This window comes from Pseudarthrobacter sp. NPDC055928, assembly GCF_042270935.1.
Classification (GTDB): Bacteria; Actinomycetota; Actinomycetes; order Actinomycetales; family Micrococcaceae; genus Arthrobacter.
Genome location: NZ_JBHJZH010000013.1, coordinates 111709 through 161441, shown reverse-complemented (window position 1 = coordinate 161441; position 49733 = coordinate 111709). Strand labels below are relative to the sequence as shown.

Genomic DNA, 49733 nt, shown 5'->3' with positions numbered 1-49733 from the left:
ATGGCCGAACGCTACCCCCAACACAACCTCCGCCCCGACGACATCGCCGTCTACGACCCCCACGCCGGCGCCCTGCGCACCGACCGCGCCGTCACCGCCGCCATCACCGCAGCCCAAACCAACGGCGCAACCATCCACACCAACACCCCCATCAACACCATCACCGAAACCCCCGACGGCGTCCTCATCACCTCCGGCAACAAAACCTGGACCTTCGAAAACGCCATCATCGCCTCCGGCGGCTGGTCCCAACGCCTCATGCCCGACTACCTGAAGGCGGCAACCCAGACCAAACGGTGCTTCCTCTCCTGGTTCGTCGCCAAAGACGCATCGGAATTCTCGCCGAAGAAGTTCCCCGTCTTTATCCGGATTTCCGGGGACCGCTCCATGTATGGGGCACCCGCCGTGGACGGCGCCACAGTCAAGGCAACCCTTGACGGCCGGGGAGCGCCAACCCCGGACCCCAACGCCGTGCCCAGGGACCTCAGCGCAGCTGAAATCTCAGAAACCACCGAAACTGTCACCGAGTTCTTCCCCGGACTGTTCCCCACCATCGTCCGCTCAGACGCCTTCCCGGACCTCTTCACCACAGACGGCAACCCCCTGCTCGGCCGGTTCCACGAAGGAAGCAGAATCTACTGCGCCACCGGCTTCTCAGGCGGCGGCTTCAAAAACGCCACCGGCTACGGCGAAATCGCCGCCAACGAAGCCCTCGGCAAGCGCACCTTCGACAGCCTCAACTTCGCGCGCCCCCAACGGTACAAGAGCGTTCAACGCGGCCATCCCAGGAAAGGTGACTCCCACATGGCCTCGTCCCCGATGTGGGCGTCAAGGGTAACGAAATCCAATACTGTCTAAGAAAAGCAATCGGCAAAGAGTGAAGTGAGGGAAGAGCAATGGCGGCACCGGAAGGATTGTTTGTACTGGAGGGAAGACCCACGGCGCAGCTGATCGCGGATCAGCTGCGGGAACAGATTGTCCAGGGGATCTTCCGCCCTGGCGAGCAGATCAATGAATCGGTCTTGGCAGGGCAGCTACGCACGTCAAGGGGCCCTGTCCGTGAGGCGTTGCAGCGGTTGTCCCAAGAGGGCATCCTGGTCAGCCATCGCAACCGCGGGGTGTTCGTCCTGGAACTTTCAGACGACGACGTCAGGGAGATCTACACGGTCCGCAAGGCTGTGGAATCAACTGCGGCAGACGCACTGCTGGATGCAGGGCAGGAACAGGTTAAGGACACCTGCCAGGCATTGAAGGCCATCATTAGAGACATGGCGAAGCAGGTTGCCGTGTCGGACTGGCAAGCAATTGCCAGGCTGGATATGCAGTTCCACACTACTTTCGTGGCCGGGGCGGGCAACACGCGTTTGATCCGGATCTACAACACCCTGGCTGCGGAATCGAGGATGTGTATCCTCAATCTGGCCGTTGCGTACCCCCGAATTGATGCCTTGGTGCAGGAGCACCAGAACCTCCTGGACCTTCTGGAGGCCGGCGACCGGGAAGAACTCCACAAAGCCATCGAACGCCACATGCAAAAGGCTGTCGAGGATCTCACCGCCAATCGGGACAAGACGGAGATCACCGCATAAGAACCGATGCGGGACAACTCGCAAAAAGGAAGGCCAGATCCATTGGATCTGGCCTTCCTTTTTGGTCGGGTTCAGCGGGGGAATGAACATCCTGAATCACTCAACTCCTAGCAATTGTCAACAATCGACGATAGACTGGAGGGCGATTACCCTCGGAAGTGCTGCCAGGGCCGGCAGCAGGCCTACCCCGACTACACCCACCAGCAACCTCGCACCACATGAATTCGAAAGGCAGAAAGTTATGCGACAAAGCCGTCGTGCAGCTACGTGGACAGCCCTCCAGCGCGGAGACGTCGTTAATCTCAACCGGAACGGCGTCGAGTGCCACCGGGGTTTCGTAGACGATCGAACCGAGGATGGCAGGACCATCTGGGTCATAGACAAGATCGGTCACCGTCGGATGTTCCATATCGAGGATGACTACGACCTGATGGTCCCGTCAGCGGGTGCTGCCTAAGTACTCCCCTGCTCTGGAATCCTCGCGCAGGCTGGAGTAGCGTCGTTACGACAAAGCGGCGCCCGGCAGCGGTTGGCTTGATCGTCCCGCAAGCCGGCGGTGATACAACAAAGGGGCCGGCATGGCTGGTTGGAACGCTGACACTGCAGCGGGACCCGTAGGGGCAGGGACGATCACCTTGGTGGAAGGCACATCCTTCTGCATCTCCTCGCCCAACGGGGACATCCACCCCGAATTTCCACACGGCGTCTTCTTCCAGGACACGCGCATTGTGTCCCGCTGGAGCATCACTCTCGATGGCCTGTCGCTCGAACCCCTGGCTGCCGAGACGAAGGAGCCGTACAGGGCCCTGTTCGCGGGCCGGGCAACCCGCCGGGACGGGTATGCGGACAGTCCGGTGATCGTGGAGCGCCTCCGGGAGGTGGGTGCAGGCATCCAGGAACACATCACTGTCCGCAATCATGGAATCGAACCTGTCCAATGTGTTCTGGCCGTACGCGCCGAAGCGGACTTCGCGGATCTTTTCGAGGTCAAGGAAGCCCGCATCCAGCGGCGTTGGGAGGAAATCCGGGAAGTTGACGGTGACTCGCTGAGCATCAGTGCTACCTGGCAGGACATCCGAAAGGGCCTCCGCGTCCAGGCCCCCGGTGCTGATGTCACGATGGACGCGTTGACATACAGCCTGACCATCGAGCCGCACGGCCAGTGGAGCACTGTCCTTACCGCCGTTCCTACCGGCGCTGACCCAGCCAACCCAGCGCCGCCGTCGTTCATTCACCCTGACGGTGACGGGTTATCCCCGCGCGACCGCCGCAGGCAGGAATGGGTGGCGAAAATTCCAAAACTGCACATGGGCAACCAGTCCATAGAACGGACCCTGCGCCGGAGCTATGACGATTTGGGCGCGCTCCGGATCGAGGATCCGAACCATCCTGAGCGGGTTGTGGTGGCCGCCGGCGCTCCCTGGTTCATGACCCTGTTTGGCCGGGATTCCCTGTGGGCATCGGAGATGTCCATGCCAGTGGACCCCTCACTTGCCCTGGGCACCTTGCAAACCCTGGCCGACCGTCAGGGAAAAGTGGTGGATCCGATCAGCGAGGAGGAACCGGGAAAGATCCTGCACGAGGTCAGGCTCGATGTCTCCAGCGGCCTTTCACTCGGCGGAAAGCACATCTACTACGGCAGCGTCGATGCCACCCCGCTGTTTGTGACGATACTTGGAACCGTGAGCCGCTGGGGTTTCGCCCGGGACACCATCGCCGCGCTGCTGCCCCATGCGGACCGGGCACTGGACTGGATCCGCAACTATGGCGACAAGGATGGCGACGGATTCGTTGAATATGAGCGGCTCAACCCCCAAGGCCTCCTCAACCAGGGCTGGAAGGACTCCTGGGACGGAATCAACTTCGCAGACGGCCGAATGGCGGAGCCACCCATTGCGCTGTGCGAGGTGCAGGCTTATGTCTACGACGCCTACATGGCGCGTTCCTGGATAGCATTCGACGCCGGCGACGAGGCTTTGGCAACCCGCCTGGCCGATGACGCCGCCCGGCTGAAGAAGCGGTTCAACGAACAGTTCTGGCTGCCAGAACGCGGTTACTACGCTATCGCCCTGGACGGCAAGAAGAGACCTGTCGATGCGTGTGCGTCCAATATGGGGCATTGCCTCTGGGTCGGCCTCATAGACGAGGACAAAGCGCCGCTTGTGGCCGAACGGTTGCTGTCCCCGGAAATGTTCAGCGGCTGGGGCGTGCGCACTCTGGCCAGCGATATGGGTGCCTACAATCCTGCGAGCTACCACAATGGCTCAGTCTGGCCTCATGACAACGCGGTCATTGTGGCCGGACTCATGCGGTACGGCTTCGTGGCAGAGGCCCAGCGGATTTCCACTGCCCTGCTGGAGGCGGCCGAATATTCAGGCGGGCGGTTGCCGGAACTGTTCTGCGGCTTCAGCCGCGAGCAGTTCGCTGAACCCGTACCTTATCCCACGGCGTGCTCGCCTCAAGCGTGGGCAGCGACAACACCCATCCAGCTCGTGACGAGCCTGATGCGGTACGACACCCATGTTTCGCGTGGCGGATTCTGGCTGGACCCTGCACTCCCGGATTCCTACGGCGACTTGCACATCACCAACGCCCCCATAGGCGGCGGCCGCATCACCATCGACATCATCAATTCCGAACCATCCGTCCAAGGACTTCCTGAAGGAATGGTTTTCCACCAGGGTCATCGCCCTTGGTTGACTGAACTCGTGGAGGAGGCCGGGCTGCGGCTGAAAGGCGGCCCAGGCAACCAAGACGGCCGGCGTCCGCCAACAGCGCCGTAAACAGTCCTCCCAGATGCGCAGGTGCTGCCAGGGGCAAACATTCCAATTGCCCGCGGGATCGAGGAAAATGGCGCCATGGCGATCGTGGTGCGCCCGGCAACGAAGTTCGAGGACGTCAAAGCGGTGGTTGGCCCCAAGCGGCCGGACGCCAACGTGTGCTGGTGCCTGAGCTACCGCATTCCGTCGAAGCAGAACCTTGAGCTTCACGGCACCGAACGCGGCGACCTCGTGAAGAAACTGGTGCGGCAGGATCCGCCGCCCGGAGTGTTGGCCTACGACGGCGACGACGTCGTAGGCTGGGCGGCTGTCCACCCACGCTCGGATACCAGCTTCGCCCGAAACCGCCGGATCCCGCACGTAGACGACCTTGAAGTGTGGTCCGTGTGGTGCATCCGAGTCCGGCCCGGGCACCGGGGTGGGGGCATCTCACACCACCTCCTGAAGGGGGCCGTTGACTTTGCCCGCAGCTACGGGGCACCCGCCATCGAGGGGTATCCAGTGGACAACCGCGGCAGCAAAGTGGACCTGACTATGGCCTATGTGGGCACCCGCAAGCTGTTTGAACGGGCCGGGTTTACCAAGGTGGCCGATACGGAGTCAGTGCTCAACGGATTCCCGCGCGTGGTGATGCGCCTGGACCTGCGCTGACCCGACTCAACTGTACTGGTCAGTGCTTCTTACGCCAGTGCTTGGGCCAGTCCCTATCCATGAGCCACAGCGCCAGGAGAAGCGCGTCCGTGGTGATGAGGAATCCGATGAGGTACGCCCAGCCTGTCATCCAGCTCACGGCAATCTCCTGACCCTGGTTAGCCCCAGCCACTCGATTGACCTCAAGTGTGGCACGGAAAGAGCCAGGATGGAACGGCTGCCGTTGAGCCGGGAAAAGCGTTGCCCCGGGTGCAGCTATGCGGGCCGCAATGCGCCGCTGCCGGCGGCGTGGAAGAGCGCTGCCAGGCGGCCGTGTGCCTTGGTTTCCAAGCTGAGGCGGTGGGTGAGCTTTTCGACCCTCTCGGAGAGTTCGGCGCCCACCGGCAGGCGATCTCCGGGCCAACTGGAGGACTCCTTGGAGTCAGCCAAAGCCTCTGCAAGCGCGTTGGCCGCGGCCCGGACCTTGAGCGAGTGGAAGTACAGGCGCAACAATGCCCGGCTCTTGTCCATCCCCGCGCTCAGGAGTCCCCGGGTCCGTGACGGACGGTCCACTGGTTCGTCCCCGATGCTGATATTTCCCATGTGGCTTCCCCGCTTTCCGCAAGCCGTCCAACTTCCGGGCCGGATCCGGGAAGCGTCCGGCGGAAGCTACTGCCTGTTTTGAGTGTCCCGGGCATTCCTCAACGTCTGCCTAAGCCAATGCCAAGATTTGCTCAAGATCAGCCGAGCAGGACGTCGTGCGACGGGTCTGACGGAAACTTGCACGGATTAACTTGGGAGTGAGGCACGTGACAATGCCTGACTCGCCTTAATACGGTAGAAGTAGAGCTATGCCTTCCACGCCCGATATTCGCCGCGCCGTTGTAATAGAGGACGATCCGGACATCCGTGGGCTGCTGGTTCGGATCCTGACTAAGCAGGGCTTCGAGGTCTCTGAAGCCGAGTCCGGCCTGCCGGGCGTGGAACTGGTCAGGAACGTCAAACCGGACCTGGTCACCCTGGACTTGAACCTCCCAGATCTGGACGGCCTTGAGGTCTGCAAGCTCCTGCGCGAATTCTCTGACGCCTTCATCGTGATGCTCACCGCCCGGGCCGACGAACTGGACAAACTCACGGGGCTGGACAACGGCGCAGATGACTACATCAGCAAGCCCTTCAGTCCCCGGGAACTCCAGTCCCGGATCAACGCGCTGTTCCGGCGCCGCCTGTCCCCCAGCGCGGACACAGCCGCCCGCAGCGAGCTTGAGCGCGCCACCGAGGTCCAGCAGAGCCTCCTGCCCAAGGAGGACGTCGTGGTGCAGGGCTACGACCTCGCTGGCGTCTTCCGCCCGTCCCGCAGCGTGGGGGCGACTTCTACGACTGGTACCGAACCCCGGACGGGCTCCACCTGACCTTCGCCGATGCCATGGGCAAGGGCATGGGCGCAGCGCTCATCGCCGCCACGGTCCGCGCGGTGATGCGGTCCATGGGCCACCGACAGGACCTGGACGGAGCCTTCGCATCGGCCAGCCAGGCCATCGCCACGGACCTTGATTCGTCCAACTCGTTCGTCACCCTGTTCCACGCACGCCTTGACGCGGCGTCGGGCAATGTCAGCTATGTCGACGCCGGTCATGGGCTCGCGCTGCACGTCACGGCAGGCGGTGGTGTCCACCGGCTTCCCTCCGGAGGTCCGCCCGTGGGTGCATGGGCCGGGAGCGCCTGGCCGCAGTTCTCCCTGGACCTGGCTCCCGGAGACTCACTGGTGGTGGTGAGCGACGGGGTCCTGGACGTTTTTGACTCCGTGGAGGCCTTCACCGGGGCGGTGCTGGCCGCGGCGCATGGGCAGGACTCCGCCCAGTCCGCCAGCGACGCCATCCTCGCCCTCGCCCCCGCGGAGTCCGCCGAGGACGACGTCACGGTGGTGGTGGTGAGGCGCCTGCTGGAAGACTCCGCGGCGTGAGCCGCTTCTGGACCCGCCTGATGGTGGTCCTGACCGTCATCTTCGGCCTGAACTATGTGGCCTGGCGCTGGGTGGCGTCGCTGAACTGGGACGCCTGGTGGATCGCAGTCCCGCTGGTGGCGGCGGAGACGTTCAGCCTGATCGACGTGATGCTGTTCGGCATGACCGTGTGGAAACTGAAGATCCGCAAAGGGGCCCCGGTGCCGCCCAGCGATGCCACAGTTGACGTCTTCATCACCACGTACAACGAAGACCTGGACATGGTCATGACTACCGCCCTGGCGGCCCAGCGGATCCGGCACCCGCACAGCACATGGATCCTTGACGACGGCGCCCGGCCCGGGCTCAAGGCCCTCGCCGAAGAGCATGGCCTGGGCTACGTGACGCGCAGCGAGGACTGGACAGCCAATGTTCCGCGCCACGCCAAGGCTGGCAACCTGAACAACGCCCTGATGGTCACGCACGGCGAATTCCTGCTCATCCTGGACGCCGACCAGATCCCCGAGCCGGACATCCTGGAGAAAACCCTCGGCTACTTCAATAACCGCCGGGTGGCCCTCGTCCAGACCCCGCAGTACTTCAGCAATGTTCCCGCGGATGATCCCTTGGGCAGCCAGGCCCCGCTGTTCTACGGTCCCATCCAGCAGGGGAAGGACGGCTGGAACGCAGCCTTCTTCTGCGGCTCCAACGCCATCCTGCGCCGCGAGGCGCTGATGCAGCTGGGCCTGGTGGGCTACGTCAAGGAAACCGAGAAGAGTATCCGGCGCGCGCTCGCGGCATCGCGCTCCGCCATCAGCAAGGCCCGGAAATCGGCCGACGTCGGCACTCCCCTGGTGGCCGACGTGCTGGACGAGGTCGCGGCCGCCACCCGGCAAGCGCAGGAGCAGCTGGAAGCGGGTGAACCGCTGAGTGAGATCACGTACCGCGTGCGCCGCCGCGTCGACGCGGCCGTGCAGACACTGGTCCAGGCGGACGTCTCCGCCCTCCAGGCTGACCTCGAAGAGATTGCCGCCATGGAGCTGGCACACGTGGGCGACGCCGGGGTTCCGGTAGTGGCCGATGACGCCGTCCAGCGCATGTCGGCCCGGGACTGGTCTCCCTTGGGCGCACTGGAATCCGTTCAGGCCGTCCTGGACGCCCTGAACGTGGAACGGAACGACGAAGCGCAACCGGTCATGCCCCTGGCCACCATCTCCGTGACCGAGGATATGGCCACAGCCATGCGCATGCACGCCATGGGCTGGGAGAGCGTCTACCACCACGAAATCCTGGCCTACGGCCTGGCGCCCGAGGACCTGAAGACCATGCTCACCCAGCGCCTCAGGTGGGCACAGGGGACCATCCAGGTCCTGCTCCGTGAAAACCCCCTCGTCCAGAAGGGTCTGAAGATCGGCCAGCGGCTGATGTATTTTGCCACCATGTGGACCTACCTCAGCGGATATGCGGCGGTCATCTACTTCGCCGCCCCCATCATCTACCTGCTGCTGGGCATCCTGCCGGTCACCAGCCTGAGCTGGGACTTCTTCGTCCGGTTCATTCCCTTCATGATCGCCAACCAGTTGCTGTTCGCTGTGGCCGGCCGCGGAATCCCCACCTGGCGTGGACAGCAGTACAGCCTCGCGCTGTTCCCCACGTGGATCAAGGCGTGTTCGACGGCGGCCCGGAACGTCTGGTTCGGCCGGCCCCTGGGATTCGCCGTCACCCCCAAGGCGCGGCAGGCCGGAGGGCCCGGCTGGAGCCTGATCCGACCGCAAATCATTGTGTCCGCGCTCCTGGCGGTTGCCGCCGTCGTGGGCATTATCCGGCTCGCCAGCGGATTGGCCGAGCCGCTTGGCACGTTAGTGAATGTGGCCTGGGTTATTTTTGACTTGGCGGTCATGAGCGTCCTGGTTCGCGCCGTTTTGTATCAGGGGTACCAACCCGCTGTTGGCCTAGAGGCTGGAGAGAGGAAACCCAATGGAGTTTAGTTACGAGGTCAAGGATTCGTACGCGGAGGTCAAGGCAGACGGACGGCTGAATATGGTGTCCGCCCCCAAGCTCCGGGAATTCGTCACCGATGTGATCGCCGGCGGTTCCTCCCGGATCGTGGTGAACCTGGAGAATACGGCATTTATGGACTCCTCCGGCCTCGGCGCCCTGATCGGCTGCCTCAAGGCGGCCCGGCAGGCGGGCGGCGACCTTCGGATCGCAGCCGTGCAGCCGCAGGTGAAGATGGTGCTGGAACTGACCAGCATGGACCGCGTCCTGACCTCCTACGCTTCCGCCGAAGAGGCGTTCAGCAATGACTGAGGTCTTGGCTCACCGGAGCTTCCATGGGTTGGCTGATGCCGAGGCCATCGAGTCCGTCCACAACGAGCTGGACGGCCTCTGGGAGGACGCCCCTTTGGTCCAGGCCGTGGACCAGATGACGTTTACCACGGCCGTCATCGAATCGGCGTCCAATATCGTCCAGCACGCTGAGCCGGCCAACGCGGAAAAGCCGGTAGAACTGGGTGTGGACATCAGTGTCCAGCCCGCGCTCCTTCGCGCCAGGGTCAGTGCCTTTTATGCGAAGCCGCCTTTCGGCCCGATGGAGCCGGGAACGCCCGACGACGACTCCGAATCCGGGCGCGGGCTGGCCCTCATCCAGGCGCTGGTCACCACTGTGACGTTCGAACGGCAGGACGGCACCAATACGTGGGTCCTCACCAGGACATCCCAGGACTGAAGGCGTCCCGGTTCGGATTCATATAGCTCTCCAAGGGCTCCGGCGGCGTGAGCCCGTATTCCTGCAGGCCAAGCCTCTCTTGACACCACGCACACTGTCGACTTCAATATTACGTATGCTGAAATAACAGTTCCATGATGCGGAAGCTTCGTTTTGAAAGCCGCCGGAAAGCCGGTCCTCCGCATAGCCGTCACCATGGATGCCAGCATTTGCAATGAGGAACCAGCCAGCATGAAGCTTGCCGAATTCAACAGCGCGGACACGGCCGTGGCCGCCGACGCCCTGAAACCCTGCATCGACGTCCAGCGCTGGATTGAGGCCATCACCGCGGCACGCCCTTTCAGCTCCCGGGCAACACTCCTGGACTTTGCCGCCCAAGCCGCTGCACCCTTCACCGCTGCCGAGGTTGAAGCCGCCATGGCACACCACCCCCGCATCGGCGAACGGCCAACGGCCAACACAGCCGAGGCATCCATGTCCCGCTCGGAGCAGTCCGGCGTGGACCCTTCGGACAACGGGACCGCCGCGGCGCTGGCTGCCGGAAACCGCGCCTATGAGGAAAAGTTCGGCAGGGTCTTCCTGATCCGCGCCGCCGGACGGACTGCCCCCGAAATCCTGGCCGCACTCAACACCCGGCTCAGCAATTCGCCGGCCGAGGAAGATGCCATAGTCGCCCAGCAACTGCGCGAAATCGCGCTGCTGCGCCTTGAAGGAGTGATCAGCGAATGAGCGTTTCCCATGTCACCACCCATGTCCTGGACACCGGTGCCGGACGTCCGGCGGCGGGGGTCGCCGTCGTCCTTTCACAGCACGACGGCGGCACTTGGCATCAGCTCGCCGCCTCCGCAACGGATGCGGACGGCCGCGCCAAAGACCTCGGTCCAGAGCAACTGGCACCCGGGCGCTACCGGCTCAACTTCGGCACCGGTGAGTACTACGCCGCCCTCGGCACGGCCACGTTCTTCCCCGAAGTGGACCTCGTCTTCGAGGTGACCGGCGCGGAGCACTACCACGTGCCGCTGCTGCTGAGCCCGTTCGCGTATTCCACCTACCGCGGCAGCTGATCCCTCCGCTGGCCGGGAGCCTTCGACGCAATTGCGTCACTTTTGGCAGGGCTGGGCACCGGCGCGCTGGAATGGCGGAGGCCGGCGTGCTGGTGCGGGCCAAAAGTCACGCATTCCGGTTGTGAACTCCCCCCCTTCCGGCCCGCAGTAGGCTTGATGGCATGGCTTTTGAAGAAACCCCCGCTGAACGGCGCGAAATCACCGTCCGCCGGGCACCTAAATATGTGCCCTTCCTCATCCTCGGCGGCCTCGTCGGCGTCGTGGTGGCTGCCGTGATCGCCTACGGGCTCCCCGGCGACGAGAGCTTTGACCGCGGGTCTGTTTTTGGGTTCTTCCTGGTCATGTTCGGCGCCGGCGGGGCGATCCTAGGCGCTGTCACGGCCCTTCTGCTGGACCGGCGGAGCGTCAAACGCCAGCAGCGCGCCATCGTAGAAGCCGTCCCCGACTCGGAACCCGACGACGGCGCAGCGCCGTAGTCGCCAGTGCAGCACAAGCACAGGCACAACCGCGCCGCCAGTCACAAACGCCGCCGCGGAAAAGTCTTACCCCATGTCGTGAGATAATCGACCAGTGGCACGCGGCGATGGAAAACTTTCTCATGATCTTCTCCCTGGCGAAAAAGGCCCTCAGGACGCTTGTGGCGTCTTCGGGGTCTGGGCACCAGGTGAAGAAGTAGCAAAACTCACCTATTACGGGCTGTATGCACTGCAGCACCGCGGTCAGGAGTCGGCTGGTATTGCTACCAGCGACGGCAAGCGGATCAACGTCTATAAGGACATGGGGCTCGTTTCCCAAGTCTTCGACGAAACCACGCTGAACACCCTGACCGGGCACCTGGCAGTGGGACACTGTCGCTACTCCACCACCGGAGCCAGCCACTGGGCCAACGCCCAGCCCACCCTCGGGGCTACCAGCACCGGCACCGTGGCGCTGGCGCACAACGGCAACCTGACCAACACCGCCGAACTCAACACCATGATCCTGGAACGCAACGGCGGCCAGCTCAGCGGCGAAATGAAGCAGGGCAACACCTCCGATACTGCGCTGGTTACGGCGCTGCTCGAAGGCGAAGAGGGCAAGACCCTCGAACAGACCGCCATCGAGCTCCTGCCCAAGATCAAGGGCGGCTTCTGCTTCGTGTTCATGGACGAAGGCACCCTTTACGCCGCACGCGACACCTACGGCATCCGTCCCCTGGTCCTGGGCCGCCTGGAACGCGGCTGGGTTGTCGCCTCCGAACAGTCCGCCCTCGCCACCGTGGGCGCAAGCTTCATCCGCGAGATCGAGCCCGGCGAGTTCATCGCCATCGATGAGGACGGCGTCCGCTCACAGCGCTTCGCCGAGGCCACGCCGGCCGGCTGCGTTTTCGAATACGTCTACCTCGCCCGTCCGGACGCCGCAATCGCCGGCCGCTCCGTCTACGAGTCCCGCGTTGAAATGGGCCGTCAACTGGCTCGCGAGAACACCCAGGAAGCGGACATCGTCATCCCCGTGCCGGAATCGGGAACACCCGCGGCCGTGGGCTATGCCGAAGAATCCGGCATCCCGTTCGCGCACGGCTTCGTCAAGAACTCCTACGTGGGACGCACGTTCATCCAGCCCTCGCAGACACTGCGCCAGCTCGGCATCCGGCTCAAGCTCAACGCCCTGGAATCCGTCATCCGCGGCAAGCGCGTTGTGGTGGTGGACGACTCCATCGTGCGCGGCAACACCCAGCGGGCCATCGTGCGGATGCTCCGGGAAGCGGGCGCCGCGAGCGTCCACATCAAGATCTCCTCCCCGCCCGTGAAATGGCCCTGCTTCTACGGCATCGACTTCGCCTCACGGGCGGAGCTGATCGCCAACGGCGCCACGATCGAGGAAATCACCCAGGCTATTGGGGCCGACTCCCTCGCGTACATCTCCGAAGACGGCATGATCAACGCCACGCGCCAGCCACGCGAACGCCTCTGCACGGCCTGCTTCACGGGCAAGTACCCCATCGAGCTCCCGGGCTCGGACAAGCTGGGCAAGAACCTGCTGGAGCGTACCGACCTCGGCGGCCTCACGCCGTCGCCCTCTGCCCTCCCGGGCGCCACTGCCGCCCTGACTGTTTCCTCCGTCGACGACGCCGAGGATCCGGCCGGGAAAGCCGGCGCCACGGGCTGCGACCCTGGGCCGGACGCCGAGTTCGAAAACCTGCTGACCGAAGCCGACCTTGTGCCAGACGTACACGCCACCACCATCGGCGCTGACAAGAAAGAGTCCGTATGACTTCCGCAACCCCCGCCGCCGCCAACGCTTCAGACAGCGCCGCGGGCATCACCTATGCCTCCGCCGGTGTTGACGTCGAAGCCGGCGACCGCGCCGTCGAGCTGATGAAGGGTGCCGTGAAGGCCACCCACAACTCCTCCGTGATCGGCGGTGTCGGCGGCTTCGCCGGGCTGTACGACGTCTCCAGGCTGCTGACCTACAAGCGCCCACTGCTGGCCACGTCCACCGACGGCGTAGGTACCAAGGTTGCCATCGCGCAGGCCATGGACATCCACGACACCATCGGCTTTGACTTGGTGGGCATGGTGGTGGACGACATCGTGGTGGTCGGTGCAGAGCCGCTCTACATGACCGACTACATCGCCTGCGGCAAGGTTGTTCCCGAACGCATCGCCGACATCGTCCGCGGCATCGCCGCAGCTTGCTCCGTGGCCGGCACCGCCCTGGTGGGCGGCGAGACCGCCGAGCACCCCGGCCTGCTGGGCGAACACGAATACGATGTCGCCGGTGCAGCCACCGGTGTTGTCGAAGCCTCTGAACTGCTGGGCCCGGACCGCGTCCGCGCCGGCGACGTGGTGATCGGCATGGCCTCCTCCGGCCTGCACTCCAACGGCTACTCGCTGGTCCGCCGCGTCATCAACCACGCCGGTTGGGCACTGGACCGCCAAGTCTCAGAACTTGGCCGCACCCTGGGTGAGGAACTGCTGGAGCCCACGCGCGTCTACGCCGCCGACTGCCTGGACCTCGCCCGCGCGTTCCCCGTGAACAGCGCACATGCCGTACACGGTTTCAGCCACGTCACCGGCGGAGGCCTCGCCGCCAACCTGGCCCGCGTGCTTCCGCAGGGGCTCGTAGCCACCGTGGACCGCGCCACCTGGGAACTGCCCGCCATCTTCAAGCTGGTTTCCGAGCTGGGCAACGTCCCGCTGGCTGATCTGGAGCGCACCCTGAACCTGGGTGTGGGCATGGTGGCCATCGTGTCCGCCGAGGCTGCCGACGCCGCCGTGGCCCGCCTTAACGACCGCGGCCTGCCGTCCTGGATCATGGGCACCGTCACGGCCGACTCGGACTCCATCCTCAAGTCCGGCCCGGACTACGTCCAGGGCGCCAAGGGCGTGGACGGCGGCGCTGTCCGCCTGGTCAACGCCTACGCCTAAGCCCCTCATCGAGTGCTCCCACCGGTCCCTAGCCTCCAGGCTCGGGCCGGTGTGGAGCACTCGGTGCGTTAAACCTCCAGCAGGCTAAAAACGCCGCCCTGCGGATCCTTGAGGGTGGCCGTGGCCCCGGGGGCGTCGGGGTCTGAGACGTCGGGTTCGATCAGTACGTCGGCCCCGGCCGCCACTGCCTTTCGTACCGTTTCGGCGACGTCGGTGGCACCGAAGTAGATCTGCCAGCCGGCCTCATCCTCAGCCGCGGCTATCCCGGCCACCTCCGCACCGCCCACCATGAGCGTGGTGTACGTGCCGCCGTCGTCCTGGGGATACTCGGTGACCTCGTGGCCGAAGAGCTGCTGGAAAAATCCGACGGCGGCCTGCGGCTCGGGCGTGAGCAGTTCCGCCCACGAGAGCGCACCGGGTTCGTTGTAGCGTTCGGCGCCAGTATGCGTCCCTGGCTGCCAGACGCCCGTGGTGCCGCCACCAGGCGGATCAACGAAGACCATCACCCCGGTGTCAGCCACCTGCTCAGGACCAAACTGGACTGCGCCACCGAGGCGTGTCGCTTCTTCCGCTATTGCCTTGGCGTCGTCTGCCGCCAGGTAGATGTTCCACTGCGCGTTGGTGCCCAGGGACTCCTGATGCGGGTTCTGCGGGGCGATCGTGGCCACAAGATCCTCGCCCAGGAAGGCTTTGGCATAGCTCCGGCCATCGGGCGTGGGCAGATCCTCGAAACGCCAGCCGAAAACCGCGGCATAGAAGTCTTTGGCCGCGGCAACATCACGGGTCTGGACATCCGCCCAGCAGGGCTCACCATGCCGGTACGTAGGTGAACTGGAGTTTTCGGACATGGAGGTCCTTTCGCGGTGACAGCGGTGGGGTAGGTCCCCCTGGGTCGACACCACCAGTCAACACCAAAAAGCCCGTTGCCTGCACCGGTATCCGGTTCAGGCAACGGGCCCAATAAATGAGGTCAGCACAGAATGGCTGAGGTTAACTCTGTAAATCACGAGACACCACGGGGTCCGTCCGGATCCTGGGTGCTGCTCAAGAAGCGCTGTACTGACGGATAGGATGCGGCATCCGATCGTACTGCGGCGTCGCGGGATCCGGGCGCCTTGCGGCTACGCCGGCCTGTGACAACTAGCCGATCCGACGGCTGTCTACGTCGTCGTCGTCTTCTTCCAAATCGTCCGCGTACTTATCCACATAAGCCGAATAATCCGGTTCAACCGGTTCATTCGCGAAATGGCTCGTGGCACGACTGCCCGGACCCGTCAGCTCACGCTGAAGTGCCGAATAGTCAGTGTTCGGGGAGTAGTACTTAATATCCCGAGCCTGCTTGGTAGCTTTTGCCTTTTGACGGCCGCGCCCCATGGCGTGACCCCCTTTTGTACTTGGACCGGAGGTGGTCACCTTGGCTATCGGTGAGGCCCCGGAATGTTTGGTCAATTTGTCGTACACCTAGATTACATGCTTTCGGCAGCCCATGCTTGCCAGCAGCCGCCCCCGGACGGCATGTCGGGGACGCCGATCGCGCCGAACAACAGGGTTCCCGGGTTTTTTGTTCGATAGAGTCGCTTCATCAACTGCTGAACACCGGCCACAGACCGGGGTTATCAACCAAGGCAACGCAGGAGGGTGCACTTCAGTGAACCAAAAGGACGGCGCCACAGGACCTGCGGGCGAAGGCGAGGATTTCGCTGCCAGCCGAACGGCGCGCCCGCCCAAACCCGTAGTGCCTCCCACTGCAGGCCTGCCACAAGTGCCTCCCCCGGTGCCGCCCAACATTCCACTCCCGGACATGCCGCCGCCGCCCCCTTCCCGCCAGCCGCGGCGTATCGGGCCGATCGTCCTGAAGACCGTTTTTGTCCTGGTCCTCGTTGGTGTGGTGGGATCCCTGATCTGGTTGGCGCTGTGGCTCAGCGAGAACGCACGGAACAGCGGAGATTCGGGCTCAAACGCTGCAGGAGTCATGGAAATTTCGCCTACAGCGCCAGCGAGCCCACTCCCGCTGCCTCGGGACGGCGTGCCACCGGCGGACTTCCAGCTCGGTGACTGCTTCAAGGATTTCGATCCTGAGGCACTGAAGTCGAGCGTGGTGGCTTGCGACACCGGCCACTCGGCACAGCTCGTGGCCATCTACCGCTATCCGTCCGGTGACTCCTATCCGGGCGCCGAAACCCTCAAGGCCAAGGCGCTGGAGGCATGCCAGGCCGCCAAGCTTGCTCCAGCAGCCAATGACTTCACGCTGAATTTCCAGCGGGCCTATCCCAGCACCACCAGCTGGGAATCCGGCGACCGCCGGGTGGACTGCTACGTCACATCGCCCGGCGGGAACGTCATCACTGCCAGCGTGCTCCCCTGACTGCGGGGCGTTCCCCTGTTAAATCCCAACTAAGTAGCAGCAGATGTCGTTTTGAGGGCTCAAAACGACATCTGCTGCTACTTAGTTGGGTAAGGGGAGCGCGGCCGGGCCTACGCCTTCCGCCGGACCACCAGGCCTGTGCCGGCGGGAGCGCCGCCGTCGGACCCGGACAGAGCCTCCAGCCCCTCGATGGTGAGTTCATCGACGTCGGCCGCAGTGTCCACCAGCACGGTGTCGCCATCGGCGATGTCGCCGGACAGGATGGCCTTGGCCAGGCGGTCGCCGATCTCCCGCTGCACCAGCCGACGCAGCGGCCTGGCGCCATAGGCGGGATCAAAGCCGGACATGGCCAGCCATGCTCGGGCGCCCTCGCTCACCTCAAGGGTGAGCCGGCGCTCATGCAGCCGCCCGCCCAGTTCGGCAACCTGCAGTTCCACGATCCGGGCCAGCTCCTCCACGGACAGGGCGTCGAACAGCACCACTTCGTCCAGTCGGTTCAGGAACTCCGGCTTGAAGGACGCGTTGACGGTGGCCATCACGGCATTCCGCTTCGCCTGCGCGTCCAGGGTCTGGTCCACCAGGAACTGGCTGCCCAGGTTCGAGGTCAGCACCAGGATGGCGTTGCGGAAGTCCACGGTGCGGCCCTGACCGTCGGTGAGGCGGCCGTCGTCGAGTACCTGCAGCAGGATGTCGAACACTTCCGGGTGGGCCTTCTCCACCTCGTCCAGCAGGATTACGGAGTACGGCCGGCGGCGGACGGCTTCGGTGAGCTGGCCGCCTTCCTCGTAACCGACGTAGCCCGGAGGCGCGCCCACCAGCCGGGCCACCGAGTGCTTCTCGCCGTATTCGGACATGTCGATCCGCACCATGGCCCGTTCGTCGTCGAACAGGAAGTCAGCCAATGCCTTGGCGAGCTCGGTCTTTCCCACGCCGGTGGGGCCCAGGAAAAGGAACGAGCCAGTGGGCCGGTTGGGGTCGCTGATCCCTGCCCGGGCACGTCGCACGGCGTCCGAAACAGCGGCCACAGCCTTGGACTGGCCGATCAGCCGCCGTCCGAGTTCCTCCTCCATGTGCAGCAGCTTCTGGCTCTCACCCTGCAGCATGCGGCCGGCGGGAATGCCGGTCCAGGCGGAAATCACTTCGGCGATGTCGTCCGCCGTGACCTGCTCGGCCACCATCTGGGCCGGCTTGTCCGTCACCTCGGCCTCAGCCGCTGCGGCGGCGTTCAGTTCGCGCTCCAGCGCCGGAATCTCGCCGTAGAGCACGCGCGATGCCGTCTCCAGGTCACCTTCGCGCTGGGCTTTGTCGGCAGTGGACCGGAGTTCGTCCAGCTTGGCCTTCAGGTCCCCCACCCGGTTGAGGCCTGCCTTCTCGGCCTCCCAGCGGGCGTTGAGGGCATCCAGCGCTTCAATCTTGTCCGCTTTGTCCGCGCGGAGGGCCACCAGACGCTCCACCGAGGCGGCGTCCTTCTCGTTCTCGAGGGCCAGTTCCTCCATGGTGAGCCGGTCCACGGCACGCCTCAGCTGGTCAATCTCCTCCGGCGCGGAGTCGATCTCCATTCGCAACCGCGAGGCGGCTTCATCCACCAGGTCGATGGCCTTGTCCGGCAGTTGGCGGCCCGAGATGTAGCGGTTGGACAACGTGGCGGCGGCGACCAAGGCGGAGTCTGCGATGGTGACCTTGTGGTGCGCCTCGTAGCGTTCCTTCAGGCCGCGGAGGATGCCAATGGTGTCCTCTACGCTGGGTTCGCCCACGTACACCTGCTGGAACCGGCGCTCCAGCGCGGGGTCCTTCTCGATGTTCTCGCGGTACTCGTCCAACGTGGTGGCGCCGATCAGCCGGAGTTCGCCCCGGGCCAGCATTGGCTTGAGCATGTTGCCCGCATCCATCGAGGACTCGCCCGTGGCTCCGGCGCCCACCACTGTGTGGATTTCGTCGATGAACGTGACAATTTGCCCCTCGGAGTTTTTGATCTCCTCAAGGACAGCCTTGAGCCGCTCTTCGAATTCACCGCGGTACTTGGCCCCCGCAACCATGGAGGCGAGGTCCAGGGCGATCAGGGTTTTGCCGCGCAGGCTTTCGGGGACGTCGCCGGCCACGATCCGCTGCGCCAGGCCTTCAACGACGGCGGTCTTGCCCACGCCGGGCTCGCCGATGATGACGGGGTTGTTCTTGGTACGGCGGCTCAGGACCTGGATGATGCGCCGGATCTCGGTGTCGCGGCCGATCACCGGGTCCAGCTTGCCGGACCGCGCCATCGCCGTAAGGTCCGTGCCGTACTTCTCCAAGGACTGGAAGGTGTTCTCCGGGTCCGGGCTGGTCACTTTTCGGTCTCCGCGGACACCCGGCAGGGCGGCGAGCAGCGCCTCATGGGAGGCCCCGGCGTCGCGCATTAACCGCCCGACGGCGTCACTTCCGGCTGAGAGCCCGAGCAACAGGACTTCGGTGGAGACGAACGTGTCCCCGAGCCTATCGGCCTCGTTCTTGGCGTTCTGGATGGCCTGCAGGGCGGGGCGGGACAGCTGCGCCTGCTTGGTGGACCCGCCGGACGTTGCCGGCAGCGCTTTGATGGCACTGCTCGCCTGGACGCTGACGGCGTCCGGGTCAGCGCCGGTGGCACGCAGAAGGGCGACGGCGACGCCCTCCCGCTGATCCATCAGCGCCTTGAGCAGGTGGGCGGGTTCCACCTGCGGATTTCCTGCAGTTGAGGCGTTCATGGCTGCCGTCGAAAGAGCCTCCTGGCTCTTGGTGGTGAATTTGACGTCCAAAGAGAGCTCCTTCCGGGATCTTGCATTTAGCTAAGTTGAGTCTACTACGCTCAACTTTGAGGGATGCCGCTCTGACGCGGTTTTTTGCCCACAGCGAACCACGGGAGCAACCGACGCCCAAGGTTCCACAAACGGTTACCCCTGCACTGTATCCCCGCAATGGGGACCAACCCTAGGATCGAGGTTGTGACCGGGGGCCAGGGTCCTCCGGCGCACCGGAGCGGAGGTTTTACCATGAAGAAATTTGCTGTTCTTTACCTCGCACCCCAGTCGGCCCAGGCCCAGATGGCGCAGAGCACACCGGAAGCGGCCCAAGAAGGCATGAAGGCCTGGACGGAATGGGCGGACCGCGCCGGCAGCGGCATCGTGGACATGGGAAGTCCTCTGGGGGAAGGCCGGGAGATCACCGCCACCGGAACTTCGGCACCCAATGGCACAGGCCATATTGGCGGATATGGCATCATCCAGGCCGAAGACCTGGACGGCGCACAGGCCCTCCTGGACGGCCACCCACACCTCATGATGCCTGGGGCCAGCATCCAGGTCTACGAATTCCTTGACCTGCCCGGCATGTAGCGGACCCGGGGTTAAACATCCCGGGCGGGTGACTCCCCCAAGGAGCCACCCGCCCGAGGGTCTGCATGCGCCGATCGGCTCAGCTCAGTGGATGGACCGGCCATGGTGTGCGGCGGATCCACAAGAGATATTACTCGCCGCAGTGAACTGTGTCACGCAAAATGACAAAAGCAGTCAATGGCTTGCGGGGGAGTTACTGGTAGCCGGCGGCGGGGGTCTGCTCCACGTAATTGATGACCAGGAACTCCCCCGCCGGGACGAGTTCCACATACCACCGGGTGGGCTTGTCCCCTTCCTCCCAGTTACCGCCGGAAGGGCCGCCGGCAACTGGCTTGAGAACGGCGTCGAACTTCAGGAAGGTGCCGTTGTCCGTAGAGCTTGAATCGATCTCCTTCAACAATTCGAAGGTGCCGCGCCGTGCTGCGCCGGGTTCCAGTGCCAATGCTCCCTGCAGGGTCTGGGCGTTCATCCGTCCGACGGTGCTGAAATACTGCTGCCACGCCACGTCGGTGTGACTGGTGAATAGGGTGGTGGCGTACGCCTCGGCGTTTGCTGCCGCGAGGCTGTCCACGCATTCGCGCGGGACCGTGCCACCCGCCTGCCAGGTGGACAATACCTCTGACCCCGCGTTCAGCCACGCCCCATAGGAATTCAGCACGCCTCCGATGGCTTCCTTTGGCGTGCCCTGGGGAATCCGGACCGGCAGGACGTCCTCCCGCCCCAGGAACGGGCAGTTAGGCGGAAGCAGCGAGATTGGGGTGGCCGGCACCGGAACGGGCGGCGGGGGTGAGGGAAAGAGGCTGCACCCTGCCAGTCCCGCCGCGAGCAAAAGCCCGGCGCCCGCCGTCGTAATTTTCCTGCTTCGTATGTTCAACTGCACTCCCCCATTTGCGGCCGACAAGGCTGAACCGGCGCTGACCAGCCTAGCCAAGTCCGCAGCCCGCAGGTTCAGCCCACGGGATGATCTCAGGCCGGGTAAATGGTGACCGCTGCGGCTTTGACCACGAAATACACGTGCAGGCCGGGGACGAGGCCCAGGTCCGCCGCGGCTTCCGGTGTGACGTCGGCGCTTAACCGCCCGCCGTCACCGGCCCGGACCCTGATCCGATCGCCATACGGCTCAAGGTCGGTCACTGTGACGGCAAAGGAGTTGCGCGGGCTCCCGTGCGCCGCAGTAAGGAAAACGGAAACGGCCGACGGCGGAAAGACCGCCACCCCGGGTTGGCCTGCAGGCAGTTGCCCGGGCAGTTCGTCGTGCTGGCCATAGATCTCCAGGTCGCCAGCCAGTAGCCCATGACCGGCCAGGGTGCCGGATACGAGGTTCAGGCCAGCCAGTCCGGCAGCGAAACGGCTCCTGGGCGACTGCAGGATCTCGCGGGTGGGACCATGCTCAGCAATCCGGCCGTTTTCGAGGATCATGACCCGGTCCGCCAGCATCAGGGCGTCCAGGACGTCGTGGGTGATGATGATGGCGCGGCGCCCCGCCAATACGCGCTTCAGTAAGCGCCGAAGCAGGGGGGCGGCATGGATGTCCAGCGCGGCCATGGGTTCGTCCAGGAGCAGGAGCCCGGGATCCGTGGCGAGCGCCCGGGCCACGGCAACGCGTTGGGCCTGGCCGCCGGACAGCTGCGCCGGGCGGCGCGACTGCAGTTCGATAGCCTCGACTTCGGCCAGCCACCGCAGGGCGGACTTCCTGGCGTCGCGCCTCGGAACGCCGGCGCTGCGCGGGCCGAAAGCCACATTCTCCAGGACGCTCAGGTGCGGGAAAAGCAGCGGTTCCTGGGCCAGCAGGGCGGTGCCCCGGCGATGCGGGGCGGTCCATTGGCCGCGCCCGCTTTCGAGGCTGAACAGGGTTTTTCCGTCCAGTTCGCCTTCGCCGGAGTCCGGATGCAGCAGGCCGGCGACGATGTTCAGGAGGGTGGATTTGCCCGCACCGTTCGGGCCCATGATGGCCACGGTTTCGCCCGGCAGCAAGCTGAGGGACACGTCGAAGCCGCGGGCGGCCACGGCTGCCTGGACCGAAAACGTCACGTAACACCACCGCCGCTGGCGTGGGCCGCCGTCGGGCTTTCCCTGCCTGCCGAGGTACTGTCGCCGGAACGCGGCCTGCGGTAGGCAAGTGCCACCACGGCCGCCGCAACCGCCACCAGCACCAAGGAAAGGGCGACGGCGGCATCGGCGTCCGTCTCGCGCTGCAGGTAGATTTCCAGCGGCAGGGTCCGGGTCACACCCTGCAGGCTTCCGGCGAACGTGAGGGTAGCGCCGAACTCGCCCAGGCTGCGGGCAAAGGACAGGACCGCCCCGGAGGCGAGGCCCGGCAACACGAGCGGAATGGTGACGCGGCGCAGCACGGTGGTGGGCCGGGCACCCAGCGTTGCGGCCACTGCTTCGTAGCGGTTCCCGGCTGTGCGCAGGGCACCCTCGAGGCTGACCACGAGGAACGGAAGGGCCACAAAGGTCTGGGCGAGGACCACCGCCGTTGTCGAGAATGCGATCTGGACTCCGGCGACTTCCAGTGTCCTGCCCAGGAGGCCCTGCCGTCCGAAGGTGTACAGGAGCGCGATGCCGCCTACCACCGGCGGGAGGACCAACGGGAGCAGGACGAAGGAGCGGAGCAGGCCCTGCCCCGGGAAGCGCCCGCGGGCCAAAACCAGCGCCAGCGGCACACCCAGCACCAGGCACAGCGCCGTACTGGCCGCGGACGTCCGCAGGCTCAGGCCGAGGGCAGTCAACGACGATTCCGAGGTGACGAGGGGGATGAACTGCGGCCAGTTGACCTTGGCCACCATTGCGGCGAGCGGCAGCAGGACGAAGAGCCCGCCGGCCGCGGCAATAGCGTAGATCCAGCGCGGGACGCCGCCGTACCCGCTGCTCCTGGCCTGTGCCATGGCTACGGTGTGCCGAAACCGGCCGCGCTGAGGGTGTTCCTGCCCTCGGCGCCGGCCACCATGGCGATGAAGGCCCTGGCCAGGTCCCTGTTCCGGCTCGAGCGAACTGTGGCGATGGGGTAGGTATTCACGGCTTCGCTGGCTTCGTCGAACGGGATCCCCGTTGCCTTCCCGCCGGCGCTCTTGACGTCGGTGACGTAGACGAGGCCGGCGTCGGCTTCTCCGGATGTGACCTTGCCGAGGACATCCGTCACGGAGGATTCCTCGCTGACCGGGGACAGCGTGACGCCGGCGGCCCGTTCCACCGCGTCCGCAGCCGCCCCGCAAGGGACCTGGCCGGCGCAGACAACCACCTTGACTCCGGGCTTGGCCAGGTCGTCGAAGGAAGCGATCGACGCCGGATTGGACGGAGGGACAGCAATCTCCAGTACGTTGGTGGCGAAGTTCGTCGCGGTCCCGTCGAGTAGTCCGGCGTCGGCTAGTTTGGCCATGTTTTTGGTGTCGGCGGAGGCAAACACATCGGCCGGGGCGCCCTGGGTGATCTGCGTGGCCAGGTCAGAGGACCCGGCGAAGCTCAGTGTGACCTTGGTGCCGGGGTTCTTCGCCTCGAACTCGCGTGCCAGCTGGGTGAATGTGCCCTTCAGCGATGCGGCTGCGAAAACGGTCACAGTCCCGGACAGTTGCCCTGTGCCGGCCGGGTTGCCGGCCGCGGCGGTGCCAGCTGGGGCGTTGCCGGCTGGGGCAGCCGGACCGCACGCGCTGAGGGCTCCGGCCAGGCTGGCGGCGACCATAACCGCCACGAGGCACCGCCTACCGCGGAAGCCGCTCATACGAGGCTCTTTCCGTGCGGGGTTTCGATGATGACGGTGGTTGCCTTGACCACGGCGGTGGCCACCGACCCAAGTTCCAGCCCCAGGTCGCGGACGGCTTCGCTGCTCATCAGTGACACCACCCTGAACGGGCCACACTGCAACTCCACCTGCGCAATGACCTTGTCCATGGTGATGCCGGTGACCAGGCCGACGAACCTGTTGCGGGCCGAGCTTCCGGTCCGGTGGGGGTCCTCGGGGAGCTGCGCGAGCTTCCGGGCATGCTGCGCAAGCTGCAGGCCGTCCACAGCCAACCGGCCGGCGTCGTCCTTCACCGGCGACAGGGTGCCGTTCTCCGTCCAGCGGCGGACGGTGTCATCGCTGACGCCGAGGAAACGGGCAGCTTCAGAAACGCGAATCGTGGGCATTTGGCTATTCTAGTCCGCATCTGCGGATTTTTGTGGCCTTCGGTGCCGCTTACTCAAATATGGCAAAAGCCCCCGGTTTCTGCCGGCCGCGCGTGCTAATGGCCCCTCTATGGAACACCCGCCGCCAGAGTCCTACGCTATGGGGAGGGGAAGAGCCGCACTCGCTGAGGAGCGTTGTGATGAAGTGGATCAAGCCTGACAGCCCCGATTATGATCCGGCCCGCAAGGTCTTCAACGCCATGATTGACCGGCGTCCGGCGCTGATAGCCCAGTGCTCCACTGACGCGGACGTGGCCGAAGCCCTCCGGTACGGAAGGGACAATTCGCTCGCCATCGCCGTCCGCGCCGGGGGCCACTCAGTGGCAGGAATGTCCACGAACGACGGCGGCCTGGTGATTGATGTCCGGCCCATGAAGTCGATCGACGTCGACCCCGAGTCCGGCATTGTCACCGCGGGGGCCGGCCTGACCTGGGGCGAGTTCGACCACGCCACCCAGGAGCACGCACTGGCGGTAACAGGCGGGCGCGCCTCCACAACCGGCGTCGCCGGCTTTACTTTGGGCGGCGGATCCGGGTGGCTGGAACGGTCCTACGGTTTCGCGTGTGACAGCCTCGTCTCCGTAAACCTGGTGACGGCCGACGGCGAGCGCGTCACCGCAAGCGCCAGGGAGAATCCCGAACTCTTTTGGGCACTCCATGGTGGCGGCGGGAACTTCGGGGTGGCAACATCCTTCACGTTCCAGGCCCACCGCCTCGGTCCGGTGGTGCACGCCGGGATGTGGCTGTGGCCGGCCGAGGCCGCAACGGACATCACCCGGGCGTTCAGGGACCTCGCCCTTGCAGCCCCAGACGGCGTGGGCCTGGCGCTCTTATACGTGACGGCACCGGCCGAACCATTTGTGCCCGACGAGATGGTGGGAAAGATGGCCACCCTGATCGCTTACGTCTATGCCGGCGACCCCGAGGAAGGCTCCGAGCATGCCAGGCCATTCCGCGAACTCGGTCCCGCCGTCGACCTCGTGGGCGACACCCATTACGCCGATTTCCAATCTTCCCTCGATGATCCGCCGGACCACTACAACTACTGGAGCGCCGACTACCACGACGAACTGCCCGACGAAGCGCTGGACCTCTTTGTGGAATCGGCCCGGACCTTACCGGACGCCACGTCCCAGCAGCTCATCGCGCGCTGGGGCGGCGCCGTGGGCGGGAACGCTGCGGCGGCCACCCCGCTGATCAACCGGAACGCTGCCTGGGTGAGCCATCCGTACGGCATCTCCCCCACGCCCGAGGGAGGCCAACGTGCCAAGGCCTGGGTTAGGGAGTTCCGGGGCAAGATCGCCCCTTACGCCACCGGCGGGGTGTGGCTGAACTTCATCGGCAATGAAGGGCAGGACCGCATCCGGGCTGCGTTCGGCAACGGTAACTACGCCCGGCTGGCCAGGGTCAAGCGGGAGTTCGACCCGCAGAACATCTTCCGTGGGAACCAGAACATCCTGCCGGCGGGCTCCTGACTGGGCTCCTTGCCGAGCCTCCCAGCCCGCCCGCCCCCGCCCGCGCCCCAACTAGGTAGCAGCAGATGTCGTTATGAGGCGTCAAAACGACATCTGCTGCTACCTAGTTGGGAAAGGCACGACGTCGGCAGGCCCCCGGGTGCCCACGCGCGCATTTTCATCACTCCGGCTGAACTTGTTCATCCTTGGTGCTGAACTGTCCGTAGCCACGCCATTCCGGGCAAGCGGCCCGCTTAGGGTGGTTGCATGTTCCCCCTCCTGATGCGTTTACGCAGGCCAGCCCGCGAGGCCGCCGCCCCGGCCACGGCGCTGGCCGTGCTGCTGGCCCTCCTGGTACTGGAGCAGCGCGGCTTCAACCGGGACAGTGCCCTGCTTTTTGCCCTGCTGTCCGCCGTGGCCGCGGCCCGGATTTTCCCGGCAGGTGCCCTGGCCTTTGCCGCTGGCACGCTGCTGCTGCAGGCAATCAAAGTGCTGCCGGTAGTCATGGTGTCCGGAGTCCTGAGCTATCTGGCGGTGCCGCTGGTCATCCTTTTCGCCACGCTTGGCTTCTGCGGCCGGCAACGCTCGCTGCTGCCGGCGTTTGCCGTGGCGTCGGCCGGACTGATCACGGTCAATTGGTTCGCGGATGGCACATGGGTCAACTTCGTCTTCGGCGCCCAGCTCTACGGCCGGGGCGCCCTCCGGACCGGCACCTATGTCTTCCTTGTCTTCGGAGCCTTCGCCGCGTTCAACCTTGCCGCATGGGCAGCTGGCCTGGCGGTCAACAACGCCGGCAGCAGCCGAAGGGCGCAACTCCGTGCCGAAGCCGGACTGCGGCAGGCCGCCACGGAACTCGCCGTGGAGCAGGAACGTAACCGGATCGCCCGCGAACTCCACGATGTCCTGGCCCATTCGCTCACCGTCATCACGGCCCAGGCCGAGGGCATCCGCTACATCCATCGCAGCGAGCCGGACGCGGTTGAAGAATCGGCGCTGATCATCGCCTCCGCAGCCCGGAGGGCCCTGGTGGAAACCCGGCGCATGCTGGAGAACGTCGCTCCCGCGGACACGTCGCCGGCGCCTACCCTGGATCAGCTCGAATCGCTGGCCACACAGTTCGCGGCCAGCGGCATGCAAGTCACCGTGGACGCCCCGGGTTCCGGGACGGACGTGACGCCGCTTCAAGGGCTCACGGCCTACCGGCTGGTCCAAGAAAGCCTGACCAACGCTTTCCGGCACGGCGACAGGACCAAAGGCGCCACGGTTTCGGTCCGGCCCGGGCCGGACGGACTGATGGTGCGCGTCAGCTCCGAGCTGGCAACGGCGGCCACCGCTTCCAGCCCCGGCACAGGACGGGGAATCCCCGGCATGAAGGAACGCACGACGGCGGTTGGCGGCTCGTTCACGACGCGCACCACCGGACAGCACTTTGAAATGGAGGCACTCCTGCCATGAACACACCAGCAGCCTGCACAACGGGCCCAGCAAAGGGCACCGCCACCGCAGCCGCCGGGACGATCCGGGTAGCCCTGGTGGATGACCAGCCGCTGTTCAGCGCCGGCCTCAGGATGATCCTGCGCAGCCAGCCGGATCTGGACTTCGTGGGCGAGGCGCAGGACGGTGCCGCGGCGGTGGAACTGGCAGCCGCCGTCGAACCCGATGTCATGCTCATGGACATCCGGATGCCGGTGATGGACGGAATCACGGCCACCCGCACCATTTCTTCCGGACCGGGCACTCCGCCGAAGGTCATTGTGCTCACCACGATCCAGCACGACGAAGCCGTGGTCCGAGCCATCCAGGCCGGCGCCGCCGGCTTCCTGACCAAGGACGCCACGCCAGAGTTCCTGCTCGCAGCGATCAGGACGGTGCACTCCGGACACGCCGTCATGGCCCCGCACGCCACCAATCAGTTGCTCCGCGACTACACCACGCCGTCCGCCGGAAACACCTCCGCCCTGGACGCTCTATCCGGGCGGGAGAAGGACGTGTTCCTCCTCGCCGCCACCGGCCAGGGCAACGCCGAAATTGCGGCGGGCCTGGTGCTGAGCGAAGCCACGGTGAAGTCCCACGTGGGAAGCATCCTGGCGAAGCTTAGGCTGCGCAACCGTATTCAGCTCGTGGCCTATGCCTACGAAAACGGGCTGCTCGGCGGCCACTGATCCCCGACAACCACACTCAATTTTCAGCACCGCACCATCACTATTTATTGGGGGAAACATGAACTGGAAAATGATCGGATTGGCCATGCTTACGGCCGGCGCGGCCGCAGCACTCGCGGCGTCTGCCGTGCCCGGCGGCAGCATCCCGGCGTCGGGAACGCCCATCAGCGGGATCGCAGCCCGCGCCGAGGCCTACGCCACGCCGGACTCCGCGGCTGAATCGGGCAGGGCGGCCGTGGTCAGGGAGTGCATGGCAGCCGCAGGGTACGACTTCGTGCCCGCCGTAAACACGTACACGGTGGACTTTCACAACAACATTGGTTTCAGAAGACTGGACGTAGCCACCGCCAAAGCAAGCGGCTACGCCTCGCTGCAGCCCGCCGGGCCCGGCGAACCGGCAGAGGGTACGGCCGAAGCCGAGCTCTTCGCCGATCCGGCCTTTGTGATCGACTTCTCAGGGCCCCAGACGGAAGAAGCCCTAGTGACGGTGAACGGAATGGGCACCTACGGCGGCGGCTGCGGCGGGGAGGCTGCCCGAAAGATCTACGGCAGCATGGAGAACTACGTCCTGGCCACCGGCGTCGCCATGAATTCGCTCAATTCCGCCGCGGGTGCGTCTATGTCCGATTCCGGTTTCCAGAAGGCCATCGATTCGTGGAAGTCCTGCATGGTTGAGTCGCCCTACGCCAACTTCGAAAGCCCCGCCCAGGCCGTGTCCGCGGGTCAGGCAGCCGGGGGCCAGAACGAGTTCAAAATTGCGGTGACTGACGCAACCTGCCGCGAACAGGTCAGGTTCCACGGACAGCTGGAAGCCCTGCTGGACAAGTACCTCACCACCCGCATGCAACAGCTGGAGCCGGAGATCGCCAAGGTCACCGAAATTCGGCGACAGGCAGCAGACCGCGCAGCCGCGCTGTCTAGCCGCTAGCCCTCTGAACCCGGCGGCCGGCTCAATTGGGGGGACCGGCCGCCGTCCCGCTCTGCGTGTGTGCGTTCCCGCCCGGTTGCTTGTTCCGACACAGCGTTGTGGCCGGCGTGTCGACCCAGTAATGGCGCACTGCCCTCCGGTAACTGGGAAGGAGCGCACGGAAGCACCGGGCTAGACTTCCACCATGGCCATCTACCTCGATCCGCCCCTCTGGCCTGCGCACGATACGCACTTCTCGCACCTCATCTCGGATACCTCGCTTGAGGAACTCCACACTTTCGCTGCCGCGACCGGAATCCCGGAGCGGGCCTTCGACTGTGACCACTACGACGTACCGGAGCGCCGGTTCGATGATCTGGTGGCCGCAGGAGCCCTTCCGGTGGAAGCGCGCATCCTGGTGCGCAAGCTCATCGCCAGTGGGCTCCGGATCCCGGCCCGCCAGCGCAACAAATCCCTGAAGATTCCTCTCCTAAACCGCTGGGAGAACATCATGCCAGGCCACGATGCCCTCTTCCTGGACCTCCTTGACCGGTGGGGCGAGGAGCATCGCAAGTACCACGGCCGCACCCACCTCCTGGCGGTGCTGGAGGCCCTGGACCTGCTCTCCGAACCGGACGTTCCGCCGCGCAATGTACAGCTGGCCGCGTGGTTCCACGACGCCGTGTACCGCGGAGCCGCCGGCCAGGACGAAGAGGATTCGGCCCGGCTCGCCGAGGAACGACTGACGCAAGCCGGACTCCCGCCCGCGGACATCGAGGAAGTGGCACGGCTGGTCCGGCTCACCTCCGATCATCGCCCGGAAGCAGGGGACGACGACGGCGACCTCCTTTGCGATGCGGACCTGTCAGTTCTCGGTGGCGAACCGGAGCCCTACGCAAGGTATGTGGCCGCCGTGCGGGAAGACTATGCGCACATCGGCGACGCCGACTTCGCCGCTGGACGCGCCGCCGTCGTCCGCCGACTGCTGGAACTGGACCCGCTCTTCCACAGCCAACGGGCACGCGAGCTGTGGCTCGACGCCGCGCACCGGAACCTCCGCGGCGAACTGGCCTGAGCACAATCACCGGCCCGGGCGGCGCGTCGCATCAGGGTCCAGAGCCTTTACGGCTTCGGCAGCCGGTGGAAGACTGCTCGGATGAACCTGCGCATCCAAGCCGTCAGCATCGACTCCACCGATCCCAAAGTACCCGCCGACTTCTGGGAAAAAGCCCTGGACTGGCGCAGGACTTACGAGGCCGAAGACGAAATCGTGCTGGAACCGCCAGCAGGCAGCCCGGCCGACGGCGTCTGCCCTGACCTGCTGTTCCTGAAGGTGCCGGAGCGGAAAGAGCTCAAGAACAGGCTGCACCTGGACCTGCGCCCCGAGGACCAGGCCGAAGAGGTGAAGCGGCTGGAGGCCCTGGGCGCCGTCCGGGTCGATGTCGGGCAGGGGCCCGAGGTGACGTGGGTGGTGATGGCGGACCCGGACGGTAACGAATTCTGCGTGCTCCGGGCGCTCCGGTCCGACGAATTGGAAGCCCAGGGCCTGGTCCCGGGTATTGAAGGGCAGGCCGTGGACGGCGTCACCGTGGAGCGGCCCGCGAATTAGTCTGGAGCCTCGCGGGACGGGTTTCCCTGGCTGCTTCCGTGTTTAGCGGTAGGCGGTGATGAACGGCCTGTCGGAGGGCACGATCTGCTTGCCGAGCGGCATCAGGCTCACCGGAATCAGCTTCAGGTTGGCGATGGCCAGGGGAATACCGATGATGGTGATGGCCATGGCGATGGCTGTGGCCACGTGGCCGATCGCGATCCAGATGCCCGCGACCAGCAGCCAGATCACGTTCCCGAGCAACGAAAACACGCCCGAGCCGCCCGGCTTGTCCACCACCATGCGCCCAAACGGCCACAGGGTGTAGGCGGCAATCCGGAAGGACGCGATTCCCCACGGAATGGTGACGATCAGGAGGCAGCAGATGATGCCGGCCAGGAAATAGCCCAGGGCAAGCCACAACCCGCCGAAAACCAGCCAGATGATGTTGAGCAGTGTCTTCATCTGTCCATTGTGCCCCGACGGGTCCGACAATAACCTCGGGGTCTGCCCTGATTCGCCCCTGAACCGGAAGGTCCCTGCCCGGCCGATGGGTGCGCGGTCAGCCCTTGGCGGCCTTCACGAAGGCGCGGATCTTATCCAGGTCCTTAACCCCGCGCGAGGCCTCCACGCCGGAGGAGACGTCCACACCCCACGCGCCCGAGGCTGCGGTGGCGTGCGCCACGGTATCCGGGTCCAGTCCGCCGGCCAGCAGCCACTTGCGGTCCTGGAGCGCCGTTACGTCGACCATCGAGGCGTAGTCCCAGGACTCTCCGGACCCGGGCACGGCGGCATCAATCAGCAGGAGTTCCTCGCCCCAGTCCGCGAACGCTTCCGCAGTGGCTGCCATGGTGACCGCCCTGATCAGCTTCATGCCGGCGTCGTGCACTGTTCTCACGTCTTCCGGGGTGAGGTCACTGTGGAGTTGGACCCACTGGAGTCCGGCTGAACGGGCGATGGCAAGGGCATCGGCCAAAGGTTCATGCCGGAAAACGCCAACGGCAATTACCCCTTCCGGCACCTCGGCCAAAAGAGTGGAAACCTGCGACGGCGAGACCACCCGCGGGCTGGCCGTCAGGACAAAGCCGACGGCGTCCGCCCCCGCGCCGACCGCCTCACGGACGGATTCGGGCGTACTGAGACCACACACTTTGACGAACATTCCCGGCTCCTTCAGGCTGTCTTCGTGACGTCCCCCGGGAGGAGATTAGCAGGGAAGTGCTCCCTGCGCCGATGTGACGCCGGTCTTCAGCCGCGGGACAGCAGCCGCTCCACCATGACCCGCCCGGCCTGTTCGAAAGCGGCGTCACCCATCTGGTTGGCCCACACCACCGTGCCGATGGCCTGGTTCAAGTTCTCCAGGCGCCATAAGTCCGCCTCGGCCGGCCCGACGGTCCTGCCCAGGCCCGTATAGAAGGCGTCGGCCAGCTCCGGCCTGCGAACGAACTGCTGGTGGCTGAGCCGCACGAGGTCGTGCACCCAGGGGCGCCGTTCCGCGCGGCCAAAGTCGATGACCTTGATCAGCCCGTTGTCCTGGAGCCAGTTCCGTGGCTGGTAATCGCCATGCGTGGCCACGAGTTCCACCGTGCCCGGATCCAGGCCATCCAACTCGTGCGCCAGGATGGTGAGCTGGGTTTCCGGCAGGAGCCCCTGGGCGCGGTCCATCCATGCGCGGGTCTTCTTGGCCAGAGCTTTGGCGTAGTGGGGCGAGGCGCCGGCGGGCCGCTGGAGGCACCTCAGGAGCGCCCCGGCCTGGCGGTAGGTTTCCGGTTCGTCCTCGGCCGGTGTCCCCTCAACCAGCGTCCCCGGCAGGAATTCGGTCACCAGGATCCCGGCCCTTGCGGACGCATGCCGTAGGGCGGGAACCCGCCCGTCGAGCCCTTCGAAACCGGCTGCGTGGGCCGCGATTTCCCGGTGGATGTGGTGGCTCGTGGTGCTCGCCTTGACGATAAGGGCTGCACCCTGCGGCGTGACAACGTGCAGGACGTTCGTGTCCTGCAGGGGCCAGGAGTAGTCCCGGACCACGGTGTAACTTCCTAGCCAGGACGTCAGCAGCCGACCCTGCTCGTCGGTGATCCCTTGGCGCATCTCCCCAGCATGCCACGCGTGGCAGGGCCGGCCGACAAACTAGGCTGGTCGGATGGAGATCATCCGCTTTGCAGAGCTCAGGAACGAACCATGGCGCAACGGCGGCGGGGTGACGCGGGAGCTTGCCAGCCACCCGCAGGCCGCCTCCGCACAGGACGGGGCGTGGGACTGGCGCGTCAGCATCGCCGAACTCACTAAAGCCGGCGACTTCTCCCCGTTCCCCGGCATGGAGCGGGTACTCACGGTGGTCGAGGGCGAACTTCTCCTGCTGACCGTGGACGGGGCCGAGCATCCGCTGGAAAAGTACAGGCCCTTCAGGTTCTCAGGCGAAGCCGCTGCCCACGGCGCCCTGCCCACGGGCGACGTCCGGAACCTCAACGTCATCACCCGGACCGATTCCTTTAAGGGCTTTACGTCCATCATCGAACTTTCGAAGAAGCGCGCCCACCCGGTGTTCGAGGGCCAATTGGCGGTGCTGCTGCAGGGCTCGGCCACGGTCAGCCCGGGCGCTGCGGGCGAGGCCGACGGCGGAGCGGAAGGCCCTGCCGAAGCAGCCCCTGCCCCGGAACCCGAGGCACTCAACCGATACGACGCCGTCGTCGGTTCCGATATCCGTTCCCCGGAGATCCTGGGCCGCGGATTCCTGGCCGTCGTCTCGATCGACCGTGTGGAAGGCTGACCCGCAGCAGCCCCACCTGTACCAGCCCGGGCCCGCTCAACCGATGAAGGTGACGAGGTCTTCGCAGAAATCCCGTCCTTCCGTGTCAGCACGCCCGGGGTCGGTGATCACGCCCACGAACTCAAGGAACTCATCATCGAACGGGTCGGCCGGTGTCCCACCGTGGTCAATGAGCACTTCGGCCCTGAACGTTCCCGTGTCCATGAAAAGACGCGTCCCGTCCGGGCCGTAGGCCTTCTCGACCCCGGATGCAGAGAAAACGATCGTCAACGTGCCGTCGCCGTTGTCTATGATGCTGTGATCCTTCTCCTGCTCGACCCGCGTGATGGTGAAGCTCTGGTCATTCAGAGTGTTCGTCCACACGTCGGTCCGCCGGAGGGGATTTACCGCGTAGGCCAGGCCGTCGCCGCGTTGGGTAAAGAGGAACATCGCCTCAACATCCCAGTCGTGCCGTACAGGGAAGTCCACCACGCCGGCGCAGAAGTTGGGATTCTCCTCCTGCGCAATGGCGCTTCCGGAATCCGAAATATGTTCGTGCGTTAGGGGTCGCGCCAGCGCGGGCGCGGCCGATACCACCGCCATTCCGGCTGCCGAGATCAATGCTGCCGCGGCGGCGAGTGCCTTGTGAATCATGGTTTCCTCCTCTACTGGTGGCCCACAGCGGTGAGCCGTGTGTTCATTGCTTCCGTTCGGGATCCAGGCGTGCGGCCGCCAGTGGCTTTGGGGGAAGGTGATATGTCCACGAGGCGCTCCTCCTCACCACACAGGTGTCCGGAGCCCAGTCAGACGAACATTTCTCTTGTAAGGAACGCTACTCTCCGCGTTTGCCTGGCACTAGGGCCCGTTAGCTGAGCCTTTCCACACTGGTCACGCTGGGGTGCCGCTCCTAGACTCGGGCTATGACTTCCACACCCTTTAATGCGCTTCTGTCCACCCAGATCGGCAACGAGTTTGCCGCCTCGCAGCAGTACATTGCCGTGGCCACCTGGTTCGCCAACCAGGACCTCCCACAGCTGGCCCGGTACTTTTACCGGCAGTCTGTTGAGGAACGGAACCACGCCATGATGATGGTGCAGTACATGCTGGACCGCGACATCCCCTTCACCATCCCGGGCGTCCCCACCGTACGCAACGACTTCTCCTCAGTGACGGAACCTTTGGCGCTGGCGCTGCAGCAGGAAAAGGAAGTGACCGGAAACATCGAGGCACTCTTCCGCGCCGCACGTTCCGAGGATGACGCACTGGGCGAGCAGTTCATGCTTTGGTTCCTCAAGGAGCAGGTGGAGGAAGTTGCCGCCATGACCACGCTCCTGAACATCGCCGAGCGCGCAGACAACCTCTTCGACATCGAGAACTTCATCGCCCGCGAAACGATTGGCGACGGCGGCCGCGACGCCTCTGCCCCGGAAGCGGCCGGCGGAGCCCTCTAAGCCCCCCCTCCCGGCGGTGAGGTTGGCCACCAACGTGGCCACCCGCCGTCGGGCGTTGCTACGCTGGGATTAAGGCTCCGCAACGGACCCTCCGGACGACGGTTCAGTACCCGGCACGCGACAAGACTGGCCAAAGGATCTGTCATGTCGTGGTTAATCCTCATTCTTTCCGGGGCGCTGGAAGCCGTCTGGGCGGCCGCCCTGCACCGGACCTTCCAGGCATCGGGCCGGCGCCGCATCGCCCCCGCCATCTTGTTCCTGGCAGCAGTCCTCGCCAGCATGGCCGGCCTTGCCATTGCCATGCAAGCCATCCCTACCGGTACCGCTTACGCCGTGTGGGTGGGGGTGGGTGTGGTGCTGACCTCCGCCTACGCCATCACCACCAGGGCGGAACGTCCGACGGCGGCACGACTGCTGCTGCTCACAGGCATCGCCGCGTGCGTGGTTGGCCTGAAGGTGGTGGCGTAATGACTAAGCGCTCCGCGGCCTGGGTGATGCTCCTTGCCTCCGCTGTCCTCGAAGCCGTCTGGGCCACTGCACTGGGCCTGTCCGACGGCTTCACCCGGCCCTTCCCCGCCGTTGTCTTCGCTGTGACGGCGACGCTCAGCATGGTTGGCCTCGGGCTCGCCATTCGCAGCATTCCGCTGGGCACGGCTTACGCCGTGTGGGTGGGGATCGGTGCAGCCTTGACGGTCGGCTGGGCGATGGCCACCGGCGTCGAGCCCTTCAGTGTGCTGAAGGTGCTGTTCATCGCGGGCATCGTGGGTTGCGCGGCCGGGCTGAAGTCGCTGCCCGCCGGCAAAAACGCCGACGCTACGCCTCGCTCTTCTCCGTAATCCACCAGCCGATGCCCAGTGGCAGCACGTACCAAAGAGTCAGCGACGAAATCACTTCCAGGGCCGTCGGTGCTTCCGGCCCGCCTACCAGTGCACCGACGGCCGTGATCGTGCTGAGGTAGCCGCTGGCATCCGGGAGGAGGGCGAGGATGAGGCCGTTGCCCACCAGGCTGACCAGGATGACGGCGACGATGGCCAAAGCGGTCCGGCGAATCGCTGCGGCCAGGCCAACACCGAACATGGTGCTCAGGAGGCACGCTGCCAGCCCGTCCCACAGTTCCTGCCCCGCACCGTCGAATGCTCCCGTTCCGCCACCGCCCAAGGCTGCCGCCACCACGGCGGACAGCAGGAACACGAAGAACTGCAGAGCGACAGCGAGGAGGGCAGCAGCCAGGACCTTGGCCCAGAATTGCCTGGCCCGTCCCCGCAACAGGGGGTAGTAGACGACGGTGGTGCGGTGGGCTGCGTCGGAAGTCATTCCCATGATTCCGATGAGCGGCATCGCCAGCGTGGTGAACAGACCGATGCTCCCGGCAAGGCTGGTGAACGTGACGGGGGTGCCTTGCCTTGTACCGATCACCGCCAATCCCACCACGAGGGCCAGGGCAACGAATGCCAGCACTGCGAAGATCGCCAGCGAACTGCGGGTGTCCACCAGTTTGCGGATTTCGACGGCAACCAGGCGGGCAAATCCGACCTGCCGTGTGCCTCGGAAGAGAGGCGCTGGCCAGAGGGTGGACTGGCTCATCGGATCTGCTCCATGGTGTTGTTACGGCTGCTGAATTCGCCGGAGGTCAGCGCAAGGAACTTCTCCTCGAGCGCCGACTCCGTAATGTTGGAAAGATGCGTCAGCACCACGCCGTGCTCCAGGCAGGCCCGGCTGATCTCCTCGGGCGATACGTCGATGAGAAATTCCCTCCCCGTCAGGTGGAAGGCCCAGGCGCGTCGTTCACAGACGTCCGCAAGACGGTCCGGTTCGACGGCGATGGCCTTGGTTCGGGAACTGACGCTGAACTCCGCGGCGGTGCCGGAAGCGACGATCCTCCCCCGGTCGATCATCACGATGTGATCGGACACGGCCTGCATGTCCCGGAGGAGGTGGCTCGAAAGCAGCACAGTGCCGCCCTGGGCGCTGAAGTGCTTGAGGTACTTCCGGACCCAGAGTGCGCCGTCAGCATCGAGCCCGTTGGTGGGCTCGTCCATGACCAGAAACTGCGGCCCGGCGAGGAGAGCCATGGCCAGGACCAAGCGCTGACGCATCCCCAGGGAAAGTGATCCCACACGCTTTTTCCGCACTGTTTCGAGGCCAGCAAGGCTGAGCGCCTCCGCGACGGCGGAGGGCGGCAGATCCAGCAGGATCGCGTTCAGCTTGAGGGTCTCCTGCAGCGATCGGCCCGGGTGCAACGCGGTGGGATCCAATACGAAGCCGATGGTACGTCCCGGACTTTCGAGGTCTTCGCGCCGGTGTCCATTGAACAGGACTTCTCCGGCATCTGCACGGGCCAGGCCTGCCGCAATCCGCAGCGTCGTTGACTTGCCCGCACCGTTTGGGCCGAGGAATCCGGTAATGGATCCGGCTGGACAGGCAAAGCTGACGGAATCCACCACGTTCCGACCCGCATATGCCTTGGTGACTCCCTCGAAGGAAATCCCTGAACCGGCGCCAGATGTCGACCCCACTGGACAATCCCTCCGTAAACAATGGCGCATCCCCTATGGCCGTCTCGAAAGTATCACTAAAAACGATCGACTAAAGGGCTGGCTTGTGACTTGACGCCAGCGAGAACCAGCGGGCGGTTTAGGCTTTTCCCATGGATTCCCCTGAAGTGACCCAAGCCGTGGCCGCGCTCCGGCACAGGCTCGACGGCGGCCAACGTACGCTGCTGGGCATCACCGGTGCCCCCGGCTCGGGAAAGTCCACTTTTGCAGCCTGGCTCCAGCGGCACTTCGGCGCGGATCTGGCCGTCGTGGTGCCGATGGACGGCTTCCACCTGGGCAACGCGATCATCGACGGTACACCGCTGCGGCAGCGCAAGGGCGCCATGGACACGTTCGACGTCGGCGGGTACCTGTCGCTGTTGCAGCGCTTGGTGCGTCGGGATGAGGACGTGGTGTACGCCCCGGAGTTCCGCCGAACGCTCGACGAGCCGGTGGCCGCCTCCATCGCCGTTCCGGCTTCCGTGCCGCTGGTCATCACTGAAGGAAACTATCTCCTGGCCGAAACGCCGCAGTGGAAGGAAGTCCGCGCGCAGCTTGACGAGGTCTGGTTCATGGAAACGGCGCCGGAGCTGCGGCTTGGCCGGCTGGTGGACCGGCACGTGGAGTTCGGCATGGTGCGGGCGGCGGCTGAAGCATGGGCGACGGGCCCGGACGAAGCCAACGCCGTGCTGATCGAAAGCACCCGTCAGCGAGCGGACCGGATCATCCCCTGGGGCTAGGACCCGGAATAGTCCGGCCGAGGCCGGGGTTCTTGGCTGGGACACACATCCACAATGAACGGAGCGCGCTCATGACTGCACCATCAGTCCACCTCGGCGACGGCCTCAAGGTCAGTCCCCTGGGTTTCGGCGGAATGGCCCTCACACCGGTTTACGGCGAGGTTGACCCGGGCCAAGCCCTCCAGACCCTGCATCATGCCGTTGATGCCGGCGTCAGCTTCATTGACACCGCGGACATCTACGGCGGGGGCAGCAACGAAGAACTCATTGCGCACTTGCTCAAGGACCGCCGGGATGAGGTGCAGCTCGCCACTAAGTTCTCACTGGTGGGCAATCCGGCGAAGGGCTACACGGACATCCGGGGCGACGCCGCTTATGTCCGGCAGGCTGTGGACGCGAGCCTTACACGCCTGGGCACGGACGTCATCGACCTCTACTACATGCACCGCCGTGACCTCCGCGTTCCGATTGTGGAAACCGTGGAGGCCATGGCGGGGCTGGTGCAGCAGGGCAAGATCAAACATCTTGGCCTGTCCGAGGTAACTGCGCAGGAGCTGGCCGAAGCTAACTCAGTGCACCCCATCGCCGCTGTCCAGAGCGAATGGTCCATCTGGAGCCGGGACGTGGAACGCAACGTTGTCCCGGCCGCCGCCAGCCTCGGTGTGGGCTTTGTGCCGTATTCGCCCCTGGGCCGGGGATTCCTCACCGGCACCGTGGACGCTTCCAGCCTCGGTGCCAATGACTTCCGACGCCGGATCCCGCGCTTCGCCGAGGACGCCGCAGACGCCAACCAGGCAGTCGTGGAGGCAGTTCGGTCGGTCGCGGCGGAGCTTGCCGCGACTCCCGCCCAAGTAGCGCTCGCCTGGCTGCTGGCACAGGGCAACCGCCTGGGACTGGCCGTGGTCCCCATCCCCGGCACGCGCAAAACGCACCGGATCGACGAAAACCTCGGCGCCCTGTCCCTCGACCTGACCCAGGCGCAACTGGACGCGCTGGACCTGGCCGCGGACGCCGTCGTCGGCTCCCGCTCGGCGGACCCCAACTGGGTGTCCCAGGGCCGTGAATAACCAGGCCTTGAATAAGCTGAAGCCCATGGAAACGCTCATTCACGACCTACGGAACATCACCATCCGCCGGATTTCGGTCAGCGAGATGGACAATAACGTGTATGTGCTGACCGCGAAGGAGTCCGGCGCGCAGCTGCTGATTGATGCGGCGGACGATCTTCCCGCCATTCAAGGGCTGCTGCAGGACGCCGCCGCGGACACCGCTGCAACGCCCAAGCTGGAACTCATAGCAACCACGCACCAGCACTGGGACCATGTCCGTGCACTTCCCGCTTTGGTGGAAGCGACCGGAGCCAGGACCGCGGCCGGAACTGACGACGCCCCGGAGCTCCCGGTGAAGGTGGGCGTCCTGCTGGACCACGGCGACATCGGCAACTTCGACGGCTTCGACGTGACGGCAGTGCACCTGCGCGGGCACACCCCCGGATCCGTGGCGTTCGTCTACCAGGATCCGGATGGCCCGGCGCACATCTTCTCTGGGGATTCACTCTTCCCCGGAGGCGTGGGCAACACCCAGAAGGATCCGGACCGGTTCAGCCAGCTGATCAACGATGTGAGCGAGCGGCTGTTTGACGTCTATCCGGACGACACCGTGGTACATCCGGGCCACGGGAAGCCCACCACCCTCGGCGCGGAACGCCCACACCTGGAGGAGTGGCGCGCCCGCGGCTGGTAGCGCTTAACCCATCGAGTGCTCCACAAACGCCGTTATGAACCCTCTAAACGGCGTTTACGGAGCACTCGATGTTGGTTAACCTGGGCCCACAACCGCCGGGTTCCCTGACCGAGCTTGCGAGGTTAGGGAACCGTTGGGGATTAGCGGCTGCGGCGTTCGTTCGACGCCGGTGCTGACGCGCGGCGCGGGCCGCTGCGGGCCGGACGGCCATCGCTTGAGCGACCGCCGCCGCCGTTGCCTGCGTAGGAGCCGCCCGACGTTCCGCCAGTGTTGGAGGACCAGACAGCCTTGTTGCCGCCGCCGGCTGCACCGGCACCTGCGGAACGCTGTCCGCCACCAGTACGGGCACCTGCTCCGGCTGCTGCGCGCTGGCCCGTTGCCGGGCGCCCGCCGCGCTGTCCGCCGGAGGTAGCCGGGCGTCCGGTACCGCCGCGGGGGGCATCGCTGCGGGTGACACGTGAGTCCGCGCGTCCGTCGGAACCGCGGCCAGCCGATGCACGGCCACCTGCTGCGGGGACGTCGTTGCGGTGAGTGGAAGCTGCGGTACCGCGGCCACGGGCGTTGCGGCGTGCGGCCGCCGCTGCGATAGCGCGGTCTTCGTTCTGCTCGATGACGCGGTCTGCGGCGTTGCGGGCAGCGGCCTGGCCTTCGTAGGCCACTGCGCGGCGCTCTGCACGGGGCAGGTCGGTGCGCGGAGCCTCAGCCGAGACCCGTCCACGTCCGCCACGTCCGCCACGGCCACCCGCGGTGGGGGCCGCCTGGGTAGTGCGACGGGCGCGCTTGCGCTCGGCGTTGGCACCGGTGGAGGTGCCGCCGCCCTGCTGCTTTGCCTTGCTGGCGAGCAGTGCTGCCCGGGTGCGCGGGTCAATCTTGTCGGCCATTTCGCCCACGAGTTCGGCGACCAGCGGGGAGTTGGCGGTGACGCGCTCGAAGTTGACCTCGACGCCGGCTGCCTTCATGAGCTTCTTGACGTCGCTCTGCTGCTCCGGGAGGGTCAGCGTGACAACAGTGCCGTCCGAACCCGCACGGGCCGTACGGCCTGAGCGGTGCAAGTATGCCTTGTGCTCGGTGGGCGGATCCACGTGGATCACCAGTTCGACGTCGTCCACGTGGACACCGCGGGCGGCGACGTCGGTGGCCACCAGCACGCGGACCTCACCGGAGGAGAACTCCGCCAGGTTGCGGTCACGGGCGTTCTGCGAAAGGTTGCCGTGCAGGTCGACGGCGGGGATCCCGGCGTCGGTCAGGGTCTTGGCCAGTTTTCGGGCGTGGTGCTTGGTGCGCATGAAGAGCACGCGGCGGCCGGCGCCTGAAGCGAGCTCGACGATCAGCTGCTTCTTGACGGTCTGGTCGTTGACCACCAGCACGTGGTGCTCCATGGTGGTCACCGCAGCCTGGGGATCATCCACGGAGTGGGTCAGCGGGTTGGACAGGTAGCGCTGGACGATCTTGTCCACGCCGTTGTCCAGGGTGGCGGAGAAGAGCAGGCGCTGGCCCTGGCTGGGGGTCATGTCCATGAGCTTCTTCACGACGGGCAGGAAGCCGAGGTCGGCCATGTGGTCGGCCTCGTCCAGCACGGTGACCTCAACGGCTTCGAGGGCCAGGATGCGCTGGCGGATCAGGTCCTCGAGGCGGCCCGGGCAGGCGATGACGATGTCGACGCCGGCGCGGAGGGCCTTTTCCTGCCGGGCCTGGGAGATGCCGCCGTAGATCACGGTGGTGTTCAGGCCCATGGCCTTGGCCATCGGCTCGATGGTGGCGTTGATCTGGGTGGCGAGCTCGCGGGTCGGTGCGAGGACCAGGCCCATGGGGCGGCCGGGCTTGCGGAAGTGCTTGGCTTCCCGCTCAGCGAGTCGTGCTACAAGCGGGATGGCGAAAGCGATGGTCTTGCCGGAGCCGGTGCGCCCGCGGCCCAGGACGTCGCGTCCGGCCAGCGTGTCCGGGAGGGTCTTGACCTGGATGGGGAACGGTTCAACAATTCCCTGGGCGGTGAGGGTGTCGGCAAGTGCTTTGGGCGTGCCGAGGGCAGCGAAAGTAGTCATGTAGTCAAAGGTCTTTCAGGCGGTATCCGTGCGGATATCGGCCCCCGACGCCGGTTGGCTCAGGGGTTCGCCGAAGAAAAGTCAGGTGATCAACCGTGCTGCTGCCCGGTTCAGGGCGGCGGCTGGGACCAAATGGAACGCGTTCATCGACGCAGGATGTGCCTCTCACATGAAAAAACCCGCTTCCCAAAATTCGGGACTCCGATTTAGGGAGCAAGCGGGCATCACTGCACATCAAGTTTCACCAGTCTAGCATCCCGCCGCGTGTAGCCCCGCCTTATGCCCCCGGCGGTGCTGCGGGGCGTTGCCAGCGGGGGCCCTCCAGGAGCAGGCTTGAGGCATGACGCAACAGGGCGAAGACCACCACCACGTAACGGACGACGGCGGCACCCGGCTCAGCGACGAACCGCACCAAAGTGCCGCTGAAGCCTGGGACGAAAGGTACCGCAGCAAGCCAAAGCTCTGGAGCGGCAAACCCAATCCACAACTCGTCCGCGAAGGAGGCGGCCTCCGGCCAGGCAAGGCACTGGACCTGGGCTGCGGCGAAGGGGCCGACGCCATCTGGCTCGCCCAGCAAGGATGGACTGTCACCGCCGTCGACGTTTCCGCCGTCGCGCTCGAACGGGCCGCCACCCACGAAAAAGCCGCGCTGGAACGCGAAAGCGTGCACGCCAAGGGGCCAGGCGAGATTCCCAGCCGCATCCACTGGGAACAGTGCGACCTCGAGGACTGGCAGCCTGCAGGAACGTACGATCTTGTGTCCTCCCAGTTCCTGCACTCACCCCAGCTGGCGTGGCAGGGTCCGTTGCGGGCCGCCGCTGGCGCCGTCAAGCCCGGCGGGACACTACTGATCGTTGGCCACCATCCGGACCGGCTGCCGCCGTGGGGAAACCACAACTCGCATGAGATGTTCTACACGCCCGCCGAACTGGTCCAGGAACTTGGCCTGGACTCGCCTGAATGGCAGGTGGAGGTCAGCACCACAAGGGAGCGGGTGGTCGCCGGACCTGACGGCCGGGAAGCCGTCATCGGTGATACCGTGCTCCGGGCTACCCGGCTGTCCTGATCACCGCTTTCCGGACCATCCCCAGTGGAAGGAATGAACCATGGCAAGGCTCATCGCCGAAATGACCATGTCGCTGGACGGGTTCATCGCCCTCCCCGATGACACCATCGGCGGACTGTTCGACTGGTACGAGAACGGCCCCGTGGAGGTTCCCACCGCCAGGCCGGACATGACCTGGCATGTCTCGGAGGCCAGCGCGGGGCATCTCCGCCGGACCATGTCCACTGCGGGCGCGCTGCTGGTGGGGCGCCGCATCTTCGACATCACCCACGGCTGGGACGGGCACCATCCCATCGACTGTCCCATTGTGGTGCTCAGCCATTCCGTCCCGGAAGGCTGGCCCCGCGAGGGCGTGCCGTACACCTTCGTCACCAGCGGCTTCCAGGAGGCCGCTGCCGAAGCCCAGAAACTGGCTGGGGACAAGGACGTGGGCCTCGCCGGCCCGGACATCATCCGGCAGGCGATCGACGCTGGCCTCCTCGCGGAGATCCGCGTCAACCTGGCACCCTGGCTGCTGGGAACCGGAATCCGCTTTTTCGACCACCTCAACGCCGCCCCGGTGAAACTGGAACGGACGCGGGTGATTGAGGGCGACGGCGTCACGCATCTTTACTTCAACGTCCTCCCCCGCCCGGACTACTGAGCTGCCGCGTATCGGGCAGGCCTACCGGGCCGTCCGCGCCGAGACCCTCGGCGCCACGGCGACCCCGGCTGCGGCGAGTACAGCGGCGAGGGCGAAGACGCCGGCGAACGATTCCGCCGTCGTCGTAAATGCCGCGAAGACGATGGCCGTGGAGGCGAGCGCGAGGGCGCCGCCCAGCGAGTCGGAGATGGACATTGCCGAGCTGTTGAAGCCCTCGTTGTCCTTGGTGGACAGGGCCAGCGTCATAACGCTCAGCCGGGGATACAGCAGCCCCATGCCGCCGCCAGCGAAGATCCAGCCGGCAATCGCGACGGCGGCTGGCCAGTTCAGTGCGGTGGTTACCAGTGCCAGGGTAATGGCGGCCAGCACCAGAACCGAGCCGAGGCGCACAGCGGCGTGGTGGTCCAGCCTGTTGCCAAGGCGGCCCTGGATCGCGGAGGCAGCAGCCCACGCAAGTGCGCCTCCGGTCAGGGTGAGGCCGGCGAAGGTGGGCGAGAATTCGTACTGCTCGATCAACAGGTAGGGCAGGTACACCTCGGCGCCGAAGAACGCCGAGGACACGAGGCCGCGGGTGAGGATCACGCTGGGTAGGCCGCGCCGGGCGGTCAGGGTTCCGCGCGGCACAAGGGGGCGGACAGCCACCAGGGCGACCACGATGGCGGCAGCGGCAAAAACGCCCGGCGCAGCGGGGATCCCGGCCACCCGGACCTCGGCGGACAGGTTAAGCGCCAGGACAGCCAGCGCGGCTAGCCCTGCCCACGCGAGGCGGCCCACAGCCCAGGGCGGGGTTGCCGATTCCTGGGGTTGCCGGTCCACGCCACGGAGCACCGGAACGATCATTACCAGGGCAGGAACCACCAGCCCCACCACGCCTAAGAACACCCAGTGCCAGCTCAGGACCTGCGCCACGATGCCGGCCGCGAACGGGCCCACCAGGGACGGGATCACCCAGGCGGCAGCAAAAGCGGCAAAAATTTTCGGGTGCAGGAGCGCGGGGTAGACCCGGGCCACCACGACGTACAGGGCAACGGTCATCGCGCCGCCGCCGAGCCCCTGGACCAGCCGGCCGGCCACAAGCACAGGCATCGACGCCGCAGTACCAGCGATCAGCAGGCCAGCGACAAAGAGCGCCACGGAGGCGTACAGCGGTGCAGTGGGGCCCCGCCGGTCGGACCAGTTTCCGGCCGCCACCATGCCGATCACGCCGGTGGCCAGTGGTCCTGCGAAAGCCAGGGCATACAGGCTGGCTCCGTCCAGGTCGCGGCTGACCACAGGCATGATGGTGGTCACCGCCAGGGATTCGAAAGCGGCCAGGAAAACCAGGGCGCACGCGCCGATGGTCACCCACAGGTATGGCCGCTGCAGGATCCCTGCAGCGGGGTCGGTGGCGGGGAGGGTGGAATCGCGCACGGTTACGGCCTGATCAGAAGTCATGGACGCAAACCTAGGACCTCAACTAAGGTTGAGGTCAAGGCGGGCGGCCGGGTTGCGGAGCGGATTAGACCACCGGCGCGGAACGCCGTTGATCCAATAGGGGGAAAGCATGCCACAGGTGGCCGCCGGGAAGCACCATACCCTCAGCATCGGCGAGTTATCGGACCGGAGCGGAGTGGCGCCGTCGGCCCTTCATTTCTACGAACGCAACGGCCTTATCTCCTCCGAGCGCACATCCGGCAACCAACGGCGCTACCGCCGGGATGCTCTACGGCGAGTGGCGTTCATCCGCGTGTCCCAACGGGTGGGCATCCCGTTGAAGGAAATCCGCGCGGCGCTGGACTCACTGCCGGAGGGGCGGACACCCACCAAACGGGACTGGTCCCGGCTGTCCCGACTCTGGCGCGCCGAACTGGACGCGCGGATCGACGTGCTGGAGCACCTCCGCAGCGACCTCGACGGCTGCATCGGCTGCGGCTGCCTCAGCCTCAAGGCGTGCCGGCTGCAGAACCCGGAGGACAGCCTGGGCGACGGCGGCACGGGCCCCCGCCGCTGGGACGGCACCTGAGCACCAGCCACCCCAAGTAAGTAGCAGCAGGTGTCGTTCTGAGCCCTCATAACGACATCTGCTGCTACCCAGTTGGGCTGCCGACGAACCGGTTCCGGCCCGCGCGGTAGCCGAACACCGCAGCAAGCAACCCAACCACCAGGAAAAGGATCCCGGCAGCCGTGAAGGATCCCGTGGCCTGATGCAACTGACCCACCATGAGGGTCCCGGTGGACCCCAGGCCATAACCAACGCCCTGCATCATCCCCGACAGGTGCGCGGCGGTGTGCCCGTCCCGGGTCCGCAGCATGATCATGGTCAGCGCCACTGCCGTGAGGCTCCCCTGCCCCAGCCCCAGCAACCCCGTCCAGGCCCAGATGAGCTCCAGTGGACCGAAGATACTCAGCGCGAACCCGCTGCCGGTCATCAGCGCCACCACTGTGTTGATGGCCCGCTGGTCGCGGAACCTCGCCGCCAGCGCCGGCGCAAACAGGGAACCCAACATCTGTAGCCCGATCGACACCGACACCATCAGCCCGGCCGTCCCGCCGTCCACGCCGCGCTCGCGCAGGATAGGTGCCAGCCAGGCGAAGACACTGAAGGACATCATGGCCTGCAGCACCATAAAGACCGTCACCTGCCAGGCCACGGCCGAGCGCCAGACGTTCACGCCGCCCGCCAGTGCCTGATGCCGCACCCGGCGCTGCCGCAACGCCACCGGCAGGAACAGCAAAAGTACGACGGCGGCAGGTACTGCCCAGAACCACAGCGCCGAGGTCCACTCCCCCGTCGCCGTGAAAACCGGATAGGTGAAGCCGGCTCCCAGCGCGGCTGAAGCGCAGATGGCGGTGGTGTACAGCCCTCCCATAAGACCAAGGCGGTGCGGGAAGTCGCGTTTTACGAGCCCCGGCAGGAGGACATTGCAGAGTGCTATGGCCGCGCCGCAGGCCGCCGTCCCGGCGAGCAAAGCGGGCAGGTGGCCCATCCCCGGGATGAGGCCCCCCGCATCCAGTGGCCGCAGCAGGAGTCCAGCCGTGAGCACGGCCATCGCGCCCAGTAGGACCCGTTCGGCCCCAAAGCGGCGTGCCAGGACCGGCGCGAGGGGCGCAAAAACGCCCAGGAGCGTAACGGGCACGGTGGTCAGCACCACGATGGCCCAGCCCGGGAGGCCGGCGTCGGACCTGATCTCCGGGAGCACGGCCGCGAAGCTCGAGAACACCGTGCGCAGGTTCAGGCCGATCAGTACAAGGCAGAGACCCAGGTACACGAGCGTTTTGCGGCTGTTAGGACCGCCGGGGAGCTCTGTAGGGGACGGCGCGGGAACGTCGTCAATCTCGGCGTCGACCAGGAGGTCCGGCCCTTCCTTAGGCTTGGCGGGAGTCACGCGACCCATTCTGTCAGGCCTGGCCCGGGTGAGGCTTCGGGCGGGGTTATCCACATAGGCAGTTGCGGCACTGGTTTGGCCTGCGCGGTCCTTCTAGGCTCGAGGCGTTACGAGTCCCTGCAGCGATTGGAAACCCATGAACGCTCCGCCGCAGGTCCCTCCGCCGGAGGGACCGTCCCCGCCACTGCTGCAGCCTTCCCCGTCAACCGGCCCCGTTGCTGCCCGAGGGGCCAGCCACGGCTTCGCCAGCTTGATGTTCGCTATCGCAGCGCCACTTAGCCTCGTCGGTACCCTCCCGATGGGTGTGCTGTTCAACGTTGGGGCCTATTACCTCGCTGCGCCCATGTACGTGTATCGGTTTACACCACTGATCGTTCTGAGCGTGCCGACCATTTCCGGCCTCGTGTCGGTAGGGTTGGCCATCGTTAGTCTCACGCGTACACCGGCCACGTCACCCAGCCGGGCGTCCGCCGTGGCCGCACTGTGCATCAATGCGGTGGTCTTTACGTTCGGCCTGATTTTCACCATGCCGCACCTGCGGCATTGGTTCTTTGACTGAACGTACCCCGCGCCCTCGGCAAGTCCCCCGGACCGCCGGTACGCCGATCTCCTCTATTCTGGAAGGGATGAGCGAAACCCCAGAAACCTCCCAGCCGCCGCATGTCCCGCGGCCGGTAACACCTGGCACCCAGGCGTCATTCGGCACCTACGGCGGCAGGCCGGTCAGCTTTGTGCGCCGCGGAACCCGGCTGCAGGGCCGCCGCCAGACTGCCTGGGAAGAGCACGCCGAGAGATGGGCAGTGGACGTCCCCCGGCACGTCGCCAACACCTCGGTGCACCCTGACTACACCTTCGACGCCGAAGCCGAGTTCGGACGCACCGCCCCGCTGATCGTGGAGATCGGCTCCGGCCTGGGCGACGCCATCTGCCACGCCGCCGAGCAGAACCCGGACACCGACTTCCTGGCCGTCGAGGTCTACACACCCGGCCTGGCCAACACCATCATCAAGATCAACAGCCGCGGGCTCAAGAACGTGCGCGTGGTGGAGGCGAACGCCCCGGAGGTGCTGGCCACCATGCTGCCCGCCGGCTCCGTCACCGAGCTGTGGGTCTTCTTCCCGGACCCGTGGCACAAATCCCGGCACCACAAGCGCCGCCTCATCCAACCGGAATTCGCAGACCTGGCCGCGCGGGCGCTCAAACCGGGCGGTCTCTGGAGGATCGCCACGGACTGGTCCAACTACGCCGTCCACGTCCGCGACGTCCTCGCCGGTTCGGCCGATTTCGAGAACCTGCACACCGGCCAGCGCCGTGGCCCGGAGAGCCCCCTGACGCAGGTGTGGCAGTCCGGCGTCGAGTCCTTGGTGGGCGGCGCCCCGGTCCGCGAGGGCCGCGCCCCGGTGAGCACTGAGCACACCGGCCCCAATGAGGGCATCGATGAAACTGGCGGCTGGGCCCCGCGCTTCGAGGGCAGGATCCGCACCAGCTTCGAGGCCAAAGCGCACGAGGCCGGACGGCTGATCTTCGACCTCTGCTACCGCCGGCTGTAACCGGCAGCGCACGGCGCGGGCGGCCGGCAGCGCATGGCGCGGGCGGCTCGCAGCGCATGGCGCGAGCGGCTTGCCCCCTGGGCCGAGCGTCGGCCGGAGGTCGCGAGCGGCTGCCCGAGGGACGCCTGCCCCTGCCGAGGGGGCGCCTCAGGCAGGCCGGATAGAGGAGACGATCTCCTTCAGGAGGTCCACCCGCGGTTCGGTTTCGGGGTTGATGTAGGGCCAGATGACCAAGGTCCCAATGAACCGGTCGTTTTGCCAGGTACCCACGGACGCGGCCACTTTGGCCGAGCCCTCTTGGTCCGTGTAGCCCACCAGGACGGCGTACGAGGACCTGCCTGGAATGTTCAGTTCACCCTCAGTGAGCAGGGTCCCTTTGCGCTCTTCCAGATAGAAATCTGACATCAGGTGCGCCCAGCCGTTGGCCTGGGCAGCGCCTTGGACGGACGTGTCATCCTTGATGACTGTCACGAGGACCTCACCCAGCAAGCCGTACTGCGCGGTGTTGGGTCCGGCCGATGAGTCTTCCAGTACCTGCGTGTGCTCGGGGAAGTCGGCGATGAAGCCGAGCGGGGATTCGATGTGCACGTCAGAGCCTTTCGAGCTTCGTGTCGTTCGGGACCTTATAGTACGTGGACACGTTGGTGGTGGCCTGGTTCTCGGTCTTGACCTCCACCTCGCCCAGCTTGACGTCGAAGCCGGCCTCGTTGGTCGCTGTCACGACGGTATTGACCTGTACGGTGGCGGAGCCGGCCTCGTAGAGTTTGGCGGCGTCGGATGCGGCCCCGGCGTCGTTACCTGTCGCCACATTCCGCAGGTAGCTATCGATTACAGCTTTGTTCTCGGGTGAGTAGTCAACATTGATCTTCACCGTGCCCTGGGTGCCGGCAGTCACGGTGGACTCCACCTTGGCAGCCTTCACATCAGTTCCGGCCGTTACGCCTTCAGCTACGGTGCCTTCCATGGAGACAGAGACCGACTCAATGTTGTTGCCCTTATCCATGTTCACCTCCAGGCCACCCTTGCCGGATGCTTCAAAGACCCGCCCCTCAAGGTCCAGCTTGCCCTGCGCCGACACCTCACCGCTGGCGGTGGCAGTACCGTCCGTCAGGTTCCGCTCGTAGGCAAGATCCAGCTTCGCTGAACCGGACGCGGGGCCCGATTCACCCTCGGCTTCCAGCGACAGCGTCCCCTTGGCCTTGTCCGTCTGGCCTGTTGAGCCGTTGTCCTCGGCGGCGTCGTTGATGGTGTCCAGGATGTAGCCCGGCGGGTTGCCGGCAACGTCCTTGATTTCTCCGACGCTGTCCGGCGGGAGGTCCTTGTACATCTGTTCCCGGGCAGCCATGGCTTCCTCCACGCTGCCGAACGTGTACTCACGGGAGACCTCCCCGCTGAGCGTGACGCCGGCGGTCCCTGAGGTGTCATTGACGCCCAGGCCCATGTTTCCGTACACCTTCATGGTGGCCGAACCGTCAGCGTTCTCGACTACCTGGGTGCCCACCTCGGCGCCACCGTGGACCCAGGCAACCCTGGCTTCGATGGATGCCTTGCCGGATTCCGTGTAAACGGGGATATCGGCCCTGGCAATGTCCTGTAGGTGCTGCTTCGCCTGCTCCTGGGCGGACTCCGGAATGCCGCCGTCCATTCTCATCAGGTCCTCGGCCAAGGGACCGTCCTCCCCTTCGCCTTCGATCAGGTACTGGCGGTCCGCAGCGGACAGGCTGTT

Annotated in this window: 53 protein-coding genes, 1 pseudogene and 1 riboswitch (1 of these 55 running past the window's edge); of the genes and pseudogenes, 34 read left to right on the top strand and 20 right to left on the bottom strand. The window is 65.7% G+C overall.

The window, feature by feature from the left end; translation table 11 throughout:
- From ACFC25_RS16560 to ACFC25_RS16540, 5 genes are all read left to right on the top strand, one after another.
- Positions 1–858 (top strand): FAD-dependent oxidoreductase (locus tag ACFC25_RS16560; RefSeq protein ID WP_376047023.1); only part of this gene is annotated, 858 nt, incomplete at its 5' end.
- Positions 859–896: 38 nt separating this feature from the next.
- On the top strand, positions 897–1589 hold the full coding sequence (locus ACFC25_RS16555; protein ID WP_337347319.1) for a GntR family transcriptional regulator: 693 nt from the start codon (positions 897–899) through the stop codon (positions 1587–1589).
- A gap of 241 nt (positions 1590–1830) precedes the next feature.
- Positions 1831–2046 (top strand): hypothetical protein, encoded by a 216-nt coding sequence (locus ACFC25_RS16550; protein WP_337347320.1) that lies wholly within the window; start codon positions 1831–1833, stop codon positions 2044–2046.
- A gap of 121 nt (positions 2047–2167) precedes the next feature.
- The gene (locus tag ACFC25_RS16545; protein ID WP_337352105.1) at positions 2168–4372 is read left to right on the top strand and encodes a glycogen debranching N-terminal domain-containing protein; all 2205 of its coding nucleotides are present in this window, start codon (positions 2168–2170) and stop codon (positions 4370–4372) included.
- Positions 4373–4447: 75 nt separating this feature from the next.
- Positions 4448–5020: a GNAT family N-acetyltransferase gene (locus ACFC25_RS16540; RefSeq protein WP_337352104.1), complete on the top strand. Its 573-nt coding sequence runs from the start codon at positions 4448–4450 to the stop codon at positions 5018–5020.
- Between the two features lie 255 nt (positions 5021–5275).
- On the opposite strand, the gene ACFC25_RS16535 is transcribed toward ACFC25_RS16540, so the two are convergent.
- The gene (locus ACFC25_RS16535) at positions 5276–5602 is read right to left on the bottom strand and encodes a hypothetical protein (RefSeq protein ID WP_337347323.1); all 327 of its coding nucleotides are present in this window, start codon (positions 5600–5602) and stop codon (positions 5276–5278) included.
- Between the two features lie 248 nt (positions 5603–5850).
- Here ACFC25_RS16535 and ACFC25_RS16530 point away from each other — a divergent pair.
- The 9 genes and pseudogenes from ACFC25_RS16530 to purM all read left to right on the top strand — a co-directional run bounded on the left by ACFC25_RS16530 (position 5851) and on the right by purM (position 14143).
- Positions 5851–6962 (top strand): annotated as a pseudogene (locus ACFC25_RS16530) (PP2C family protein-serine/threonine phosphatase).
- Entirely contained in the window at positions 6959–8929 is a 1971-nt protein-coding gene (locus tag ACFC25_RS16525) for a glycosyltransferase family 2 protein (protein WP_376047017.1), read from the top strand. The pseudogene ACFC25_RS16530 and the gene ACFC25_RS16525 overlap by 4 nt, the downstream one beginning before the upstream one ends.
- A complete protein-coding gene (locus ACFC25_RS16520; protein ID WP_111909217.1) occupies positions 8919–9251 on the top strand; it encodes an STAS domain-containing protein in 333 nt (110 codons plus the stop codon). The genes ACFC25_RS16525 and ACFC25_RS16520 overlap by 11 nt, the downstream gene beginning before the upstream one ends.
- The gene (locus tag ACFC25_RS16515) at positions 9244–9669 is read left to right on the top strand and encodes an ATP-binding protein (protein ID WP_376047014.1); all 426 of its coding nucleotides are present in this window, start codon (positions 9244–9246) and stop codon (positions 9667–9669) included. Before ACFC25_RS16520 ends, ACFC25_RS16515 begins: the two co-directional genes overlap by 8 nt.
- 231 nt (positions 9670–9900) lie before the next feature.
- Positions 9901–10398 (top strand): 2-oxo-4-hydroxy-4-carboxy-5-ureidoimidazoline decarboxylase, encoded by a 498-nt coding sequence (gene uraD, locus ACFC25_RS16510; protein WP_376047011.1) that lies wholly within the window; start codon positions 9901–9903, stop codon positions 10396–10398.
- Positions 10395–10733, top strand: a complete 339-nt coding sequence (uraH, locus tag ACFC25_RS16505; RefSeq protein ID WP_337347328.1) for a hydroxyisourate hydrolase — start codon at positions 10395–10397, stop codon at positions 10731–10733. The genes uraD and uraH overlap by 4 nt, the downstream gene beginning before the upstream one ends.
- A 161-nt stretch (positions 10734–10894) precedes the next feature.
- Entirely contained in the window at positions 10895–11209 is a 315-nt protein-coding gene (locus ACFC25_RS16500) for a hypothetical protein (protein ID WP_337347329.1), read from the top strand.
- Between the two features lie 94 nt (positions 11210–11303).
- Positions 11304–12986: an amidophosphoribosyltransferase gene (gene purF, locus ACFC25_RS16495; RefSeq protein WP_376047006.1), complete on the top strand. Its 1683-nt coding sequence runs from the start codon at positions 11304–11306 to the stop codon at positions 12984–12986.
- Positions 12983–14143, top strand: a complete 1161-nt coding sequence (gene purM / locus ACFC25_RS16490; protein WP_337347331.1) for a phosphoribosylformylglycinamidine cyclo-ligase — start codon at positions 12983–12985, stop codon at positions 14141–14143. Before purF ends, purM begins: the two co-directional genes overlap by 4 nt.
- 68 nt (positions 14144–14211) lie before the next feature.
- Here the strand turns inward: purM and ACFC25_RS16485 are convergent, their stop codons facing one another.
- Both ACFC25_RS16485 and ACFC25_RS16480 read right to left on the bottom strand, forming a co-directional pair.
- Positions 14212–14991: a VOC family protein gene (locus tag ACFC25_RS16485; RefSeq protein ID WP_376047002.1), complete on the bottom strand. Its 780-nt coding sequence runs from the start codon at positions 14989–14991 to the stop codon at positions 14212–14214.
- 292 nt (positions 14992–15283) lie between these two features.
- Complete coding sequence (locus ACFC25_RS16480) at positions 15284–15517, bottom strand: DUF3073 domain-containing protein (RefSeq protein WP_310165386.1); 234 nt, start codon at positions 15515–15517, stop codon at positions 15284–15286.
- 274 nt (positions 15518–15791) lie between these two features.
- On the opposite strand from ACFC25_RS16480, the gene ACFC25_RS16475 reads away from it, so the two are divergent.
- On the top strand, positions 15792–16508 hold the full coding sequence (locus ACFC25_RS16475; RefSeq protein ID WP_376046999.1) for a septum formation family protein: 717 nt from the start codon (positions 15792–15794) through the stop codon (positions 16506–16508).
- Positions 16509–16618: 110 nt separating this feature from the next.
- Here the strand turns inward: ACFC25_RS16475 and clpB are convergent, their stop codons facing one another.
- Positions 16619–19276, bottom strand: coding sequence for an ATP-dependent chaperone ClpB (clpB, locus tag ACFC25_RS16470; RefSeq protein WP_376046996.1), 2658 nt, complete (start codon positions 19274–19276; stop codon positions 16619–16621).
- Positions 19277–19510: 234 nt separating this feature from the next.
- Between clpB and ACFC25_RS16465 the strand changes: the two genes are divergently transcribed.
- Complete coding sequence (locus tag ACFC25_RS16465; RefSeq protein ID WP_337347335.1) at positions 19511–19852, top strand: YciI family protein; 342 nt, start codon at positions 19511–19513, stop codon at positions 19850–19852.
- A gap of 193 nt (positions 19853–20045) precedes the next feature.
- On the opposite strand, the gene ACFC25_RS16460 is transcribed toward ACFC25_RS16465, so the two are convergent.
- The 5 genes from ACFC25_RS16460 to ACFC25_RS16440 all read right to left on the bottom strand — a co-directional run bounded on the left by ACFC25_RS16460 (position 20046) and on the right by ACFC25_RS16440 (position 23977).
- Positions 20046–20726 carry a hypothetical protein gene (locus tag ACFC25_RS16460; protein ID WP_376046993.1) on the bottom strand — a complete coding sequence of 227 codons (681 nt, stop codon included), beginning with the start codon at positions 20724–20726 and terminating at the stop codon, positions 20046–20048.
- A gap of 92 nt (positions 20727–20818) precedes the next feature.
- Positions 20819–21883 carry a sulfate/molybdate ABC transporter ATP-binding protein gene (locus ACFC25_RS16455; RefSeq protein WP_376046991.1) on the bottom strand — a complete coding sequence of 355 codons (1065 nt, stop codon included), beginning with the start codon at positions 21881–21883 and terminating at the stop codon, positions 20819–20821.
- Positions 21880–22740, bottom strand: coding sequence for an ABC transporter permease (locus ACFC25_RS16450; RefSeq protein ID WP_376046989.1), 861 nt, complete (start codon positions 22738–22740; stop codon positions 21880–21882). Before ACFC25_RS16450 ends, ACFC25_RS16455 begins: the two co-directional genes overlap by 4 nt.
- Before the next feature lie 2 nt (positions 22741–22742).
- Positions 22743–23531, bottom strand: a complete 789-nt coding sequence (gene modA / locus ACFC25_RS16445) for a molybdate ABC transporter substrate-binding protein (RefSeq protein WP_376047031.1) — start codon at positions 23529–23531, stop codon at positions 22743–22745.
- Between the two features lie 35 nt (positions 23532–23566).
- Entirely contained in the window at positions 23567–23977 is a 411-nt protein-coding gene (locus ACFC25_RS16440) for a molybdopterin-binding protein (RefSeq protein ID WP_376046986.1), read from the bottom strand.
- A 179-nt stretch (positions 23978–24156) separates the two neighbouring features.
- Here ACFC25_RS16440 and ACFC25_RS16435 point away from each other — a divergent pair, with 179 nt between their 5' ends.
- From ACFC25_RS16435 to ACFC25_RS16410, 6 genes are all read left to right on the top strand, one after another.
- Entirely contained in the window at positions 24157–25491 is a 1335-nt protein-coding gene (locus tag ACFC25_RS16435) for an FAD-binding oxidoreductase (RefSeq protein WP_376046984.1), read from the top strand.
- A gap of 246 nt (positions 25492–25737) precedes the next feature.
- A complete protein-coding gene (locus tag ACFC25_RS16430) occupies positions 25738–26925 on the top strand; it encodes a sensor histidine kinase (protein ID WP_376046981.1) in 1188 nt (395 codons plus the stop codon).
- Positions 26922–27632 carry a response regulator transcription factor gene (locus tag ACFC25_RS16425; protein ID WP_337347343.1) on the top strand — a complete coding sequence of 237 codons (711 nt, stop codon included), beginning with the start codon at positions 26922–26924 and terminating at the stop codon, positions 27630–27632. Before ACFC25_RS16430 ends, ACFC25_RS16425 begins: the two co-directional genes overlap by 4 nt.
- A 58-nt stretch (positions 27633–27690) precedes the next feature.
- Positions 27691–28560, top strand: coding sequence for a hypothetical protein (locus ACFC25_RS16420; protein ID WP_376046978.1), 870 nt, complete (start codon positions 27691–27693; stop codon positions 28558–28560).
- 184 nt (positions 28561–28744) lie between these two features.
- On the top strand, positions 28745–29614 hold the full coding sequence (locus ACFC25_RS16415; protein ID WP_376046975.1) for a DUF4031 domain-containing protein: 870 nt from the start codon (positions 28745–28747) through the stop codon (positions 29612–29614).
- A gap of 81 nt (positions 29615–29695) precedes the next feature.
- Complete coding sequence (locus ACFC25_RS16410) at positions 29696–30148, top strand: VOC family protein (RefSeq protein WP_376046972.1); 453 nt, start codon at positions 29696–29698, stop codon at positions 30146–30148.
- A gap of 42 nt (positions 30149–30190) precedes the next feature.
- On the opposite strand, the gene ACFC25_RS16405 is transcribed toward ACFC25_RS16410, so the two are convergent.
- From ACFC25_RS16405 to ACFC25_RS16395, 3 genes are all read right to left on the bottom strand, one after another.
- A complete protein-coding gene (locus tag ACFC25_RS16405; protein ID WP_337352088.1) occupies positions 30191–30592 on the bottom strand; it encodes a YccF domain-containing protein in 402 nt (133 codons plus the stop codon).
- Between the two features lie 97 nt (positions 30593–30689).
- Entirely contained in the window at positions 30690–31289 is a 600-nt protein-coding gene (locus tag ACFC25_RS16400) for a phosphoribosylanthranilate isomerase (protein ID WP_376046969.1), read from the bottom strand.
- 86 nt (positions 31290–31375) lie between these two features.
- A complete protein-coding gene (locus ACFC25_RS16395; protein ID WP_337352087.1) occupies positions 31376–32215 on the bottom strand; it encodes an aminoglycoside phosphotransferase family protein in 840 nt (279 codons plus the stop codon).
- Between the two features lie 52 nt (positions 32216–32267).
- Between ACFC25_RS16395 and ACFC25_RS16390 the strand changes: the two genes are divergently transcribed.
- Positions 32268–32894 (top strand): HutD family protein, encoded by a 627-nt coding sequence (locus ACFC25_RS16390; RefSeq protein ID WP_376046966.1) that lies wholly within the window; start codon positions 32268–32270, stop codon positions 32892–32894.
- A gap of 36 nt (positions 32895–32930) precedes the next feature.
- Here ACFC25_RS16390 and ACFC25_RS16385 read toward each other — a convergent pair whose 3' ends face one another.
- The gene (locus ACFC25_RS16385) at positions 32931–33527 is read right to left on the bottom strand and encodes a hypothetical protein (protein WP_376046963.1); all 597 of its coding nucleotides are present in this window, start codon (positions 33525–33527) and stop codon (positions 32931–32933) included.
- 266 nt (positions 33528–33793) lie between these two features.
- Between ACFC25_RS16385 and ACFC25_RS16380 the strand changes: the two genes are divergently transcribed.
- From ACFC25_RS16380 to ACFC25_RS16370, 3 genes are all read left to right on the top strand, one after another.
- Positions 33794–34324, top strand: a complete 531-nt coding sequence (locus ACFC25_RS16380) for a ferritin (protein WP_337347352.1) — start codon at positions 33794–33796, stop codon at positions 34322–34324.
- 69 nt (positions 34325–34393) lie between these two features.
- Positions 34394–34459, top strand: a riboswitch (guanidine-III (ykkC-III) riboswitch).
- 9 nt (positions 34460–34468) lie between these two features.
- Positions 34469–34792, top strand: coding sequence for an SMR family transporter (locus tag ACFC25_RS16375; protein ID WP_337347353.1), 324 nt, complete (start codon positions 34469–34471; stop codon positions 34790–34792).
- Positions 34792–35160, top strand: coding sequence for a DMT family transporter (locus tag ACFC25_RS16370; RefSeq protein ID WP_376046959.1), 369 nt, complete (start codon positions 34792–34794; stop codon positions 35158–35160). The genes ACFC25_RS16375 and ACFC25_RS16370 overlap by 1 nt, the downstream gene beginning before the upstream one ends.
- Here the strand turns inward: ACFC25_RS16370 and ACFC25_RS16365 are convergent.
- Together ACFC25_RS16365 and ACFC25_RS16360 are read right to left on the bottom strand one after the other, a co-directional pair.
- Complete coding sequence (locus tag ACFC25_RS16365; RefSeq protein ID WP_337352083.1) at positions 35138–35908, bottom strand: hypothetical protein; 771 nt, start codon at positions 35906–35908, stop codon at positions 35138–35140. The genes ACFC25_RS16370 and ACFC25_RS16365 overlap by 23 nt on opposite strands.
- A complete protein-coding gene (locus ACFC25_RS16360) occupies positions 35905–36840 on the bottom strand; it encodes an ABC transporter ATP-binding protein (RefSeq protein WP_376046957.1) in 936 nt (311 codons plus the stop codon). The genes ACFC25_RS16365 and ACFC25_RS16360 overlap by 4 nt, the downstream gene beginning before the upstream one ends.
- Before the next feature lie 131 nt (positions 36841–36971).
- Here ACFC25_RS16360 and ACFC25_RS16355 point away from each other — a divergent pair, with 131 nt between their 5' ends.
- From ACFC25_RS16355 to ACFC25_RS16345, 3 genes are all read left to right on the top strand, one after another.
- Entirely contained in the window at positions 36972–37598 is a 627-nt protein-coding gene (locus tag ACFC25_RS16355; protein WP_376046954.1) for a nucleoside/nucleotide kinase family protein, read from the top strand.
- A gap of 71 nt (positions 37599–37669) precedes the next feature.
- Entirely contained in the window at positions 37670–38665 is a 996-nt protein-coding gene (locus ACFC25_RS16350; protein ID WP_376046951.1) for an aldo/keto reductase, read from the top strand.
- A 25-nt stretch (positions 38666–38690) separates the two neighbouring features.
- On the top strand, positions 38691–39341 hold the full coding sequence (locus ACFC25_RS16345; protein ID WP_376046948.1) for an MBL fold metallo-hydrolase: 651 nt from the start codon (positions 38691–38693) through the stop codon (positions 39339–39341).
- 140 nt (positions 39342–39481) lie between these two features.
- Here the strand turns inward: ACFC25_RS16345 and ACFC25_RS16340 are convergent, their stop codons facing one another.
- Positions 39482–41383: a DEAD/DEAH box helicase gene (locus ACFC25_RS16340; protein ID WP_376046946.1), complete on the bottom strand. Its 1902-nt coding sequence runs from the start codon at positions 41381–41383 to the stop codon at positions 39482–39484.
- A gap of 340 nt (positions 41384–41723) precedes the next feature.
- On the opposite strand from ACFC25_RS16340, the gene ACFC25_RS16335 reads away from it, so the two are divergent.
- Positions 41724–42449, top strand: coding sequence for a class I SAM-dependent methyltransferase (locus ACFC25_RS16335; RefSeq protein ID WP_337352078.1), 726 nt, complete (start codon positions 41724–41726; stop codon positions 42447–42449).
- A 40-nt stretch (positions 42450–42489) separates the two neighbouring features.
- Positions 42490–43092: a dihydrofolate reductase family protein gene (locus tag ACFC25_RS16330; protein WP_337347362.1), complete on the top strand. Its 603-nt coding sequence runs from the start codon at positions 42490–42492 to the stop codon at positions 43090–43092.
- Between the two features lie 21 nt (positions 43093–43113).
- Here ACFC25_RS16330 and ACFC25_RS16325 read toward each other — a convergent pair whose 3' ends face one another.
- Positions 43114–44526 (bottom strand): MFS transporter, encoded by a 1413-nt coding sequence (locus tag ACFC25_RS16325; protein WP_376046941.1) that lies wholly within the window; start codon positions 44524–44526, stop codon positions 43114–43116.
- A gap of 109 nt (positions 44527–44635) precedes the next feature.
- On the opposite strand from ACFC25_RS16325, the gene soxR reads away from it, so the two are divergent.
- Complete coding sequence (gene soxR, locus ACFC25_RS16320; RefSeq protein WP_376046938.1) at positions 44636–45094, top strand: redox-sensitive transcriptional activator SoxR; 459 nt, start codon at positions 44636–44638, stop codon at positions 45092–45094.
- A 64-nt stretch (positions 45095–45158) separates the two neighbouring features.
- Here soxR and ACFC25_RS16315 read toward each other — a convergent pair whose 3' ends face one another.
- Positions 45159–46466 carry a CynX/NimT family MFS transporter gene (locus tag ACFC25_RS16315; RefSeq protein WP_337347365.1) on the bottom strand — a complete coding sequence of 436 codons (1308 nt, stop codon included), beginning with the start codon at positions 46464–46466 and terminating at the stop codon, positions 45159–45161.
- Between the two features lie 127 nt (positions 46467–46593).
- Between ACFC25_RS16315 and ACFC25_RS16310 the strand changes: the two genes are divergently transcribed.
- Together ACFC25_RS16310 and trmB are read left to right on the top strand one after the other, a co-directional pair.
- Complete coding sequence (locus ACFC25_RS16310) at positions 46594–47016, top strand: hypothetical protein (protein WP_376046936.1); 423 nt, start codon at positions 46594–46596, stop codon at positions 47014–47016.
- Positions 47017–47083: 67 nt separating this feature from the next.
- Positions 47084–48007 (top strand): tRNA (guanosine(46)-N7)-methyltransferase TrmB, encoded by a 924-nt coding sequence (gene trmB / locus ACFC25_RS16305; RefSeq protein ID WP_376046933.1) that lies wholly within the window; start codon positions 47084–47086, stop codon positions 48005–48007.
- 147 nt (positions 48008–48154) lie between these two features.
- Here trmB and ACFC25_RS16300 read toward each other — a convergent pair whose 3' ends face one another.
- Positions 48155–48595 carry a hypothetical protein gene (locus ACFC25_RS16300; protein ID WP_376046930.1) on the bottom strand — a complete coding sequence of 147 codons (441 nt, stop codon included), beginning with the start codon at positions 48593–48595 and terminating at the stop codon, positions 48155–48157.
- Position 48596: 1 nt separating this feature from the next.
- Positions 48597–49733, bottom strand: the 3' portion of a protein-coding gene (locus tag ACFC25_RS16295; protein WP_376046928.1) for a hypothetical protein. 441 nt of this gene lie beyond the right edge of the window; the window shows 1137 of its 1578 coding nt (coding positions 442–1578); the start codon falls outside the window, past its right edge; it ends in the stop codon at positions 48597–48599.

Coding starts and splice junctions, on each gene's coding strand:
- ACFC25_RS16355 (WP_376046954.1), top strand. CDS start 36,972: ATGGATTCCCCTGAAGTGACCCAAGCCGTGGCCGCGCTCCGGCACAGG.
- ACFC25_RS16385 (WP_376046963.1), bottom strand. CDS start 33,527: ATGATTCACAAGGCACTCGCCGCCGCGGCAGCATTGATCTCGGCAGCC.
- ACFC25_RS16550 (WP_337347320.1), top strand. CDS start 1,831: ATGCGACAAAGCCGTCGTGCAGCTACGTGGACAGCCCTCCAGCGCGGA.
- ACFC25_RS16325 (WP_376046941.1), bottom strand. CDS start 44,526: ATGACTTCTGATCAGGCCGTAACCGTGCGCGATTCCACCCTCCCCGCC.
- ACFC25_RS16380 (WP_337347352.1), top strand. CDS start 33,794: ATGACTTCCACACCCTTTAATGCGCTTCTGTCCACCCAGATCGGCAAC.
- ACFC25_RS16520 (WP_111909217.1), top strand. CDS start 8,919: ATGGAGTTTAGTTACGAGGTCAAGGATTCGTACGCGGAGGTCAAGGCA.
- ACFC25_RS16425 (WP_337347343.1), top strand. CDS start 26,922: ATGAACACACCAGCAGCCTGCACAACGGGCCCAGCAAAGGGCACCGCC.
- ACFC25_RS16430 (WP_376046981.1), top strand. CDS start 25,738: ATGTTCCCCCTCCTGATGCGTTTACGCAGGCCAGCCCGCGAGGCCGCC.
- ACFC25_RS16370 (WP_376046959.1), top strand. CDS start 34,792: ATGACTAAGCGCTCCGCGGCCTGGGTGATGCTCCTTGCCTCCGCTGTC.
- ACFC25_RS16545 (WP_337352105.1), top strand. CDS start 2,168: ATGGCTGGTTGGAACGCTGACACTGCAGCGGGACCCGTAGGGGCAGGG.
- purM (WP_337347331.1), top strand. CDS start 12,983: ATGACTTCCGCAACCCCCGCCGCCGCCAACGCTTCAGACAGCGCCGCG.
- ACFC25_RS16310 (WP_376046936.1), top strand. CDS start 46,594: ATGAACGCTCCGCCGCAGGTCCCTCCGCCGGAGGGACCGTCCCCGCCA.
- modA (WP_376047031.1), bottom strand. CDS start 23,531: ATGGTCGCCGCCAGCCTGGCCGGAGCCCTCAGCGCGTGCGGTCCGGCT.
- ACFC25_RS16450 (WP_376046989.1), bottom strand. CDS start 22,740: ATGGCACAGGCCAGGAGCAGCGGGTACGGCGGCGTCCCGCGCTGGATC.
- ACFC25_RS16415 (WP_376046975.1), top strand. CDS start 28,745: ATGGCCATCTACCTCGATCCGCCCCTCTGGCCTGCGCACGATACGCAC.
- ACFC25_RS16345 (WP_376046948.1), top strand. CDS start 38,691: ATGGAAACGCTCATTCACGACCTACGGAACATCACCATCCGCCGGATT.
- ACFC25_RS16335 (WP_337352078.1), top strand. CDS start 41,724: ATGACGCAACAGGGCGAAGACCACCACCACGTAACGGACGACGGCGGC.
- ACFC25_RS16375 (WP_337347353.1), top strand. CDS start 34,469: ATGTCGTGGTTAATCCTCATTCTTTCCGGGGCGCTGGAAGCCGTCTGG.
- uraD (WP_376047011.1), top strand. CDS start 9,901: ATGAAGCTTGCCGAATTCAACAGCGCGGACACGGCCGTGGCCGCCGAC.
- ACFC25_RS16365 (WP_337352083.1), bottom strand. CDS start 35,908: ATGAGCCAGTCCACCCTCTGGCCAGCGCCTCTCTTCCGAGGCACACGG.
- ACFC25_RS16390 (WP_376046966.1), top strand. CDS start 32,268: ATGGAGATCATCCGCTTTGCAGAGCTCAGGAACGAACCATGGCGCAAC.
- ACFC25_RS16340 (WP_376046946.1), bottom strand. CDS start 41,383: ATGACTACTTTCGCTGCCCTCGGCACGCCCAAAGCACTTGCCGACACC.
- ACFC25_RS16350 (WP_376046951.1), top strand. CDS start 37,670: ATGACTGCACCATCAGTCCACCTCGGCGACGGCCTCAAGGTCAGTCCC.
- ACFC25_RS16500 (WP_337347329.1), top strand. CDS start 10,895: ATGGCTTTTGAAGAAACCCCCGCTGAACGGCGCGAAATCACCGTCCGC.
- ACFC25_RS16515 (WP_376047014.1), top strand. CDS start 9,244: ATGACTGAGGTCTTGGCTCACCGGAGCTTCCATGGGTTGGCTGATGCC.
- uraH (WP_337347328.1), top strand. CDS start 10,395: ATGAGCGTTTCCCATGTCACCACCCATGTCCTGGACACCGGTGCCGGA.
- ACFC25_RS16410 (WP_376046972.1), top strand. CDS start 29,696: ATGAACCTGCGCATCCAAGCCGTCAGCATCGACTCCACCGATCCCAAA.
- ACFC25_RS16540 (WP_337352104.1), top strand. CDS start 4,448: ATGGCGATCGTGGTGCGCCCGGCAACGAAGTTCGAGGACGTCAAAGCG.
- ACFC25_RS16315 (WP_337347365.1), bottom strand. CDS start 46,466: ATGGGTCGCGTGACTCCCGCCAAGCCTAAGGAAGGGCCGGACCTCCTG.
- ACFC25_RS16485 (WP_376047002.1), bottom strand. CDS start 14,991: ATGTCCGAAAACTCCAGTTCACCTACGTACCGGCATGGTGAGCCCTGC.
- ACFC25_RS16420 (WP_376046978.1), top strand. CDS start 27,691: ATGAACTGGAAAATGATCGGATTGGCCATGCTTACGGCCGGCGCGGCC.
- ACFC25_RS16480 (WP_310165386.1), bottom strand. CDS start 15,517: ATGGGGCGCGGCCGTCAAAAGGCAAAAGCTACCAAGCAGGCTCGGGAT.
- ACFC25_RS16465 (WP_337347335.1), top strand. CDS start 19,511: ATGAAGAAATTTGCTGTTCTTTACCTCGCACCCCAGTCGGCCCAGGCC.
- ACFC25_RS16535 (WP_337347323.1), bottom strand. CDS start 5,602: ATGGGAAATATCAGCATCGGGGACGAACCAGTGGACCGTCCGTCACGG.
- trmB (WP_376046933.1), top strand. CDS start 47,084: ATGAGCGAAACCCCAGAAACCTCCCAGCCGCCGCATGTCCCGCGGCCG.
- ACFC25_RS16330 (WP_337347362.1), top strand. CDS start 42,490: ATGGCAAGGCTCATCGCCGAAATGACCATGTCGCTGGACGGGTTCATC.
- ACFC25_RS16555 (WP_337347319.1), top strand. CDS start 897: ATGGCGGCACCGGAAGGATTGTTTGTACTGGAGGGAAGACCCACGGCG.
- ACFC25_RS16400 (WP_376046969.1), bottom strand. CDS start 31,289: ATGTTCGTCAAAGTGTGTGGTCTCAGTACGCCCGAATCCGTCCGTGAG.
- ACFC25_RS16435 (WP_376046984.1), top strand. CDS start 24,157: ATGAAGTGGATCAAGCCTGACAGCCCCGATTATGATCCGGCCCGCAAG.
- ACFC25_RS16405 (WP_337352088.1), bottom strand. CDS start 30,592: ATGAAGACACTGCTCAACATCATCTGGCTGGTTTTCGGCGGGTTGTGG.
- soxR (WP_376046938.1), top strand. CDS start 44,636: ATGCCACAGGTGGCCGCCGGGAAGCACCATACCCTCAGCATCGGCGAG.
- ACFC25_RS16395 (WP_337352087.1), bottom strand. CDS start 32,215: ATGCGCCAAGGGATCACCGACGAGCAGGGTCGGCTGCTGACGTCCTGG.
- ACFC25_RS16440 (WP_376046986.1), bottom strand. CDS start 23,977: ATGCCCACGATTCGCGTTTCTGAAGCTGCCCGTTTCCTCGGCGTCAGC.